Origin of the sequence: uncultured Dokdonia sp. (assembly GCF_947492535.1) — a bacterium.
GTDB lineage: Bacteria > Bacteroidota > Bacteroidia > Flavobacteriales > Flavobacteriaceae > Dokdonia.
On the sequence record NZ_CANLNH010000001.1, the window covers coordinates 346,028 to 403,698 of the forward strand.

A 57,671-nucleotide genomic window follows, 5' to 3' on the forward strand; every position below is an offset into this window, starting at 1 on the left:
ATGCGAGGAACTCGTGTTTTTGGACCAGTAGCGAGAGAACTTCGTGATAAACAATTCATGAAGATTGTATCATTAGCACCAGAAGTGCTTTAATACATAAGAAGATGACAAAACTTAAAATAAAATCAGGAGATACCGTTCGTGTCATTGCTGGAGCCCAAAAAGGCAAAGAAGGTAAGGTGATGAAGGTGTTTGTAGATAAAAACAAAGTTATCGTTGAGGGTGTAAACATGGTTAAAAAGCATGAGAAGCCTAGTGCAGCAAATCCTCAAGGTGGTATTAAAGAAAAAGAAGCACCTCTTCAAATTTCAAATGTATCTTTAATAGATGCTAATGGTAAAGCTACTCGTGTAGGTTACCGTATGGAAGGAGATAAGAAGGTTCGTTTCGCAAAAACAACAAACGAAATCATATAGTCATGGGATACGTACCAAGATTAAAACAAGAGTTTAAAGACCGTGTAACGGCTTCTCTTACAGAAGAATTTGGCTATAAGAATGTAATGCAAGTTCCTAAACTTAATAAGATCGTTGTGTCTAGAGGTATAGGTGCTGCTGTTGCAGATAAGAAATTGGTTGAGAATGCAGTAGAAGAGCTTACCTTAATTACAGGACAAAGAGCTATATCTACGATTTCTAAAAAAGACGTTGCTTCATTTAAGTTGCGTAAAGGAATGCCAATTGGAGCAAAAGTAACTTTACGTGGTGAGCGTATGTATGAATTTCTTGATAGATTGATTACATCTGCATTACCTCGAGTAAGAGACTTTGGAGGAATCAATGCTACAGGATTTGATGGTAGAGGTAATTACAGTATGGGAATTACTGAACAAATTATCTTTCCAGAAATTAATATCGATAGAATTAAGAAAATAGAAGGTATGAATATTACCTTTGAAACTTCTGCTGCTACTGATAAAGAAGCAAAATCATTGTTAACAGAACTAGGTCTACCTTTCAAAAAGAATTAATTATGGCTAAAGAATCAATGAAAGCCCGTGAGGTGAAAAGAGCAAAAACAGTTGCTAAGTATGCTGAAAAACGTAAGGCTTTAAAAGAAGCTGGAGATTACGAAGCATTACAAAAGCTTCCTAAGAATGCATCACCTATACGTATGCATAACCGTTGTAAGTTAACAGGTCGTCCAAAAGGATATATGAGACAATTTGGTATTTCTCGTGTTACATTTAGAGAAATGGCAAACCAAGGTCTAATCCCAGGAGTTAAAAAGGCTAGTTGGTAATAAATTATTAATAAATAGAAGGTTTCGCGAAAGCGAAAAACCACTATTGTAAATTCATATAAATGAACACAGATCCAATTGCAGATTTTCTAACTAGAATTAGAAATGCTGCAGCAGCAAATCATAGAGTCGTTGAGATTCCAGCATCAAACCTTAAAAAGGAGATGACAAAGATCTTATTCGATCAAGGTTACATATTAAGTTACAAATTTGAGAAAGGTAAATCTCAAGATACTATCAAGATCGCTTTGAAGTATGATGGTTTTACAAAAGAATCTGTAATTAGAGATATACAAAGAATAAGTAAACCTGGTTTACGTAAATACGCTTCATCTTCAGATATACCTCGTGTATTGAATGGTTTAGGTATTGCTATTGTTTCTACTTCGAGAGGAGTAATGACAGGAAAGCAAGCTCAGCAAGCTAACGTAGGTGGCGAAGTACTTTGTTACGTTTACTAACCCAGTTAAAAAGACAAAGAAATGTCAAGAATAGGTAAAAGTCCAATTACAATTCCAGATGGTGTTACTGTAAATGTAGCTGATGGTTTTGTAACCGTAAAAGGAAAATTAGGTGAACTTAAACAAGAGTTTTCAGGAATTGCTATTAAGGTAGAAGATGGAACAATAACTCTTGAAAGATCTTCTGATAAGAAAGATGTTAGAGCTAAGCACGGTTTATATCGTTCTCTTATTTTTAATATGATCGAAGGTGTGTCAAAAGGATGGACCAAAGAATTAGAGCTTATAGGAGTAGGATATCGTGCAAGTAATCAAGGGCAAAAATTAGATTTAGCTGTTGGTTTCTCTCATAATATAGTTTTAGAAATCGCTCCAGAAGTGAAGGTGGAAACTGTATCTGAAAAAGGTAAAAACCCAATTGTAAAATTAACATCTCACGATAAACAATTAGTAGGGCAAGTAGCGGCGAAAATACGTGCTTTCCGTAAGCCAGAGCCATATAAAGGTAAAGGTATTAAGTTTGTTGGTGAGATCATTAGAAGAAAAGCAGGTAAATCTGCATAATACATAGATTATGGCATTATCAAAAAGTGAAAAAAGAAATAGAATTCATTTGAGAATTCGTAAGACTATTTCTGGAACTGCAGAGCGCCCTAGACTCTGTGTATTTAGAAGTAATAAAGAGATTTATGCTCAGATAATAGATGATTTATCTGGTAAAACTTTAGGTGCTGCTTCTTCTAGAGATAAGGGAATTACTGCAGGATCTAATAAATCTGAAACAGCAAAACTTGTAGGAAAAGCTATTGCTGAAAAAGCTGTAAAATCAGGTGTTGAATCTGTTATATTTGACAGAGGAGGATATCTATATCATGGAAGAGTAAAACAACTAGCAGAAGGCGCTCGTGAAGGCGGACTTAAATTCTAAATAAATTATGTACCAGAATTATAAAAACGTAGAGTTAGTTAAACCTAGTGGTTTAGAACTTAAAGATCGCTTAGTAGGAGTACAACGTGTTACTAAAGTGACAAAAGGAGGTAGAGCCTTTGGTTTTTCAGCAATTGTTGTAGTTGGTGATGAAAATGGAGTTGTAGGTCAAGGTTTAGGGAAGTCTAAGGAAGTTGCATCTGCAATTGCAAAAGCAGTAGAAGACGCAAAGAAAAACTTAGTTCGTATTCCTTTGAATAAAAAGACAATTCCTCATGAGCAAAAAGGTAAATATGGTGGAGCAAGAGTGTTATTAATGCCTGCCGCTGCCGGTACAGGAGTAATAGCAGGTGGTGCAATTAGAGCTGTATTAGAATCTGTAGGAATTCATGATGTATTATCTAAGAACCAAGGATCATCAAATCCTCATAATGTTGTTAAAGCTACTTTTGATGCGTTACTTCAATTAAGAAGTGCAGAAACTGTTGCAAAACAAAGAGGAATTTCGTTAGACAAAGTTTTTAAAGGATAAACCAAGTAGTTATGGCAAAGATTAAAGTAACAAAGATTCGTAGTGCGATTAATCGCCCTGTTGATCAAAAAAGAACCCTAGAGGCTCTTGGATTAAGAAAGATGGGCCAAGTAAAGGAGCATGAGAATACTCCTAATATACTTGGTATGATAAATAAAGTAAGTCATTTGGTTTCTGTAGAAGAGGCATAAATATTAGTATAGATGAATTTAAGTAACTTAAAGCCTGCAAAAGGTTCAGTTAAGAAAAACGATAGCCGTAAAGGACGTGGTCAGGCAACTGGTAACGGTGGTACAGCTGGTCGTGGTCATAAAGGAGCAAAGTCTCGTTCTGGTTATTCTAAGAAACTCGGTTTTGAAGGAGGTCAAATGCCATTACAAAGACGTGTTCCTAAGTTCGGTTTTAAAAATGTTAATCGTAAAGAGTATGCTGGTGTTAATATAGATACGCTTCAAGAATATGTTGATGCAGGTCGTATTAAAGACGAAGTAACTCTAGATGTGTTAATAGAAAATCGCCTTGTTGGTAAAAATGACTTAGTAAAAATATTAGGTAGAGGAGAACTTAAAGCGAAGCTTAAAGTAACTGCTCACAAATTTACAGCATCAGCAAAACAAGCTGTCGAAGCTGCTGGAGGTGAAGCTGTAACTTTATAATCGATATAAGAGGATGAAATTTATAGATACAATAAAAAATATTTGGAAGATTGACGAGCTTAAGAATCGCATTCTGCTTACGTTAACTCTTCTCCTCGTTTATCGTTTTGGTGCCCAGGTAGTATTGCCTGGAATTGATGCTTCACAGTTAGGTGGTTTTGCTGCTAATTTTGATGGAGGTTTAGGAGGTTTACTTAATGCATTTACTGGAGGTGCTTTTTCTAATGCATCTGTATTTGCACTTGGTATTATGCCATATATCTCAGCATCGATTGTTGTGCAATTAATGGGAATTGCTATTCCTTATTTGCAGAAACTACAAAAAGAAGGAGAGAGCGGTCGTCGTAAGATTAATCAAATAACAAGATGGCTTACCATAGGAATTTGTTTATTACAAGCTCCTGGTTATCTTGCTGCTCTTGGAACATTAGGAGTTCCTGAATCTGCTTTTGTTTTAGGTAAGACACCTGTATTCTATATTTCATCAGTAATGATACTTGTAACTGGATGTATATTTGCAATGTGGTTAGGAGAAAAAATTACAGATAAAGGTATAGGTAATGGTATATCACTATTAATTATGGTTGGTATTATCGCAACAATGCCTATTTCATTTGTTCAAGAATGGGTAGCACGTGTTACTGAGTCTAATGGTGGAATTATTATGATTCTAATAGAATTAGTAATATGGTTTGTAATTATATTATTATCTGTTCTTCTTGTGATGGCTGTAAGGCAAATTCCAGTCTCCTATGCAAGAAGAACTGCTAGTGGAGCTTATGAAAAAAATGTTTTTGGAAGTCGTCAGTATATTCCTTTAAAACTTAATGCTTCAGGAGTAATGCCAATTATATTTGCTCAGGCAATTATGTTTGTTCCAGGTTTAATAGGAGGAGCAAGTTTTCTAGAAAACACAAGTACAGGACAATGGTTACAACAAGAATTTGGAGGAAATATATTTGGATTTTGGTATAATTTAGTATTTGGATTATTGATTATCATATTTACATATTTTTATACTGCAATTACAGTTCCTACAAATAAAATGGCTGATGATCTAAAACGTAGTGGTGGGTTTATTGCTGGAATTCGTCCAGGAAGTGAAACTGCAGAATACTTAGATAAAATCATGTCACAAATTACATTGCCAGGATCTATATTTTTGGCACTTATAGCAATATTCCCAGCTATAGCATTTAATGTTATAGGAATACAGCAAGGGTGGGCTCTATTCTATGGAGGTACTTCTTTGTTGATTATGGTAGGTGTAGCTATAGACACGATGCAACAAGTAAATTCATACCTGCTTAATAGACATTATGATGGTCTTATGAAATCAGGTAAAAACCGTAAAGCAGTAGCATAATGGCAAAACAAGCAGCTATAGAACAAGACGGGTCAATTATAGAAGCATTGTCTAATGCAATGTTTAGAGTTGAATTAGAAAATGGCCACGTAGTGACTGCGCACATATCAGGTAAGATGCGTATGCACTATATTAAATTATTACCTGGAGATAAAGTAAAATTAGAAATGAGTCCTTATGATTTATCAAAGGCTCGTATAACATACCGTTACTAACGGGAAAACAAGCTTGATATGAAAGTAAGAGCGTCTATTAAAAAAAGAAGTGCCGATTGCAAGATTGTACGTCGCAAGGGCAGATTATACGTAATTAATAAAAAGAACCCTAGGTTTAAACAAAGACAAGGTTAAGAATTATGGCTAGAATTGCAGGGATAGATATCCCAAAACATAAGAGAGGTGTAATTGCACTAACATACATCTTTGGAATTGGTAGAAGTAGAGCTCAAGAAATTTTAGCTACTGCTAATGTATCAGAAGATAAAAAGGTATCTGATTGGGATGATGACGAGATTGGTCGAATTCGTGATGCAGTAGGTAGCTATACTATCGAAGGAGAATTACGTAGCGAAGTTTCATTAAACATCAAGCGTTTAATGGATATCGGATGTTACAGAGGTATTCGTCATCGTACAGGACTTCCTTTAAGAGGTCAGCGTACTAAGAATAACTCTCGTACAAGAAAAGGTAAGCGTAAAACTGTTGCAAACAAGAAAAAAGCAACTAAATAATAACTTGTAGTAATGGCAAAGCAAAGTACAAAAAAACGTAAAGTTGTTGTAGAGTCTGTAGGTGAAGCACACATCTCAGCTTCTTTTAATAATTTGATTATTTCATTAACAAATAAAAAAGGAGATGTGATATCTTGGTCATCTGCTGGTAAAATGGGTTTTAGAGGTTCTAAGAAGAATACTCCATATGCGGCTCAAACGGCGGCAGAAGACTGCGCAAAAGTTGCTCACGAAGCAGGTTTACGTAAAGTAAAAGTATATGTGAAAGGACCAGGTAATGGACGTGAGTCTGCTATCAGATCTATTCATAATAGTGGTATTGAAGTTACAGAAATTATAGATGTAACTCCAGCACCACATAATGGGTGTCGTCCTCCTAAAAGACGTCGCGTTTAATTTTAATTTAATATCTAGAGGGATATATGGTTTGCGAAGGATTGACCTTAATTCCTAACCCCCTCAAAAAACAAATTTTTAATGGCAAGATATACTGGTCCTAAGACTAAAATTGCTCGTAAGTTTAGTGAAGCAATTTATGGAGAAGATAAATCTTTTGAAAAAAGAAATTATCCTCCTGGACAGCACGGAAACAACAGAAGAAGAGGAAAGAAATCTGAGTACGCTGTTCAATTACAAGAAAAACAAAAAGCTAAGTATACGTATGGTATATTAGAGCGCCAATTTAGAAACCTATATGCAAAAGCAAATAGATCTAACGGAATCACAGGTGAAGTTTTACTTCAACTTTGTGAGCAACGTTTAGATAATGTTGTTTTTAGAATGGGGGTTTCTCCATCTAGAAATGGAGCTCGTCAATTAGTTTCTCACCGTCACATTACAGTAAATGGTAGTATCGTAAATATACCATCTTACCAAGTAAAGCCTGGTGATGTTATCGCTGTTCGCGAAAAATCAAAATCATTAGAAGTTATCACAAACTCATTGTCTAATGCAAGTCATGTGTATGAGTGGATATCATGGAATAATGATAAAAAAGAAGGTACTTTTGTAGCTGTTCCTCAGCGTCTTCAAATACCTGAAAATATCAATGAACAATTCATCGTCGAATTGTACTCTAAGTAAAATTAACTAAAGCTAGAAAACACGATATGGCAATATTAAATTTCCAAAAGCCTGATAAAGTCATTATGATTGACTCTACTGATTTTGAAGGTAAGTTTGAGTTTAGACCTCTAGAACCTGGTTATGGTTTAACCGTAGGAAACGCTTTAAGACGTGTATTACTTTCTTCTTTAGAAGGTTTTGCAATCACTTCTGTACGTATAGAAGGCGTAGATCATGAGTTTTCTACAATCGCTGGAGTAGTTGAAGATGTTACTGAGATTATTCTTAATTTAAAACAAGTACGTTTTAAAAGACAAATTGAAGAAATAGATAATGAGACTGTTACTATTTCTCTTTCTGGAATTGATCAGCTTACTGCTGGAGATTTTCAGAAGTTTATTTCAGGTTTTCAGGTACTTAATCCAGACCTTGTTATTGCAAATATGGATAAGAAAGTCTCTATCAATATGGAAATTACCATAGAGAAAGGTAGAGGATATGTTCCGGCAGAAGAAAACAAAAAATCAAATGCACCTTTAGGTACAATATTTACAGATTCTATTTATACACCAATTAGAAATGTAAAGTATAGTATAGAAAATTACCGTGTAGAACAAAAAACAGATTATGAGAAATTAATCTTTGAAATTATTACAGACGGTTCTATTCATCCAAAAGAAGCACTTACTGAAGCTGCAAAAACACTTATACATCATTTCATGTTATTCTCTGATGAGCGTATCACTCTTGAAGCAGATGAGATTGCTCAAACAGAAACATATGATGAAGAGTCGCTTCACATGAGACAGTTATTAAAGACTAAACTTATAGATATGGACCTTTCGGTACGTGCTCTAAACTGTCTTAAAGCTGCAGAAGTTGATACATTAGGTGATCTTGTTTCTTTCAATAAAAATGACCTTATGAAGTTTAGAAACTTTGGGAAAAAGTCATTGACAGAACTTGAAGAACTTGTTAATGTAAAGGGACTTAATTTTGGTATGGATTTATCAAAATATAAATTAGATAAAGATTAATTACGATTTGTACGCTTTCGCGAAAGCGAATAAAGATTAACAACAATGAGACACGGAAAGAAATTTAATCACTTAGGAAGAAAAACAGCGCATAGAAAAGCAATGCTTGCAAATATGGCTTGTTCCCTGATTGAACATAAAAGAATAAATACAACAGTTGCTAAAGCAAAAGCGCTTAAGCAATTTGTAGAGCCTTTAGTAACAAAATCAAAAGAAGATACAACACACAACAGACGTATTGTATTTGCTCGTTTACGCCAAAAAGAAGCTGTAACTGAACTTTTCAGAGAGGTAGCAGTAAAAGTTGGTGATCGTCCAGGAGGATATACTCGTATTATTAAATTAGGTAATCGTTTAGGGGATAACGCTGATATGGCAATGATAGAGCTAGTTGATTATAATGAGCTCTACAATGCTGGTAAACCTGCTAAAAAGAAATCTACTCGTCGTGGTAGAACTAAGAAAACTGAGACAACTCCACCAGTTGTAGAAGCTACTTCTAACGAGGAAGAATAGATCGGTAAACCTGTTACAAAAAGGTTAAATAGTATCGGGATTTACCGCAAGGTGAATCCCTTTTTTTATTTTTACACCGTTAAGTTAAATTTGGCAGACTATTTGACTGAGATAAAATATAATTTAGAAATATAATAAAACTATGAAAAAATTAATGATTGTTTTAGTATCCTTTACACTTACAATGGGATACGGATATGCGCAAGCAGTCGATGCAAATAATAATGCATTAAATGCGCTTGCCACATATGGACCTGATGGTGCTAATATAGGAGCATCTAGTATTGTACGTAATCCACCAAGACCTATAGACGGAACTGTATATCTATTTGATACATGGAATAACAATGCTATTGCTGTTACTACTGATGAAAAACCAATTAGAATTAATAGTACTATTAATTTTAATGCAAAGCGTAATGCATTTGAAGCTAAAACTGAAGATAAAGAAGTTATTTTTACTTTTGACTTTACAAATATTGATAGGTTTGTAGTTAATAACAGAATCTTTAAGAATATTTATTCTCCAGTAGATGGAAGTTATAGAGTATTTGAAGTTATTGCAGAAACTAATGACTTTGAAATTTATAAAGATTATAAGATTGATATAAGAGAAGGTAATCCAAATCCATTACTAGCTCGTGCAAATGATAAGTATATCATGAAAGATAGTTATTATGTTAAAAAAGGGAAGTCTTTTAAAAAGCTTAGACTTAAAAAATCTGATATTCTTAAAGCAGCAGGATCTAAATCTTCAGTAGTTGAACAATATGCTAAGGATAACAACCTCAACTTTAAAAATGAAAGGGATTTACGAAAGATCGTTAGTTATTACACAACTTTATAATAGATATTAACATTTTAAAAGAGAGCTTTGATAAAAAGCTCTTTTTTTTTGCCTTAGTATTTTAAGCTATATAATATATTTGCACAAATTATAATCATATGAAATATCAGTCTCGACGTCCAGCACTTATTTTACTTGCAGATGGAACCATTTTTCACGGAAAATCTGTTGGTGATGTAGAAGGTACATCTTTTGGGGAAGTTTGCTTTAATACTGGAATGACAGGGTATCAAGAGATTTTTACCGATCCTTCTTATTTTGGCCAGCTTATGGTAACTACAAATGCGCATATAGGAAACTATGGAGCTACTAATGAAGAAACAGAATCTGACGGCGTTAAAATATCTGGTCTTATATGTAGAAACTTTAGTTACACATATTCGAGACAAGATGCGCAAGAATCACTTGAAGAGTTCTTGTCCTCAAATAATCTTTTTGCAATATCTGATGTAGATACAAGAGCATTGGTAGCATATATAAGAGATAATGGGGCTATGAATGCAGTGATATCTACAGATGTAGATAATATAGATGCATTAAAAGTTAAACTTTCCGAAGTGCCAAGTATGAATGGATTGGAACTAGCTTCCAAAGTTTCTACAAAAGAACCATACTATTTTGGAGATGAAAAATCTGAAATTAAAATAGCAGCGTTAGATATAGGAATTAAGCGTAACATTTTACGTAATTTTTCAAAAAGAGGGGCTTATATAAAAGTATTTCCATACAACACTTCGTATGAAGAGATGAAAGAGTGGAATGCAGATGGTTATTTTTTATCCAATGGGCCAGGAGATCCAGAACCATTAGATAATGCGATTCAAGTTGCAAAAGATATTATTGAAAAAGATCAACCATTATTTGGAATATGTTTAGGTCATCAAGTAATTGCACTTGCAAATGGTATTTCTACGTATAAAATGCACAATGGACATAGAGGTATAAATCACCCGATTAAAAACTTACTTACGGGTAAAGGGGAGATTACGTCTCAAAACCATGGGTTTGCGATCAATAGAGAAGAAACAGAAGCAAATAAGAATGTAGAAATTACACACGTACATCTTAATGATCATACTGTTGCAGGAATTAGAATTAAAGATAAAAACTGTTTCTCTGTACAATATCATCCAGAAGCTAGTCCTGGACCTAATGATGCTACTTATCTTTTTGATCAGTTTATAGAGAATATTAAAGGAGTTAAGGCGTAAAATTATAGAAATATAAATTAAGTTTTTAGATGCTAGTTTTGCGAAAACGTTATCGCGACTATTTATCAATTTTTCAGGTTGTGAAGATGACAAATTGTATCTTTCAACCATCAAATAATATACTATGAGCATAATAATAGACATTCACGCAAGACAAATTTTTGATTCTAGAGGAAATCCTACAGTAGAAGTAGATGTATATACAGAAAACGGCATCATGGGTCGTGCAGCAGTTCCTTCAGGAGCTTCTACTGGAGAACACGAAGCCGTAGAATTAAGAGATGGTGGAGATGCTTATATGGGAAAAGGAGTTCAGCAAGCAGTTAGTAATGTAAATACAATTATTGCAGCTGAATTATTAGGGACATCAATTTTTGAACAAAACTTGATTGATCAAATGATGATTGATCTTGATGGAACACCAAATAAATCTAAGCTTGGTGCAAATGCGATATTAGGTGTTTCTTTAGCTTGTGCAAAAGCAGCAGCAGCAGAATTAAACTTGCCATTATATAGGTATGTTGGAGGCGTAAGTGCAAATACGTTGCCTGTCCCTATGATGAATATCATTAATGGAGGCTCTCATAGTGACGCGCCTATTGCTTTTCAAGAATTTATGGTTATGCCGGTAAAAGCGCAAAGTTTTACAGAGGCCATGAAAATGGGAACTGAAATATTCCATAATCTTAAAAAAGTATTACACGATCGTAACTTAAGTACAGCAGTAGGAGACGAAGGAGGATTTGCTCCCGCTCTTGATGGTACAGAAGATGCATTAGACTCAATAAAAATTGCAGTAGAAAAAGCTGGATATTCTTGGGGTGATGAAATTATGATTGCATTGGATTGTGCTGCAGCAGAGTTTTATGTAGACGGTAAATATGATTATACAAAGTTTGAAGGTGATTCAGGAGTCATTCGTACAAGCGAAGAGCAAGCAGATTATCTAGCGTCATTAGCTGCAAATTACCCTATTATATCTATAGAAGACGGGATGGATGAAAATGATTGGGATGGCTGGAAGTATCTTACAGATAAGGTGGGTGATAAAGTACAATTAGTAGGTGATGATCTCTTTGTAACTAATGTAGATCGTTTATCTAGAGGAATCGAGAATGGAATTGCAAATTCTATTCTTATTAAGGTAAATCAAATAGGAACATTAACAGAAACAATTGCAGCTGTAAACATGGCACATAATGCAGGGTATACATCAGTAATGTCTCATAGATCTGGTGAAACGGAAGATAATACTATTGCAGATTTAGCAGTAGCACTTAATACAGGTCAGATTAAAACAGGATCTGCTTCACGATCTGATAGAATGGCGAAGTATAATCAATTACTTCGTATAGAAGAGCAACTTGCAGAAGTAGCATATTTCCCAAGTGTAAATGCTTTTAAATTAAAATAATAGCTTCTGTATAAGAATGTAATATAGCCTCCTTTCTGGAGGCTTTTTTATGTAAAAATATCGACAAAAAACATATTTAATAGATAAAATACTGAGTTTTTGATTGCTTGATTTGCCTAATTGTGTTTTATTTTATAACAAATTGAAAATAAAATAATAATTAATTGACTGATTATTAGTAATTTGATTTTAAAATTAACACATGTAAGAATTATCTTTCTTTTTATTTTTGCTGCTTATTTACTTTTTATATACTTTTAACATCCAAATCTATTAGAACTTAAAAGATATCCTACTTAATTTGATGTAACTATCGATTATTTTGAAGTTATAACAAACCTAACTTTATCTTTTAAATTCTTAGCCCAATGATTGTGTTGCACGTTAGTGAATAAACAAGCAAAATGATTTTAAGTTGGGTAAAGAGCGGGAGATGAAGCTTCAATGCTGAGTAACTCGCTCTTTTTAAGAATTATTTTTTGGTATATAAAAACACCAAAATTTAGGTTTGAAGTTGGGTAAAGAGCTTATGCTATGGTATAAGCTCTTTTTTATTTGATACACTTGCCGAGTCTATAGGGAAAAATTGGTGGTAAAATGCGTGTATTATTTACCTTACTTTACATAGGGATAGATGTTGAGTATGCTTTCGCGAAAGCGTATTTAAAACTACACCATCTTTAGACTATTTGCGTAAGAACTGTTCTTCATCTATTGATATTATTGGGCTGGATACTAGTTTTTAGTGTAAATATTACATAAGATTTGGATTAAATTTTAATTTAAGTTTTTTTTAAGTGCTTTACTGTATGGAAATATGAAAAAAACCGACTGTTTTTTTGTAAATTAGCAATCCTTCTAAAAAAAGGAATAATCACCTTAAATTTTTCAAAAAAGCATGGCAGATAAAGCAACGCTAACCATAGGCGATCAATCATATGATTTTCCTATTATAACAGGCACAGAAAACGAAAAAGCAATTGATATAAAAACGCTTAGAGGAGCAACTGGCGGTGTCACTACAATAGATCCGGGGTATAAAAATACAGGCTCTTGTGAAAGTGGCATTACTTTTTTAGATGGAGAAAAAGGTATTTTGCGCTACAGAGGGTACTCTATAGAGTCTTTAGCAGAGAAAGCAGATTTCTTAGAAGTAGCTTATTTGTTAATTTTTGGAGATCTTCCTTCAAAAGAACAATTAGATAAATTTCATACTGATATAAAAGCAGAATCTCATGTAGATGAGGATATGAAGAAAATCTTAGATGGTTTTCCTAAGTCTGCGCATCCTATGGGTGTGTTAAGTGCTTTAACATCGGCTCTTATAGCTTTTAATCCTACTTCTGTAAATGTAGATTCAGAAGAAGAGATGTATACTACCATTGTAAAGTTATTGGCAAAATTTCCAGTACTAGCATCATGGGCGTTGCGCAAAAAGAAAAGTCAACCATTAGATTATGGAGATAATAGTTTAGGCTATGTTGCAAATCTTCATAAAATGATGTTCTCAAAGGCTAATGAAGAATATAAAGCCGATCAATCTGTTATAGATGCGCTTGATAAATTATTGATATTACATGCAGATCATGAGCAAAACTGTTCTACTTCAACAGTACGTATCGTAGGCTCTGCTCATGCAGGGTTATTTGCATCTATATCTGCAGGTATTTCAGCATTATGGGGTCCACTTCATGGAGGAGCTAACCAAGCAGTAATAGAAATGCTTGAGGCGATTAAAGAAGACGGAGGTGATACTAAAAAATATATGGCAAAGGCAAAAGATAAGCAGGATCCTTTCCGCTTAATGGGCTTTGGTCATAGAGTATATAAAAACTTTGATCCACGTGCAAAGATTATCAAAGTTGCAGCAGATGACGTTTTAAATATGTTAGGTATAGAAGACCCTGTATTAGATATTGCTAAAGGACTAGAAAAAGAAGCATTAGAAGATCAATATTTTGTAGATCGTAAATTATATCCTAATGTAGATTTTTATTCAGGAATTATATACAGAGCCTTAGGAATTCCAGTAGAGATGTTTACGGTGATGTTTGCTCTTGGGCGTTTGCCAGGATGGATTGCACAATGGAAAGAAATGCGCGAACGTAAAGAACCTATTGGACGTCCACGTCAAATATATACAGGCGAAAACTTTAGAGAGTTTACTCCTGTATCTGAAAGATAAAATGATAGTATATTGAATTTGAAAATAGCAAGCTAGTTTAGCTTGCTATTTTTTTTTGAACTGTTCTAATTTTGCTTTCGCGAAAAATTACTTTAAGAGACTTCCTAGTTATTTTAGAATTAGATATAACCAACGATCACTCATTTAAATTATCTATAGGTGTTTGCTCTTATTTTTTGTGTTCAAACATGGAGATTAGTATCTTAGTCCTATGCTTAAATTACACGTTAATGATGAGACTTCACGATTGCGTGCGGTTATCTTAGGAACTGCCGAGAGTTGCGGGCCTACCCCAAGAATTGAAGATGCTTATGATCCCAAAAGTGCACAACACATTAAGGCGGGAACATATCCAGTAGAAGAGGATATGGTAAAAGAAATGGAAGCTGTAGCTTCTGTTTTTGAAAAATATGATGTTCAAGTTTTTAGACCACAAGTACTAAAAGATTACAATCAAATTTTCTCTAGAGATATAGGTTTTGTCATTGATAATAAATTTATAAAAGCAAATATTCTTCCAGATAGAGAACGAGAAATAGAAGCTATACAATATGTTATAGATCAAATACCATCAACACATGTATTTCGTTTGCCAGAAGATGCTCACGTAGAGGGAGGTGATGTTATGCCGTGGGGAGATTTTATTTTTGTTGGAACGTATACAGGAGACGATTATCCTGATTTTATTACAGCAAGAACTAATAAAGAAGCGGTACAGTACCTCGCTGAATTATTCCCTAAGAAAAAAGTGGTTTCTTTTGAGTTGAGAAAACACAATACAGATCCAAAAGAGAATGCACTTCATTTAGATTGTTGTTTTCAGCCTGTAGGCAAGGATAAAGCAATTATTCATAAAAATGGTTTCCTTAAAGAAGAGGAGTATGAATGGTTGGTGAATTTATTTGGAAAAGAAAACGTTTTTGAAATCTCTAAGGATGAAATGTACAATATGAATAGTAATGTTTTTAGTATTGCTCCTAATGTTGTGATTTCAGAAAAGAATTTTACGAGATTAAATACGTGGTTAAGATCTCATGATATTACGGTAGAAGAAGTACCATATGCAGAGATCGCAAAACAAGAAGGCTTGCTGCGATGTAGTACATTACCCTTAGTGAGAGATTAAGGCATTACAAAAGATACTGAAGTTGATGTATTTGGGTTTAAGTTTGGAAATATAAAAGCTCCATTGTTTGGATCGTTATATTCATTACTTATCAGTGACTCTCCGTATGCTTTTATGTATATAGTTGCTCCAGAAATAAACCCTAATTCTTCAAACTCTTCAAAGGTGTATTGCCTTATAAATGGAGTAAATTCAGCTTGTAATACAGGAGTGAAATATTCAAAAATTTGATTGCTGGCTTCACTACCTATGTTAAAAAAAAGACGCACATAACGTATGTTTGTAGTATGAGCAAGTGGAGAAGTTGTTACTAATAATGTAATACCAGTCTCTGTTTCGAAGAGTTGTAGCTGACTAATTTCTGTAGTAGATTTTTTACCTAATATTTCAAATGCTTCTATCGTAGTCTCTTCATTTTGATGTATAATATCAGCTCTCTTAAATGTTCCAAAACCTTCTTTTTCAAATCGTAAGTCATAACGACCGTGAGGTAGATCATTAAACCTATAATTGCCAATAGTATCTGTGAGAACAGAAATAACGGGATCAGACCCTTCTATACTTACGCTCATATTTTCATCTGGAGCATAGCCACCTCTAGATTCAAATAGTTTAACCGTACCTGTTATTACCCCAGTCTCAATGACTTCTATTTCCTCTTCCTTATTATTACTACAGGATACTAATAAAATAATAATAGCGTAGTGTATATATGCTTTCATAAACGTTGCATGTACTTAAAGATACAAAAAATGATATACCTTTTTAGTATGCGTGAATTATGTATATACTTCCTAATTTATTATACTACTTGAACTTTAGCAGCTAATTCTTTTGCTCTTTCAGTAACTTTTATGATATCACCATCTTTTGAATCATACGTAACGACAACACCCATACGTCTATAAGGTCTGGAAGTTGGTTTGCCAAATAATCTGAAATCAGACTTTTTTGCATTGGCTATTGTTTCAATACCTTTAAAACTTGGATTGTCAGAATGGTCACTAGCAAGAATAACAGCGCTAGCACCGATACGTTCTTGTGTAATTTCAGCGATAGGAAGTCCTAAAACAGCACGGAGGTGTAATTCAAATTCATTGAAGTTTTGCGTATTTCCTAAAGTAACCATTCCTGTATCGTGAGGTCTTGGCGAAAGCTCAGAAAAATAAACCCCATCATCTGCTATGAAAAATTCAACTCCCCAAATACCAGCACCTCCTAAAGCATCTGTTACTTTTTCTGCCATTTCTTGTGCTGTCTGTAGGTGTTCAGATAACATGATAGCTGGTTGCCAACTTTCTTGATAATCTCCTCTCTCTTGCCTATGTCCTATAGGTGGACAGAATAGTGTTGTACCTTCTCTTTGCGTAACTGTAAGTAATGTAATTTCATAATTAAAATTTACAAACCCTTCTACGATAACTTCAGCAACATCTCCACGAGATCCTTCTTGGGAGTAATCCCAAGCTTTTTGGATGTCATTTTCAGTTTTGATAGTAGATTGCCCTTTCCCACTTGAAGACATAAGTGGTTTTACTACGCAAGGCATTCCTATTTCTTTAACAGCTTCAGATAACTCTTTCGCGGAAGCGGCGTATTTATACTTAGCCGTTTTTAGTCCTAGTTCTTTAGCAGCAAGATCGCGTATAGATTTACGATTCATGGTGTAATTTGCAGCTTTTGCACTAGGGATTACGGTATATCCTTGTTTTTCATATTCGTAAAAACGTTCTGTGCGTATAGCTTCAATTTCTGGTACAATATAATCAGGTTGGTATTTTTCAACAAGGCTATCTAGAGCATCTCCATTTAGCATGTTAATTACTTCTGCCGTATGAGCGACTTGCATGGCAGGTGCATTTTCGTAACTATCTACTGCGATAACGGTTTGCCCCAAGCGTTGTGCTGCAATTACAAATTCTTTACCAAGTTCTCCAGAACCTAAAAGGAGGATTTTAGCCATATTATTGTATATTTAACTAATTGATATTTAATCCTATGAAATTAAAACTACTAGTACTATTCATTAGTTGTATCCAACTAGGATATAGTCAGACCGCTAAAATACAATTTATCCACAATGCTCCTGATATTTCTATAGAAGAAGTTGATGTATATATAGATGGAAATCTAATAATAGATAATCTGAATTTTAAAACAGGATCTGCTTTTTTAGATATCCCATTTAATGGAGATCAAACACAGATTGTAATTACAAGATCTACAGATGAAAACGATGTTTTAGTATCTCGTGAACATATGTTAATAGATCAAGAGAATTATTATGTGGTTATTGATGGTATTTATGATGCTGGGGGTTATGAAGATGCAGAACCTTTTGATATGTATATATATGAAGGGGCTCGACTTGAATCTATAAATCCAGAACCTTATTTTGATTTAGATGTAATGGTTCATAATGGAAGTCTAGGTTTTGATACGACATTAATAGTTGAAGGATGTCAGATTCTAGCAGCTCCAGTTGGGTTTGGTAGTCCAGTATCTTTTTCTGAATACTCAGGATACTCAACTTGGGCGAGTAATGAAGATATTGCTTGTGTTGCACGAACATCTTATTCTGTGCCAGACTTTTTTTATTTTCCATATAGCTTTCCTTTGGCTAGTGAGAATTTAGGATTGGAAAATCAAGCAATTATTATGTTATTATCTGGGTTCAGAGATCCAGAGAGCAATAATGATGGAGAACCTTTTAATGCTTGGTACCTAACGCCAGAAGGAGGTGATTTTGTATTACTAAGTGAGCAAAGATCAGCAAACATCCAATTTGTGCATAATTCTCCAGATGCATCTGTGTCAGAAGTAATTGTTTATGTAGATGAAATGATCGTTGCTGATAATCTAAGTTATAAAAATGGAACATCTTTTTTAAATGTCCCATTTGGACCAGATAATATTGTAAATATTTATATAGTAGATAGTAATACTGGAGATCTATTAATCAACACATTTGTTGACTTGATAGATCAAGAAAACTATTATATGGTCATCGATGGTATTTTTGATACTGATACATATACTGATGTAGAACCTTTTGGATTACATACATATATAGGTGCGCAACTAGAAGCGTCAGCTCCAGAATCTGATTTGGATTTAGATATTTTAGTGCATCATGGCGCTATTGGGCTTGATCATACGCTAGACGTTCAAGGAACACAAGTGCTAACCTCTCCATTAGAAATAGGAAGATTACTATCGTTTTCAGACTATTCAGAAGAGGTTGATGGATATCCGTATTCTAGATGGGCGAGTCAATCAGATATTGCTATTGAAATTGGTGATTATGGTGGGAATATAGGAGGTGATTTACTTTCAGAGTTTAGTTTTAATTTTAATTTTGGTCTTTATTCTGAAGATTTAGGATTAGAAAATCAAGCAATTCTTATGTTACTTTCTGGTTTTGAAGATCCAACGGTTAATAATGATGGGCAACCTTTTGATGTCTTTTATTTGACACCAGAAGGAGGAGCTTTTAAGTCTGCAACATTAGGTGTAGATGATCTTGTATTACAAGAGGTGTCTATATATCCAAACCCGACCAGAGATATACTTACAGTACAAGCTTATTCTACGCAAGCTATAGGCGTTTTATATGATGTGACAGGAAGGGTGATTCATGAAAATATAGTACTTCAAGATGAAACAGCAATCGATATGAGTATACTTACATCAGGTGTTTATTTTCTTAAGATAATAGACCAAAATAATAATGCGTCTACAGTGAGACGCATTATTAAAAAGTAATTAAGAATGTTGTATGCGCTTTCGCGAAAGCGTACTCTTATTTCTTACTAGCTATCCAAGTATTGATCTTTTTTTCTAGAAGCGCTAGCGGAATACATCCTGTTTCTAATACTTCTTTGTGGAATTCTCTAATGTTAAATGCATCACCTAAAGCTTCTGTGGCTTTAGCTCTGAGTTCGCGTATTTTTAACTGACCAATTTTATAGGATAGTGCTTGCCCTGGATTTGCCATATAGCGTTCAATTTCTGAAGTGATTCCCGCTTCACTTTCTGCTTCATTATCTAAGCAATATGTAATTGCTTTTTCTCTACTCCATCCTTTGGTATGAATTCCAGTATCTACAACAAGTCGTACAGCACGATGCATCTCGGCACCTAGCATCCCAAAAAGTTGATAAGGATCTGTGTAAAGACCTAGTTCTGTTCCTAATGACTCTGTATATAAGGCCCAGCCTTCACCATAGGCACTATACCATAATGTTTTTCTAAACTGAGGAAGCTCAGTACTCTCTTGTGTCAACGAAATTTGAAAATGATGACCCGGAATTGCTTCGTGTAAGAACAAAGACTCATCCGAATATACATTATACTTAGAAGCATCAGGAATAGGAGTGTAAAATATCCCCGGACGTGTGCCATCTAATGAACCAGGATTGTACTCTGCACTGGCAGATTTTTCTCTAAAAGCTTCTGTACGTCTAACCTCAAAAGGTGTTTTAGGTTGAAGGCTAAATAACTCGTCTACTTTAGGCTTCATCGTGGCGTGCATTTTATTAAAGTTTGCTATTACTTCTTCTGGAGTAGAAAAAGGCATTAACTCTTTGCTTGTACGTACATAGTCAAAAAAGGCTTTGAGATCTCCTTTAAAACCTACTTGCTCTTTAATTTTTTCCATCTCTGATCGAATGCGGGCTACTTCACTTAATCCTAAGTTATGAATCTCATCAGCACTCATTGTGGTGGTGGTAAAGTATTTTATTGCAAAATCATAATAGTTAGACCCATTAGGAAGATCACTAAATCCAGAAGATTCACGCCCGGCCTCCATGTATTCATTTGCCATGAATTTTGCCATGTTTGCATATGCAGGAACAACTTTATCTTGAATCATTGTAGTATACTCTGCTGTAATCGCTTTTTTATCTTCTTCAGAAATACCTTCAGGGAAATTTGTAATAGGTTTATAGAATAAATGTGAAGTGACATCAGACGTTGCAAGAGATTCCATCTGTGGGATCACTTTCTTGATCAATGATTTTGGAAGTACATATCCTTCTTTCATTCCTTGGCGCATGTTCTTTTCAGCACTGTCTAGCCAAACAAGATATTGATCTACTCTTTTTTGCCAGTTTCTATAATCTTCTACAGTTTTAAAAGGTTGTGCCCCTGCACCACTAGCTAATTGACCAAACATTAAATTCGGCGACCACATTTGATCAATAGGCATTAAATCTTTTTTGTAACCTAATAATTCAAGATTGACATCACAATCCCATTCTAATACAGCTTTGCTTAAAAGTTCTGTAGGAGTTAAACCTTCATCAGGATACTTAGATAGTTGTGATTTATAAGAAGTGTAATATTCTTTTATTTTGGCTTTATACTCAGAAGATAATACGTCAGGAAATTGATCATTATACCTGTTGTCTCCAGTCATGGTAGCGCTTAAAGGGTTTAATTTAAGGCCTTCTTCATAATAAGTATCAAGAAAATCTCCAAAGGCTACTCTTGTTGTTTCTGTTGAAGTTTCTGATGTTGTTGTCTCATTTTTACAGCTAATAAATGATAAGATCATACAGCTCGCAAGAACTAATTTTTTCATAATGTTTAGGGTATCAATTAAAACAACGAGTTAGATTGTTTTAGCGATTAAGTGTTTATTTAATTACTCAATAAAGATATGCATATTAGCCAATAAAAAAGCCTCCTTTAGTACAAAGAAGGCTTTTAATATATGTGTTTCATTATACGCTTTCGCGAAAGCGTACTAAGATATTTAAGCAACAGCTTCCTTAATACGTTTAATAGCTTCTTTTATTTGGTCTGAACTTGCAGCATAGGAAATTCTAATAGAATTTGGATTACCAAATGCTTCTCCTGTTACGGTTGCAACATTTGCATGTTCTAATAGATACATCGCAAAATCGGATGCATTTTGGATAGTAACCCCATTGAATGTTTTTCCAAAAAATGCAGTAACATCTGGGAAGACATAAAAAGCACCATCTGGTTCATTGCATGTAAAACCATCAATATCATTAAGAAGGTCTAGAATAAGTGAACGCCTATTCTTAAACTCATCAATCATGTATTGTACTTTACTTGGATCTGCTTCTAATGCGGTAATCACAGCGCGTTGAGCGATGCAATTGGCACCACTTGTAATTTGACCTTGCATTTTATTACAAGCTCTAGCTATTTTTGCAGGAGCTCCAATATATCCAATACGCCATCCCGTCATGGCAAAAGCTTTGGATACGCCATTTACAGTAACTGTACGGTCATACATATCTGGAAATTGAGCCATGCTTGCATGTCCACCTACGTAGTTGATATGCTCATATATTTCATCGCTTACCACCGTTATTTGTGGATACTTTACAAGTACATCAGCAAGGGCGCGTAATTCTTCTTTACTATATACAGATCCAGAAGGGTTACAAGGAGAGCTATACCACAACATCTTTGTTTTTGGAGTGATTGCAGCTTCCAGTTGTTCTGGAGTCATTTTAAAATCAGTTTCAATAGATGTTTTAACTTCTACAGGAACACCTTCTGCTATCTTTACAATGTCACTATAACTTACCCAGTATGGACATGGTAAAATGACCTCATCGCCAGGATTTAATACAACAAGAGCAACATTTGCTAAAGACTGTTTTGCGCCTGTAGATACTACTATTTGAGTTGGGTCATAGGTAAGGTGATTATCACGTTTAAACTTTGTGATAATGGCACTTTTAAGTTCTCCGTATCCGTCAACAGGGGTGTATGAATTATAATTGTCATTAATTGCCTGTATCGCAGCGTCTTTGATAAAATCAGGAGTGTTAAAGTCAGGTTCTCCAAGACTTAATCCTATAATGTCTTTTCCTTCGCTGCGAAGTTCTCTTGCTTTGGCAGCCATGGCAAGCGTGGCAGATGTTGCCATGCTGATAACGCGATTAGAAAGTATGCTCATTCTATGAAAATATGATGGATTGGATACTAATTATAAACTTTTAGCTATGCAGTCACTTTTACAGGTTGCATTCCCATTTCACGTAAATGACGGAAATGTGCCATAATAGCTTTGCGTGTAGTCTCATACTCAAAATACGGTAAGTTGAACTCTTTTGCAGTTTCTTTTACAATCTTACTAATTTTAGTATAATGTACGTGACTTACATGTGGGAATATATGATGTTCTACTTGGTGATTTAAACCTCCAGAAAACCAATTCATAATACGGTTTTTAGTAGAGAAGTTTACAGTAGTGAATAACTGGTGTATAGCCCACGTGTTTTTCATGGTACCTGTTTCATCTGGTAAAGGCATATGTGCTTCTTCTACCATATGTGCTAATTGAAATATCAAACTTAGAATTACCCCAGCAGTGTAATGCATGATAAAGAATCCTAATAATACTTTCCACCATACGATATCAGAAACAACCAAAGGAATTACAATCCACATACTGATATAGATGAGTTTTGTAATAACAAGTGTACTCCATTGTTTAGTAGGGCTCTGTAATTTCCCATATGATAATTTACGCTTCAGGTATCTTTTCATTTGTGTGATATCTGCAGTAATTACCCAGTTTATTGTAAGAAGTCCGTACAAAATAAATGAATAGTAATGCTGGAATTTGTGGTGTTTATGCCATTTTCCGTGCTTTGAAAAACGCAATACTCGTCCAGCTTCCATGTCTTCATCATGACCGTGTATATTTGTGTATGTGTGATGTAAGACATTGTGTTGTACTTGCCAATTGTATACATTACCTGCAAGAATGTAAATGCTACTTCCCATGAGTTTATTTACCCACTTTTTACTTGAGAATGAACCGTGATTTCCATCATGCATCACGTTCATTCCTACACCAGCCATTCCTATACCCATAACTACGGTTAAGAGTAATTGGACCCATCCAGGCATATCGAGTGTTAAGAATAAGAAATAAGGAGTTAAATACATTGCAAACATAACAATAGCTTTGCCGTATAATTTCCAGTTTCCTGTGCGTTTTATATTATTATCTTTAAAGTAAGTGTTTACACGCTTATTTAATGTTCTGAAGAATTTAGCAGAATCTACGCGTGAAAATTTAATAGTGGTTTCCATATAATAGTAAATAGTACCTTTTAGTTTAATACTTTCTCAAGGCATAATTATAATTGTTTTAAGGGGGTAGCTTTATGAAAAGCGGAAACTCAAAACGTATACTACAAAAATAACGATATATTCCAGAATCATACCTGTCTTCTGTGAAAATTAACGTGTAATTTAGGTACTTTTGTGAAAGAATTTTACCTTATGGATATCATTACAAAATACTTTCCAAATCTCACGGAAGAGCAAATAGCACAATTTTCAAAATTAAAGGACTTATATAAAGACTGGAATTTGAAGATAAATGTTGTAAGTCGTAAGGATATAGATGAAATCTATTTGCGTCATGTACTTCACTCTTTAGGTATTGCAAAAGTGATGAAATTTCAAGAAGGGGCTCACGTTTTAGATGTAGGAACTGGAGGGGGATTTCCTGGTATCCCATTAGCAATATTGTTTCCTGAAACTCAATTTCATCTTGTAGATAGTATTGGTAAGAAAATCAAAGTAGTAGATGAGGTAGTTCTGGGATTGGGACTTACGAATGTAAAAACTACAAATGATCGTGTAGAAAATGTACCAGGGCAATATGACTTTATAGTAAGTAGAGCGGTAGCGCAAATGGAAACGTTTGTTCGTTGGGTACGAAGCCACATTAAAAAGAAAAGTACACACGAACTTAAAAATGGATTATTATACTTAAAAGGAGGGGATTTGACAGAAGAGCTTGCAAAGTTCTCAAGTGCACAAATTTATAACCTTACATCATATTACGAAGAAGACTTTTTTGAAACAAAAAAAGTAGTATATCTTCCTATGAAATATAAAGGTTAATTTTTTTCTATTTTTCTTCTGAATCTAAAATATTGATAACCATTAGTTTAAATATTTAAATAAAATATTTTTTACTTTTTTTTTACACATTGGGCAACCTTTTTTAAAAACGTTGCGTCTATGTAAATAGAAACCATCTTATAGAATTGATGAAAGTCATACAATTTACAAACGAGAAACAACTCATTAAAAAAGCGATTAAGCAAGATCGATCTGCGCAGCGTCGTTTGTATGAGTTACATTCACCTAAAATGCTTAGTGTTTGTAGATACTATATAAAGGATATTCATCAAGCGGAAGAAGCAATGTGTAATGGGTTTTTAAAAGTATTTACATATTTACATAGTTTTAAACAAGAAGGAAGTTTTGAAGGATGGATTCGAAGAATAATGGTAAGAGAGAGTATTTCTTATTTGCGAACTGTTAAAAAATTATATTTCTCTGAAGATGGGGATTTTGAAACAGGTGATAGTGTAAATAATATAAAGAGTGAGTTGGATGTATCTCATATACAACAACTTATAGATGAATTGCCAGAAGGATATCGTGTTGTTTTTGTGATGTATGCAATAGAAGGGTATAAACATAAGGAAATAGCAAAATCATTAGGGATATCTGAGAGTACTTCAAAATCACAATTATTTAAAGCACGTAAGTTATTACAGTCTAAGTTAAACGCACAAAATAAATTAAGTTATGGCACCGATTAAGCTAGAAGATAATATGAAGGAGCGTTTAGAAGAGCGTACGATAGAGCCAACAATGGCTGCTTGGGATAAAATTTCCTCACAACTTGACATTGAGCAAGGAGCAAAAAAAAATAGACGCGTATTATGGATGTCTATTGCTGCTAGTTTTGTAGGAGGAGCTCTGATTGCATTGTTTGTATTTCAAAATATGGATACAATGGATACATCACCAGAATTAGTAAATACTGATAACGAGTCATTATTCTTAGATCCAACAAAAGAAACGGTAAAAGATCAAGGGATTAAAAATCAAAAGACGCAACAAATTGAAGAAGCAGTTGTACAAGAAACAACGACTTCAACTCAAGAATTAGAAGCTGAAAAGCAGAAAGATAAAACGAAGAGTGTAACTAAGAAAAACATAAAAACAGCTTCCTTAGGAATCAATAAGGATACTGTAATTGCACAAAATACTAAAGAGGCAACTAGTGTAAAACAAGAAACTGTAGTTGTATCTGTTCAAAAACAAGAGATTCAGAATACTACTACTATAGAAGATCCAAAAGATATTGAGAAAATAATAACTCAAAATACAGGAGAAGCAGTTGCTCAGGTAGGAAATAAAGAATCTGTTACAGATGTAGAAATTGAAGCGCTTCTTAAAGATGCGCAAAGAGAGATTGTAAGTAAACAAATATTCAATCAAAATACGAACACAGTAGATGCAAATGCCTTACTTCTAGACGTAGAAGCAGAGGTAGCACCAACATCTTTTAGGAACAAAATATTCGAAGTGATAGCCGAAGGATATGAAAAAGCAAAAGATGCAGTCGTTAATAGAAACAATTAGAAAAATAATTCATCAACAAGTTTTTTAAAATGCCTTAATCACGCATAATTTTAAGAAACATAATTCACTACCATTATGAAAAAAATAATAGTATTCGTCTTAGTGACGACCATGGGATTCTTTGCCCAAAATGTACAAGCTCAGAAAGTAAAAATGGAAACTTCTGAGGAGAAAATAGAAGTCTTAAAAGCGAGAAAAGACGAAGTTGTTGAACTTGAGAAAAAAGCGCTGAAACGTGAAGTGAGAGCTATCATGAATCGTCTGGATAAAGGGGAGATAACTGAGGAAAAAGCAGAAGAGCTTAAAAAAGAAGTTGCAGAAAAACGCGCTTTAAATATAGAAAACCGAATGGCAGTTATCGATAATCAAATTGCTTTATTAGAACGCAATGGAGTTTGGAGTAGTAATGTTGTTTGGGATGGTGAAGTTTTAAAAGATATTGTTAATAGAAGAAAAAATAGAAAACCAGAGCATTATAGACGTACACGTTCTGATTTTGTTTTTGCTTTTGGATTAAATAATACACTTGCAGACGGAAGATCTTTAGATGATTCTCCATATAGAATTGGAGGGAGTCGTTTTGCAGAATTAGGATGGGCTTGGACTACTCGTGTTTTTGAAAATAGTGGTTGGCTACGCGTTAAATATGGATTTTCATTCCAATTTAATGGGCTGAAACCTGAAGATGATCAATTTTTTGTAAGAGACGGAGATATGGTTGCATTGCAAGAATTTGATAGAAGCCTAGATAAGAGTAAATTAAGATTTGATAACCTAGTATTTCCAGTTCATTTTGAATTTGGTCCTTCAAGACGAAAAGAAAAAGGTGATGATGTAAGTTTTTCAACGCATAATAAATTTAAAATTGGAGTTGGAGGGTATGCTGGTTTCAATATTGGAACAGTACAAAAATTAAAATTTGATAATGATGAAGGTGATAAAGTGAAGCAGAAAAGCCGTGGAGGTTTGAATACAAATAACCTTGTATATGGTTTGAGTGGTTATTTAGGATATGATAATATAGGAATATATGTAAAATATGATCTTAATCCGGTCTTTAAAGACAATCTAGTAGATGAGCGAAATATATCATTAGGTCTTCGATTTGATTTGGATTAAGCAATAAGAAGCTACTTTGTTTCGATAAATTCCGTTTTTGTGAAGGTGTTCCGCTTTCGCGAAAGCGGAATTTTTTAATTAATTAAAAGGAGTTGTTTATTTCTTATTGATAGGGAAAGTTGTATAATGATCAATTATGCGATATGAAGTATCTTTGAGTAGCAACCAAATGTTATGAAGAAATTAATTGATAAGATACTAGCGTTAGAGAATATATCAAAAGAATTAGAACCTACTAAAAAAGAGAGAAACCTTCTCAATCAAGAAGTTCAGTCGTATGCAAATACGTTTATTGAAACGCTCAAAACAAAACCAGCTTTTAGCGAAGGGCAAGTGGATAGTGCTAAGCTAAAGATGAGTGCTAATAAACAGTCATTGACTACATTATTAACATCGTACGCTAGTGAAGTTGCAGATCAGGGCATTAAGCCAGCCTCCGGTGGACATCTTGGGTATATTCCTGGAGGCGGAATTTATACAGCAGCGCTGGCAGATTTTTTAGCAGCATTTACAAACGAATATGCAGGGATGTATTTTGGTTCGCCAGGTGCGGTCACAATAGAAAATGAATTGCTCGATTGGATGAAGAGTGTCTTTGGTTTCCCTAAAGAAGCCATCGGTAATTTAACGTCAGGAGGATCTATCGCAAACTTAATTGCATTAACTGCTGCTCGAGATAAACACCAAGTTAAAAACGAGAGAATACCCAAGAGTGTTATCTATATGAGTCCTCAGGTACATCATTGTATTCATAAAGCAATTCGGATTATAGGGATGGAAGATATTCAGGTTCGTTTGTTAAAACTTGATACCTCATCAAAAATAGATTCGAAAACATTAAGTGAGGCAATCGAGCAAGATCTTCAAGATGGATTACACCCTTTTATGATCATCGCCTCTGCAGGAACAACAGATACAGGAGCTATAGATCCTTTAGAGGAAATAGGAAATATCGCAAAACAGCATAATCTGTGGTATCATATAGATGGAGCATATGGAGGGTTTTTTATACTCTGTGATGAGAAAAAAGAACTCTTTAAAGGAATTGAAATGGCCGATTCCCTAGTGATAGACCCTCATAAAAGTTTGTTTATTCCTTATGGATTAGGTGCTGTTTTAATAAAAGACAAAGAAGCTGTTTTTCACTCCCACCATTATACTGCAAACTACATGCAAGATGCTATTATGGATATGCAAATTAATCCAGCCGATGTATCTCCCGAGTTGACAAAACATTTTAGAGGATTAAGATTGTGGTTGCCTCTACAGCTTCATGGATTAGAACCTTTTGTTGCTTGTTTGGATGAAAAATTATTGTTGACAACCTATTTTAGAAACCAATTAGAAATCATAGGATTCAAGTTAGGACCTGAACCAGATTTATCAGTAAGTTATTTTTGGTATCCAGTAGAGGGAGTAGATGAAAATACTTTTAATGAAAAACTAATGGAATTTATGCATCAAGATGGAAGTGTATTCTTAAGTTCCACGAGAATAGAAGATAAGTTTGTGATTAGAATGGCTATACTTTCCTTTAGAACAAAAATAACGACAATAGATAATGCTATCGTTATGATAAAAAAGTGCTTGACTTTGACAATAGCGCATTTTGGAATGTAAGCTGTTTCTAAAAAACCAAATTATGTAATAAATACAAGGTGTTTAAAGGTGTTGCGCTTTCGCGAAAGCGGAATCATTCCTAGGTAAAATAAAATCTAAACTGTAACAATTCATTAATAAAATGGTCACTAAATAAACCATTTTATTATGAAAATCACAAAGCCATTCTTGTTGATCTTTATGATCTTCCCATTTTTTGTTTATTCCCAATCTCGTTTTTCAGGAGATCCATTACAAGCGCAATTTGTAACTGAAGATGTAGATAGCTTTTGGAAAGCTTATGATATCTGGAAAAAAGAAGGAGGTAATCCATTTAAGGAGTATGTAGAAAATGGAACTTTAGGAGTGAAGGGATTTCTTCAAAGTCGTATTGAAAATGCAGATTCTCTGCTTGCTATGGTCAAGCGTCATGAGCAAAGATATCTTGATCGAAGAAATTCATTGCAAGATTTAACAAAAAAAAGAAAACAAATTCAAGCTGCTTATGCTTCTATTAAATATTGGTATCCAGAAGTTAAATTTCCACCAGTGTATTTTGTGGTAGGTCGTTTTAATAGTGGAGGTACAGTTTCAGATGATGGGATCATAATAGGAGCAGAAAAGTTGTCTAGTCTAGATTGGATAAAAGAATTAGTTACACACGAATTGGTTCATTTTCAACAGAAATATGAAGGGCCTGATAATCTACTTAAACAGGCAATAAAGGAAGGTAGTGCAGATTTTATTGCAGAACTGGCTTCTGGTGAGCAAAATAATTTAGAGGCATTTATGTATGGTGAAGCACATGAAGATGAGCTCAAAAAAGAATTTGCACTTCTAATGGAAGGAGATGACAATACAGATTGGTTATATTCAACAAGCGGAAAAGATAATCGCCCCAATGATTTAGGATATTGGATAGGCTACAAGATAACTGAGGCTTATTGGGAAAAACAAACAGATAAGCATAAAGCCATGCAAGATATTATGCATGTAAAAGATCCTAAAGGGTTTTTGCTTAAAAGCCAATACTTAGATGATGCTATAGCTATTGTAAACCGCATGTCTGAAGTAGATAAAACGATTCTTAAGTATAAAGTTAGTAAGGAGACATTTCCTATTAAGGTTATGGTGAAAGTACCTAATATAACTGATGAGGTATATATCTCGGGTTATCAACCTCAGCTAGGGAATGCGCAACCTAATAAAGTAAAGTTTAATAAAGTAGATGAATATACACGTGTTCTTGAAGTAAAAGTGCATTCACCTGCTCGTTTTGTTTTGACAAATGGCAGTTGGAGTGGAGTGGGCGTTGTAAAAGGGATCCAGCCTTATGAAACAATTACGGTACTTCCAGAAAAAGAATCCCAAATCACATACCAAGTTACACGTTGGGTATCGTGGGAATAAGGTGAAAATTTATAAAGGTCCGCTTTCGCGAAAGCAGATTTTTCTTTACTTATAGATTTTTTAAAGTATCATCTAGCTTTTTCCTATTTTTACAGACTAACCCTTTTTTAAATTGATCTCAAAAGAAACGATAGATAAAGTATTTGAAACTGCTCGTGTAGAGGAGGTGATAGGGGATTTTGTGGTGCTTAAAAAATCAGGGAGTAATTTTAAAGGATTAAGTCCTTTTTCTGATGAGCGTACTCCTAGTTTTATGGTGTCTCCGGTTAAACAGATATGGAAAGATTTTTCCAGCGGAAAAGGAGGAAACTCAGTAGCATTCTTAATGGAGCACGAGCATTTTACCTACCCAGAGGCTATAAAGTATCTTGCCAAAAAATACAATATAGAAGTAGAAGAGACCGAGCAAAGTGACGACCAAAAAGAGCAAGCAACCCTTAGGGAGAGTTTATATGTTGTAAGTGAATATGCACGTGATTACTATCATAATACATTACTTAACTCAGAACAAGGGAAAGCCATTGGAGGAACGTATTTTAAAGAACGTGGATTTACGCCAGAGACGATTAAGAAATTTCAATTAGGATACAATTTAGATCAATGGGATGCTTTTACAAGTGAAGCATTACGTAAAGGATATAAATTAGAGTTTTTAGAAAAGACAGGACTCACGATTGTAAAAGAAGAAAAGCAATTTGACCGTTTTAAAGGACGTGTTATGTTTCCTATTCATTCTATGAGTGGTCGTGTGTTAGGATTTGGAGGGCGTATTTTGACAACTACTAAAAAAGCAGCAAAATACCTAAATTCTCCAGAGAGTGATATCTATTATAAAAGTAAAGTGTTGTATGGTATTTATTATGCTAAACAATCTATTGCAAAAGAAGATAATTGTTATTTGGTAGAAGGGTATACAGATGTAATACAGATGCATCAATCTGGTATCGAAAATGTAGTGTCTTCCTCTGGAACCGCACTTACCCCGGAGCAAATCCGATTAATTAATAGACTTACAAAAAATATTACAGTACTGTTTGATGGTGATGAAGCAGGACAACGTGCAGCCATACGCGGTATCGATTTGATCCTTGAACAAGGAATGAATGTAAAGGTATGCTCTTTTCCAGAGGGAGAAGATCCTGATAGCTTTTCGCGAAAGCATACCAAAGAACAAATTCTTGCATACTTTAACGAAAATGCAAAAGATTTTATACAGTATAAGGCAAACCTTCTGGTAGAAGAAGCTGCTGGAGATCCTATTAAAAAGGCAAGTACGGTAAGAGACATGGTAGAAAGTATTTCTAAAATACCAGATACTATAAAACGAGAGATTTATGTGCAAGAATGTTCTCGTATTATGGAGGTTTCTGAGTCTGTACTGTATGATACACTTGCGCAGATTTTAAAAAAGAATAAAAATGAAGCTGTAAAAAAGGAGAAAGCAGCGACTACTTCGGAGCCTTTTTCTACAGTGCCAGATCAGATGCCTAATCAAATAGAAAAAGTAGATGTTCTTTACGAGTTGGAACGTAAACTTATTGAAGCATTGTTAGTGTATGGTCAGGAAGAAGAAGACTTTGAAGACTTGGTGTTGAAAGAAACGGAAGATGGAGCCTTAGAGCTAGAGCCTGTTATAAGTAAAGCAAAAGTATTTGAAAAGATATATCTTGATCTACAAGATGATGAGGTGGCGTTTACAAATGATTTATTTAGATCTCTATATGCAAAAATTATAGAAAAGCTGCATCAAGATGATCACTTTAGGATTGAAACTTTTATTAATGATTTGCCACCCGAAGAAGCTTCCGAAATTTCTAATATTATTCTCAGTTACGAAAAATATGATCTACACCGTTGGGTAGATAGGGAAGTGTATGTAAAGACACGAGATAAATCAGTTGCGCAATTTGTGTCAGAAATTGTATTTAGTTTGAGAGGGTATTTGATAGCAAAGAAAATACATGATTTATCTACAGAAGTATCAAGTACAACTAATAATAGAGAGCTATTAAGTGATATTAGAGATTACATAAGTCTCAAGAAATTAATTCATGAGAAATTAGGTAGAGTGTTTGCTGCTAAAATGAATTAAATACTTGTGGTATTTTGTAATAAACGAGCGTGCTTGATTAACTCGGCTACGTTCTGAGCTTCTAGTTTTTTAAGCAAACGCATTTTGTAAGTACTTACTGTCTTCTCATTAATATTTAAATTGGCAGCAATTTCCTTATTGCGTTTCCCATTTGATAAAAGATTAAGTACTTCAATCTCTCTACTAGATAGCTTCATGTATTTATAAGCAAGACCTTGTGTAGTGTTACCGTCACTTATAAGTCGTTTACTTAGAGCTTCGTTGAGATAAATTCCGCCTCGTTGAATTTGATTTACTGCATCTAGTACACGTTGGATAGAAGCTGTTTTTGAAACATACCCAGCAGCCCCATATTTGATAGCACTGAGCGCATACATTTCTTCAGGGTGGCAACTTAAGACAAGAATTTTTACATGAGGAAACTCTCTCTTTATAGCTTTTATAGCTGTAATGCTATTGAGATTTGGGATATCTATTTCAAGTATTAGAATATCCACTTCTGTTTTTGTAAGTACTTTTAATAAATCATTTCCGTCACTTATAGAGTTTATGACTTCGTAATTTTCTTCTGTGTTTAAAATTGAGGTAATACCTTTCCTAGTAATAGGGTGGTGGTCCGCAATTAGAACTTTGTCCATGGTAATATGTGTTTCAATATGTTACAGAACAAGTCATTTAAGGGGGGAACTTGTTTAGGGTTCTCAAACTTACAAAGAAAAGAGTCGGAAGTTGCAATTTTTAATTACAAATCGATAAAATGTTTATTTAAATAGATGAACGGGTATTTTACATACTGGAATTGGGTTCATTTTGTGTTGGTTTGCATTATTTAACTTTTTATAGAGGGTGAAAACACGCTTTTCTTCCCCTTCAAAATCGGTATTTTCTTTACCCATTTCGTCTTGTAACATGGCCCATTCTAATTGATCATATGTTGCTCCAATTTGATCTTCGTCTGTACGATCGTCTCCCCATAATCCATCGGTAGGTTTTGCTTGTTGAATGCTTTTTGGTACTTGTACTTCGGCAGCAAGTTTGTATACTTCAGATTTCATTAAGTCTGCAATTGGACTAAGATCTACACCGCCATCTCCGTATTTTGTGTAAAAACCTACTCCAAAATCTTCTACTTTATTTCCTGTTCCTGCGACGAGGTATTTATGTAATCCAGCAAAATAATATAGGGTAGTCATACGCATTCTCGCGCGAGCATTGGCAAGACTTAGAAATAAGTTCTCATTGTCAGAGGCATCGGGAACCGCGGTTTTAAAAGTCTCAAAGAAAGGGGTGAGATCTACTTCGATACTGGAAACATTAGGGAAGCGCTTTTTTAATTGAGCGATATGTTCTCTTCCTCTCGAAACTTGACTTTGCGCTTGATGAATAGGCATTTCTACGCAAAGTGTTGGAAATCCTGTTTTTGCGCAAAGTGTAGAGGTGAGTGCGCTGTCTATTCCACCGCTTATTCCTATTACAAAACCACTCATTTTAGCATTAGTGGCGTATTCTTTTAACCAATTTACGATATGATCTACTACTTTATCGGCTTGCATATATGTGTCTTTAAGTTTGTAACCCGTATTTTTGCATTTTAAAATGACAGGTAAAAAATGAATTTTATTTTCTTGCGTTTAAGAAGTCTAAAGATACAAATTCACATGAAGAAAATACTTGGTGCTGTATTGATTTTAATTGCTACTGTCGGATGCAAAAATGATAAGCAGTTACATGCTGATATAGCAAATATAGTGGTAGAAATGCCAGTAGATCGCTTTGATCGCTTATTTGCAAATGTTACTCCAGAAGGATTACCTGCTTTGAAAAGTAACTATCCCTATTTGTTTTCAAAGCAATATAGCGATGAATTTTGGGTAGCAAAACTTTCAGATACGCTTCAAAAAGAACTAGAACGCGAAGTAGATCTTGCGTTTAAGAATACAGAACAGGTAGAGCAGGATTTGGAGCTTCTTTATAAACATATTTTATATTACTTTCCTCAAACCCCAGTGCCTAAGGTGATTAGTATTATTACAGAAGTAAGGAATAAAGTAGTGCTTACAGATGATTTATTACTTATAGGATTAGATAATTATTTAGGGGAAGATCATTATTTCTACGAAGGTGTTCAGACGTATAAATCAAAAAACTTTAGGAAAGAACAAATAGATGTTGACGTGGCGTACGCTTTCGCGAAAGCAAAAGTATCCCAACCACAAACAGCTACATTTTTAGATCAAATCGTATATGAAGGGAAATTGTTATACTTAACGGAAATCTTATTGAGTCAGAAGCCCATTCATGAAGTTTTATCATATACGGCAGATGAATATTCTTTTGCAGAAGAGAATGAAGTAAATATGTGGGAGTATTTTGTCTCTAGTAAAAGTTTATATAGCACAGATAGGAAATTGCGTTCAAGATTTATAGATCCAGCGCCTTTTTCAAAATTTTATTTAGAATTTGATAATGAAACCCCAGGAAGGTTGGGTAGGTATATAGGATATAAGATAGTGACATCATATATGAATAAAAATGATGTTGCTCTTAAAGCAATGTTACTGCAGGATGCAGAAACAATTTTTAATAATGCAAAATACAAACCTTAATTATGGCAATTAAGCATAAGACAGCTATAAAAATCGCAATAGAATTAGATGAAAATAGAGTGCCAGAAAAAATGGCATGGACCGCTAGAGATGGAGGGGTGGCAGACGAGCCAGCTAAATCTATGTTGCTTTCATTATGGGATCATGAAAACCAAGAAGCCGTAAGTATTGATTTATGGACAAAAGATATGCCTGTAGATGAGATGCAAGTCTTTTTTCATCAGACACTTGTTGGGATGACAAATACCTTTAGAAGAGCAACGGGAAATGACAAGATGAGTGATACGATGAAAGATTTTTGTGATTATTTTGCAGAGCATCTTAATCTTAAAAAAGAGTAGTTATATATGATGAGTGACAAAGATGGTAATGTGTAATTTTAAACTATGAGAAAGCTGCTCTTTGTCTATAATGCAAATTCAGGAATTGTAAATAACTGGCTAGATATAGCGCATAAAGTAGTGAGTCCTGCAACCTACGAGTGTGATTTGTGTAGCTTGACACACGGTAGTTTTTCTGAAAAACGAATCTGGAAAAAATTTCGAGATACCAACCTCATCGATATGGAGTTTTATCACAAAGATGAGTTTCTAAAGAAGTTTAAATCAAAATGGTTGCCTAAGTATACATTCCCAATTATCTTAATTTCAGATGAGCAAGGATTGCATCCTTTTATGCATGCACAAGATTTTAAAGAAATAGAATCAGTAGAAGTGTTAATAGAAAAGATCAGAAGTTTTGTAACCCAATTAGATACTAGTGCTCAAGATTAGCATTTATTTCCCCTATATAATTTAGGATTTCCTCTTGACCCATATTTTTTGATGAGCTACTTACAAAGTAATTAGGAAATTCAAACCAAGCACCTTCTAATAAGGTCTTCTTATAATGCTCGATGTTGCGTTCTAAAGCATTAGGTTTGAGTTTATCTGCTTTTGTGAATATAATTGAAAACGGAATTTCTCGCTCTCCTAAATATTCCATAAAATCAACATCAATAGGTTGAGGGTCGTGACGACAATCTACTAGAACAAAGGCAGAAATTAATTGTCTTCGTTGTTCAAAATAATCAGTAATGAATTTCTGAAAATACTTTTTGTCTTTTTTAGAAACACGTGCATATCCATAACCAGGTAAGTCAACAAGATGCCAATTTTTATTAATCAAAAAATGATTGATAAGCTGTGTCTTTCCTGGTCTTCCTGAAGTTTTTGCAAGGTTTTTTCGACTGGTGAGCATATTGATTAAAGACGACTTCCCAACATTAGATCTTCCTATAAAAGCATACTCAGGAATCATAGTGTTTGGACACTTTGCTGCATCAGAGTTGCTTATTACAAATTCTGCCGATTTGATTTGCATGATAAAAGTATATTAGAAACTACGTTTCTTTAACCAACTTAGTAATGTCTCATTAAAAACGTCTGGTTGCTCCATCATGGCTGCATGACCACATTTGTCTATCCAAAATAAATCAGAATCAGGGAGTAACTTGTTAAAGTCTTCAGCTACTTCTGGAGGTGTGACACTATCTTGTTTTCCCCAAATGATACAGGTAGGTGTATGCATATCGGGAAGGTCTTGCGCCATATTATGACGTATCGCACTTTTTGCGATAGCCAATGTTTTTAGTAGTTTATTTCTGTCGTTTACGGTGTCATACACTTCATCTACAATCTCTTTGGTTGCAATTTCAGGATTGTAGAAAACACCTTGCGCTTTCTTTTTGATGTATTCGTAATCGCCACGTTTAGGGTAGCTTTCTCCCATGGCACTTTCGTATAAACCAGAACTCCCAGTAATAACGAGACCTTTTACTTTTTCTGGATATACTTTGGTATGATATAATCCAACATGACCTCCCATTGAGTTTCCTAACAGGATAACCTCATCATAATTTTTGTGATCAATGAACTCTTTAAGGTATTTAGCAAAGCTTTTTACTCCCGTTTTTATAAGCGGCATAGAATACACAGGTAATTCTGGAATGACCACTTTATATTCATTTTTAGAGAAGAAATCGGTAACAGCGTCAAAGTTGCTTAACCCGCCCATTAATCCATGCAGGATAATGATTGGAGTACCTTCACCTTCTTCTAAATAAGTGAATTTGCCTTCGGTTTTTAGTTCGTGCTTCATAGTTGTGGTTAAGCCTAAGCTCAATGGCAAATATAGGTATTTCCCTCGTATTGCAATCTTTATTTTGTAAATGCTTTGAAAGTAAAAAGTTGTCGTGATTTTTCAGCAAAACTATCATGCTGTAAACGTTAAATTTTTCTGTATACGCTTTCGCGAAAGCGTACGAAGGAACCTCAAAATAGTTGTAAACAGTTTGTTCGTAAAGTGGCTTTAGTGGTAAAACTTATCAACAAAGTGCAATAAAGTGGTAAAATGTGCAGTTTTTTCTTATATATTTGATCAATAAATCTAATTTTCTAGAAAAAGTAGTGCTTAATCTAATTGGAACATACGAGTGTAAAATAGATGCTAAAGGCAGACTCATGTTGCCTCAAGCATTTAAGAAACAGCTAGCGCCTGTGCTTCAGGATGGCTTTGTACTCAAACGTGCTGTGTTTCAAAAATGCTTGGAATTATATCCTATGGCAGAATGGAATGCATTATCCCAGAAAGTAAATAAGCTGAATCGATTTAATAAAAAGAATGATGAGTTTATTCGTCGTTTTAATGCAGGTGTAAAACTTGTGGAGATGGATGGGTCAGGTCGTATTCTTATTTCTAAAGATTTACATGCGTTTGCACAAACCAAAAAAGAGATTGTTGTAAATGCAGCAATCAATGTGTTGGAGATATGGGATAAAGAATTGTATGAAAAAGCTATTGATGAAGCAGCGCTTGACTTTGCAGATTTAGCCGAAGAAGTAATGGGAGACCAAAACGATGAGCCAGATGGAATATCATAATCCAGTATTACTTCATGAGACCGTGGGAGGACTCGATATCAAACCTGATGGGGTGTATGTCGATGTGACTTTTGGGGGCGGTGGACACTCTAGAGAAATTATGAAAAGACTTGGTGATGGAGGGAAGCTATATGCTTTTGATCAAGACCAAGATGCTCAGCAAAACAGTATTGATGATGATAGGTTTACACTTATTCCAGAAAACTTTAGATATGTCAAACGATTTTTACGTTTTCATGGTGTAAAAAAAGTAGATGGTATTTTGGGAGATTTTGGAGTTTCTTCTCACCAATTTGATGTAGCAGAAAGAGGGTTTTCTACACGATTTGAAAGTGATCTCGATATGCGTATGAATCAAAATGATGCACTTTCTGCATATCATGTAGTAAATGAATATGAAGAAGAATCGTTGCGACAAGTCTTTTGGCAATATGGAGAGTTGCGTAATGCACCTAAGATAGCGAGGAAAATTATTGAAGATAGAAAAGAGACTCCTATTAAAACAAGTGAGCAGCTTAAAGAAGTATTGCGTCCGTTTTTACCAAAACATAGAGAACATAAAATTCTTGCTCAGATATATCAAGCCATACGAATCGAAGTAAATCAAGAAATCGAAGTGCTAAAAGAATTCTTGATGCAAACAGAGCAATTGCTAGATGTGGGAGGTCGTTTGAGTTTGATATCCTATCATTCGCTAGAAGATAGACTTGTAAAACGATATATGAGAAATGGATTATTTGAAGGAGAGCCAGAAAAAGACATATATGGCAATTTTGAAGTGCCATTTAAAAAAGTAGGGAAACTGATTGTTCCAGATCATACAGAGATAAAACAAAATAATAGAGCGCGAAGTGCAAAACTCAGAATAGCAGAGCGAGTGTAAGGCGAAATTGAAGTAGATGAAAAAACGAATTAATAACATACTTAAAGGGAAGTTTCTGGTAGATGAAGAGGCTTTTAAGAATTGGCGTATGATTATTTTTTTGTCAGTACTCGCATTAATTATGATCGCCAGCTCGCATCGTGCAGATGAAAAAGTACATGAGATCGCAAGGCTTAAAGAAAAAGTTCAAGAGTTGCGAAGCGAGTCTGTAGATGCTCGCCTTAAGCTTTGGAAATTAAAAATAGAAAGTAATGTGGCGCGTAAGATGGAACCAAGAGGTGTGCAGCCATCTGCCACACCGCCTCAGAAAATAAAAGTTAAAACAAGACAAGAGTAGTTCTTAGTATGGCAACCAGCGAAAAGAACATATTAAACCGATTGTATTTTGTGGCAGGATGTATGTTCATCTTCGCCCTTCTTGTGACGTACAAGCTTGTTAGTATTCAGTTTTTTCAAGGTGCCAAATACAGAGAGATGGCGATTACCGCTACTGAGAAAATGGTCACCATTCCTGCTACTCGTGGTAATCTGTATGCGAGTGATGGAAGTTTGTTGGCAACCTCTGTCATTAAATATGATGTGCGTTGGGATGCGGTTTCTCCTTCTGAAGAACATTTTAATGAACATATAGTCTCTCTTAGTAAAGGATTGTCTGATCTCTTAGGGAGACCATCATCTTATTATCAAAACCGCTTTCGCAAAGCACGCGCTACTAAAAACAGATACTTATTTGTAGCACGTGACCTTAGTTATAGTGAGTATATAAAAATAAAGTCATTGCCACTCTTTAATAAAGGACAGTTTAAGGGAGGAATTATTATAGAGGAACATGCAGAAAGAGAGCATCCATTAGGTAAAATGGCAGAACGTACGGTCGGATATGAGCGTAAAGATGATAGTGGGTATTATACACGTGTGGGTCTTGAAGGCGCCTATGGTCATTATCTAAGAGGGAAAGAAGGACGCCGTCTCAAACAGAAAATTGCAAAAGGAGAATGGAAACCTATAGGGGTAGGGAATATTGTAGAACCTCGTGATGGCTATGATGTGATTTCTACAGTAGATGTAAACATTCAAGATATCGCGCATAATGCATTATTAGCAAGTTTAGAAAAATTTAAAGCAGAGCATGGTTGTGTTGTTGTCATGGAAACAGCTACAGGAGAGATTAAAGCCATTTCTAATTTAGGGCGTACATCAGAAGGCAAGTATTATGAAGATCGCAATTATGCAGTGTATGAATCTCATGAGCCTGGAAGTACCTTCAAACTTATGGCAATGGTCGCAGCACTTGAAGATAAAGTGATTGATACAAGCCAAGTGATAGATACAGAAAATGGTCGTGTTAAGTTTTATGACCGTACCGCTATAGATTCTAAAAGAGGTGGCTATGGTAAAATAAGTGTGGCTAGAGCTTTTGAGTTGAGTAGTAATACCGCTTTCGCGAAAATGATTAATGAACCGTATGCAAAAAAACCGAAACGTTTTGTAGATAGGTTATTCAATATGGGACTTAATGAAAAATTAGGTCTTGAAATAAAAGGAGAGGGATCTCCAGAGTTTCCATATCCAGGTGATAAAAACTGGTACGGAACCACCTTACCATGGATGGCTTTTGGATATGGTGTCCAACTGACTCCCTTACAAACACTCACATTTTACAATGCTATTGCAAATGATGGCGAAATGGTGAAACCACGATTTATAAAACAAGTAAAGGAATGGGATGTAGTTGTTGAAACTTTTGAAAAAGAAGTGATAAATCCTAAAATAGCATCAGCATCTACTATAGGAGCCGTAAGAGAAATGATGGAGAATACGGTGCGTCGCGGTACAGCAAAAAATATATACAGTCCAGACTTTTCGATGGCTGGAAAAACAGGGACCTGTCAGACCGAATATTGGATAGAACCTAATAGATATATATCCTCATTTGCAGGGTATTTCCCAGCAGACAATCCGAAGTATTCTTGTATTGTAGTGATTCATAAGCCAGAGAAATCAATAGGGTATTATGGAAATATAGTAGCGGGTCCTGTGTTTAAAAAGATCGCGCAAAAAATATACACAGATACGCCTGTAATAGATGAGGTAGATCTTTCCATAGAAAATGAGGGAACGATAGAAAAAGAATATCAAGGCTATTATAATAAGGTGAATAAGTCCTATAAAACGATTCCAAATGTAAAGGGGATGAGTGGTATGGATGCCATTGCTTTATTAGAAAATTTAGGAATGAAAGTGCGCTTTCGCGGAAGCGGAAACGTACATGCTCAATCTATGAAAGCAGGAGAAAAATTAGTTAAAAACCAAACGATTACGCTAGAATTATTGTGATTTTACTCAAAGACATATTATATAAAGTACCGCTAGATAGCGTAGTCGGAAATACAAGTGTGGCCATAACAAACTTGCATTTTGATTCGCGTCTTGTAGCGCTAAATGATGTTTTTGTGGCCATAAGAGGAACACAAAGCGACGGACATGAGTATATCATAAAGGCAGTAGAAAAAGGAGCTATTGCTGTAGTGTGTGAAGAATTACCTGAACAAATCATACATGGAGTTACTTATGTTAAGGTAGTAGATAGTGCTTCTGCCTTAGCAGTAATGTCTGCAAATTATTACGAAAACCCATCTCATAATTTAAAATTAATAGGTGTCACAGGAACCAATGGTAAAACAACCATTGCGTCTTTACTATACCAACTCTTTGAAAAAGCAGGCTATACTGTTGGTTTGCTTTCTACCGTAAAAATTGTCGTAGCCGACCAAGAATTTAAAGCAACACATACCACACCAGATTCATTGACGATAAACAAATATCTCGCTCAAATGAATATAGCAGGTGTGGAGTATTGTTTTATGGAAGTGAGTTCGCATGGAATTCATCAAAAACGTACCGAAGGATTAAAATTTGCTGGAGGCATATTTACTAACCTTAGTCATGATCATTTAGATTATCACAACACATTTGCTGAGTATAGAGATGTGAAAAAGAAGTTCTTTGATGAGCTGCCTAAGGATGCTTTTGCATTGGTGAATGTAGATGATAAAAATGGACCTATTATGGTTCAAAATACAAAAGCAAAGAAAGTAAGCTATGCTTTAAAAACGGTAGCCGACTTTAAAGCGCAGATTCTTGAAAATCAACTGTCAGGTTTATTGCTTAAAATAAATGATCAAGAAGTTTGGGCACGATTAATTGGTTCTTTTAATGCGTATAATTTATTAGCCATATATGCCACTGCTGAGTTGCTTGGTTTAGAGCAAATAGAAATTTTACAATTGCTAAGTCAATTGGAAAGTGTAAGCGGACGCTTTCAATACTTAATTTCAGAGGGTAATATTACGGCCATTGTAGATTATGCTCATACACCCGATGCCTTAAAAAATGTGTTGGAAACCATTAATGACATAAGGACTAAAAACGAACAATTGATCACTGTCGTGGGCGCTGGGGGAGATCGCGATACCACAAAACGTCCTAAAATGGGACATATAGCATCAGCGCTTAGTTCTAAAACTATTTTCACAAGTGACAACCCTCGTAGTGAAGACCCAAATACAATTATAGAAGAAATAGAAGCTGGGGTAGAACCTCAAAACTTTAAAAAAATAATATCCATTGCAGATCGTAAACAAGCTATTAAAACGGCCTGTCAACTAGCAAATCCACATGACATTATCCTAATCGCTGGAAAAGGTCATGAAACGTATCAAGAAATTAAAGGAGAACGCTTTGATTTTGATGATTATAAAATTGTAGAAGAAACCCTAAAACAACTAGAAAAATAATGTTGTACTATCTATTTAAATACTTGGATGAAGCATATAACCTGCCAGGTGCAGGATTGTTTCAGTTCAGTACGTTTAGAGCAGCCATGGCGATTTTACTGTCATTAGCTATTTCTACAATTTATGGAAAACGTATCATTCGTTTTCTGCAACGTAAACAAATGGGAGAGACCATACGAGATTTAGGTCTTGCTGGTCAGTCTGAAAAAGCAGGAACCCCAACCATGGGAGGACTGATTATTATTCTGGCAACACTCGTGCCTGTACTCTTATTTGCAAAGCTAGATAATATATACATCATCTTATTAATTGTAACCACCTTATGGATGGGTGTGATAGGCTTTCTAGATGATTATAAGAAGAAGATGGAGAAGAATAAAGACGGTCTTGCGGGTAGATATAAGGTGATTGGTCAGGTGGGTCTTGGAATTATAGTAGGTACTACGATGTTCTTTCATTCAGATGTAACAATTAAAGAAGAACGTGTAGATGTACCAGTTACAGCTCAAACAACGGTAGCGGCAAATCAAGATAACCCAAGGTTTACAGAAGAAGAAAAGAGTTTAAAAACAACGATTCCTTTTGTGAAGAATAATGAATTGGATTATGCAAAACTCATTACGTGGATTAATCCAGATTGGGCAAAATATGCGTGGATCATTTTTATTCCTATTGTGATCCTTATTGTTACAGCAGTGTCTAATGCGGCTAATTTAACTGATGGTATTGACGGACTCGCAGCAGGTACATCTGCTATAGCTGTTCTTACGTTAGGGCTGTTTGCTTTTGTTTCTGGTAATATCATTTTTAGTGATTATTTAAATATAATGTACATCCCTCGTGTTGGAGAAATGCTCGTTTTTATAACTGCTTTTGTGGGAGCCCTCATCGGATTTTTATGGTATAATGCCTATCCAGCACAAGTATTTATGGGCGATACAGGAAGTCTTACCATAGGCGGAATTATTGCAGTAATAGCTATTGCAACACGTAAAGAATGGTTAATCCCTATACTAGGAGGAATTTTCGTAATGGAAAACCTTTCAGTGATGTTGCAAGTAGGGTATTTCAAATACACAAAAAAGAAATATGGAGAAGGACGACGCATCTTTTTAATGTCACCATTACATCATCATTATCAGAAAAAAGGAATTCACGAAAGTAAGATCGTTACTCGATTTTGGATCGTTGGGATTTTACTAGCTATTCTAACCATTGTAACATTAAAAATTAGATAACTGTGATATACGCTTTCGCGAAATCGAATTTGTGAGACCTGCCTGCCGGCAGGCAGGTTCACGACCGTAAGGGAGAGCAAAGCGTTAAAGCGTATAAAGCAAGAATATAAAAGAGTAGAGTTTAAACAGAGTAAAGAAAGAGCGTGAGATTTCCGCCTTTGTGAAAATGAAAAAGAAATTAGTCATACTAGGAGGAGGAGAAAGTGGTGTTGGTACGGCGATACTCGCAAAACAAAAAGGATACGAAGTCTTGGTTTCTGACTTCGGAAAAATAAAAGAAACCTATAAAAAAGTTCTGACAGATTTTGACATCGTTTGGGAAGAAGGCGGTCATACGGAAGCAGCAATAGTAGAAGCAGCAATCGTAATGAAAAGCCCTGGAATACCAGATAAAGCACCTATTGTAAAGACAATTTTAGATCATGGGATTCCTGTGATTTCTGAAATAGAGTTTGCAGCAAAATATACAGATGCAATGCTTATCGGGATAACGGGGAGTAATGGAAAGACCACGACTACATCGTTGCTAGGATACCTCTTAGAGCAAGCAAAACTCAATGTGGGGATTGCAGGTAATATAGGAGATAGTTTTGCAAAGATGGTCGCGCAACAATCTATTGATACGTATGTATTGGAGATAAGTAGTTTTCAATTAGATGGGGTGGTAGATTTTGCACCTCATATTGCCATTATTACCAATATCACACCAGATCACTTAGATCGATATGAATATGAATTTGATAATTATATCGCAGCTAAGTTTAGAATCGCAATGAACCAAACACCTGAGGATTACCTCATCTATGATGCAGATGATCCTGTGATCACAGACTGGTTAAAAAAACATCCAGTTAGATCAAAACTAGTTCCGTTTTCAATGAAGCAAACGCTTGATTATGGTGCCTATATAGAAGATAATAAGATACATATAAATACAGATAACAACCATTTTAGTATGACAACCCGAGATTTAGCATTAAAAGGACAACACAACACAAAGAATGCTATGGCAGCAGCGACTGTCGCAAACCTTTTAAGTATAAGAAAAGCAACAATACGAGAAAGCTTAGAAGGCTTTCAAGGTGTGGAGCATCGTTTAGAACAAGTCCTTAAAATAGGGAATGTGCAGTATATCAATGATAGCAAAGCAACCAATGTAAATGCTACGTTTTATGCATTAGATAGTATGTCTGCCCCTACCGTTTGGATTGTAGGAGGTGTCGATAAAGGAAATGACTATCGTGATCTGTATCCACTTATTAATGAAAAAGTGAAGGCCATTATTTGCTTGGGTGTTGACAATGCAAAATTAATGAGTCACTTTGGGAATATGGTTGATATTATTATCGAAACACAATCAATGACAGAAGCTGTTAAGATTGCGTATAAAGTCACAGAAAAAGGAGATAATGTGTTGCTGTCACCTGCATGTGCAAGTTTTGATCTGTTTGAAAATTATGAAGATAGAGGCCGTCAATTTAAAAATGCAGTACGTAATCTGTAAATGAAGTGTTCGCTCCTGCCTTCCGGCAGTCAGGAGCGCGGAAATGAATAAAATCTCCGCTAGAGTTTATACTGAGTGTAATCGAAGTGTGGAAATGTATAAAGAAGAAAATGTCTAACGTAAAAAACATATTCCAAGGATTAAAAGGCGATAAAGCGATATGGGCTATTGTGGCGCTATTGGCTTTGTTTTCTTTTTTGCCTGTATATAGTGCAGCAAGTAATCTTGCGTATATACGTGGTGATGGAAATACGTTACGCTTTTTGATTAAACACGGGATGCACCTTGTTTTAGGTTTTGCAATGCTTTATGGTGTACATAAAATACCATATCATTATTTTAAAGGATTGTCGGTTATCTTTTTACCATTGGTTGTTGTATTACTAATTGTTACAATAGCACAAGGTACTACAGTGTCTGGAGCCTATGCAGCACGTTGGATTAAGATTCCATTTATGGGAGTTGGTTTTCAAACCTCAACGCTTGCAGCTGTTGTACTTATGGTGTATGTCGCAAGATACCTTTCAAGAATAAAAGATAAACAAGTAACTTTTAAAGAGACCTTAGTGCCATTATGGTTACCTGTAGGTGTTGTATTGGCATTGATCTTGCCTGCTAACTTTTCGACAACAGCGATTATATTTTGTATGGTTCTGATGCTTATGTTTTTGGGTGGTTATCCTTTAAAGTATTTAGGAATCATTATAGGCATTGGAATTGCAGCACTACTTTTATTTGTTCTTGTCGTAAAAGCATTTCCAGGAACTTCATTGTCAAGTAAAGTGACAACTTGGGAAAATCGAATTGCAAACTTCACAAGTGAAGAAGTAGATGCCGATGCCGATTATCAAATCGAAAAAGCCAAAATTGCGATTGCTTCTGGAGGTCCTTTTGGACTCGGACCCGGAAAGAGTGTGCAGAAAAACTTCTTGCCACAATCATCATCAGATTTTATTTATGCCATTATCGTTGAAGAGTTTGGATTATTAGGTGCATTATTTTTAATGCTGTTATACCTCTTACTCCTCTTCCGAATAACAGTCATTGCGCATAAAGCTGAAACGATATTTGCAAAATTATTAGTCATAGGTGTGGGAATGCCCATCGTATTTCAAGCACTCATTAATATGGCAGTAGCCGTAGAATTATTCCCTGTGACTGGACAAACACTTCCACTGGTAAGTAGCGGAGGTACTTCTATATGGATGACGTGTCTAGCCATAGGAATTGTATTAAGTGTCAGTGCAAAGCGCGATCCAAAAGAAATAAAAGAAGACGCTACAAAAGAAAAGGAATTAAATCCATTAGATATATTAAGTGAAACCATATAAAGTCATACTATCTGGAGGCGGTACAGGAGGACATATCTATCCTGCTATTGCTATTGCACGCGAAATCGAAAAGCGATATCCAAACACGGAGTTTCTTTTTGTGGGCGCCAAAGATCGTATGGAAATGGAAAAAGTGCCACAAGCAGGTTATAAGATCGAAGGACTTTGGATCTCAGGGATTCAGCGTAAGTTGTCTTTAGAGAATTTAAAATTTCCTTTCAAGCTAATAAGCAGTCTTTGGAAATCCAATACAATTCTTAAGCGTTTCCAGCCAGATGTCGTGATAGGAACGGGAGGGTTTGCAAGTGGTCCTTTGCTTAAACGAGCCACCAGTAAAAAAATACCTGCACTTATTCAAGAACAGAACTCGTATGCGGGAATTACCAATAAATTACTATCAAAAAGTGTTCAGAAAATATGTGTTGCCTATGATGAGATGCATCGCTTTTTTCCGAAAGATAAAATCGTAAAAACTGGGAATCCTGTTCGTAATGATTTATTAACCATTACAAATAAGCGAGCAGATGCTTTGTCAACATATGGGCTTGCTTCAGATAAGAAAACCGTATTGGTTATAGGGGGAAGTTTAGGTGCTAGAGCCGTTAATAAATTGATTCATGAGCAGTTAGATTATTTTGCAAATCATGGTGTGCAATTGCTTTGGCAAACAGGTAAATTATATTATGAGGAGTATAAACACTTAGCTTCTCAAAACGTCAAAGTGATGGCTTATATAGATCAGATGGATATGGCATATGCTGCGGCCGATATTATTATATCTAGAGCAGGCGCGAGTTCTGTATCTGAGTTATGTATTGTAGGAAAAGCAACTGTGTTTATTCCATCACCCAATGTAGCGGAAGATCATCAGACTAAAAATGCGTTGGCTATTACAGGGAAAAATGCTGGGATATTGATTCGTCAAAATGAGTTAGAAACAAAATTTCAACACGAATTGGATAGCCTGCTTACAGATGATACTAAAAGAGAAAGGTTAGGAAATGCCATAAAAGAATTGGCGTTACCAGATGCAACCAAGCATATTGTAGATGAAGTAGAAAAGTTATTACCTAATAGAGAATAAGATGAGATGGTTATATAACATATTCGTAGGTATTGGTTTTGGAGTCATGGTAAGTTGTACTCCTAGTCTAGCAGATACCTATGGGAAAGAAATCTCAAGCTTATATACGCAAGAAGAAGTAGATGCGTATTGGAAAGAATTAGAACGTATAGATCAGGAAGTTTTAGTAGGAAAAAAACACACGACTGCAGTATATGACTCTATTTCTATAAGTAATATGATACGTGTTGCATTACTTTTTGAAATACCAGGTAAGGAGTCTCAGTATCAAAAAGGAGCTATGCCAGTGGTAACGCTAAGTCATAATTATAATAAAGATGCGAATCTAGCGTATTGGCCAGTGATTGTAAAGTGTGCAGAAATGGGAGGTGCTATTGAGCAAATAGGCTATCCTTCCTATCCTTTGGAAAGTGTTGTGAGTGCCTTCTATGATTATTCGATTTTTGGACAAGAAGATAAGTATCCAGAATTGGTAGCTAAACTTAATAAGTTAACGGGAGGCTTTGTGCTTTCTCAAATAGAATTGGCGTTTAAAAAAGAAAAAAGATTACAAAAACTTACGGAGCAAAATAAAGTAGGTGCTTGGTTTATCGAAGAAATAAAAGGTGAAAAGAGCGATACTGTTTTTGAGTTTGTCAGCATGTCTGACGATATACTGTATAAAAAATCAAAAGGAAGAATTCAGAAGTTAATCGAAGTTATGATTACTGATTCGGGAACTAAATACAAGATAGAAAACGAACCCTTTGGTTGGTATTATATACTGACAGTAGATGGAGAATTGACGCTTTATGATCAGCATGATGAAGCACTGGTAAAGTATACGGAAAGTTAACATAAAATAACATGAGATTTCCGCCCCTGCCTACCGGCAGGCAGGTTCGCGGAAATGAAAATATGAACGGATTAAAAGACATACAGCATTTTTATTTCATCGGTATCGGTGGAATAGGTATGAGTGCTTTAGCGATTTATTTCCATCAAACAGGAAAGCATGTCGCGGGCTATGATAAAACGCCTAGTGATGTAACGCGTTCGTTGGAAGCGAAAGGAATTGCTGTTCATTTTGATGATAAAGGAGTTGAAGTAGATGCGTCGTATCAGACAGAGAATACGTTGGTTATCTATACACCTGCGGTGCCTAAAGAGTTTGGGGAATTAGTCCGCTTTCGCGAAAGCGGATACACCATTAAAAAAAGAGCAGAAGTACTAGGGATGATTGCAAATGCAAACTATAGTCTTGCGGTAGCGGGTACGCACGGAAAGACAACAACTTCTAGTATATTAGGACATTTACTGGCCGAAACAGGAGCGCCAGTCACGGCTTTTATAGGCGGAATTACTAATAATTATAATGGAAATTTAATTCAGAAAGGAAGTGATGTGATTGTTGTAGAAGCAGATGAGTTTGATCGTTCTTTCTTGCAATTAACTCCAGATATCGCTTGCATAACGTCTATGGATGCAGATCACCTTGATATTTATGGTGATGCGACGACACTAGAAAATACATTTAAAGAATTTGGGAGCTTGGTTTCAAAAGAAAAACTGTTTGTGCAAAACGGACTCCCTATAGACGGACTTACCGTAGGAATAGAAGATGATGCTCTGTATAGTGCTCAGAATGTAATTGTGAAAAACGGATGTTATCACTTTGATTTTAAACACCCAAATGGGGTGATATCTCAAATGCAATTTAACCTACCAGGCAGACATAATCTGTCTAATGCAATAACAGCTTTGGGTATGGCAATGCTTTATGGTTCCCCGACCGAATTGCTACCCAAAGCTTTATGTAGTTTTTCTGGTGTAAACAGAAGATTTACGTATAGAATACAAACAGAACATCAAGTGCTTATTGATGATTATGCACATCATCCTACAGAGATAGCAGCCGTACATCAAAGCGTGCAGGAAATGTATCCAGATACACCGGTGCTTGCTGTTTTTCAACCACATTTGTTTAGTAGAACACAAGATTTTATGGAAGATTTTGCGATGCAACTTTCGCAATTTGATGAAGTCTTTTTGTTAGATATATATCCTGCAAGAGAATTGCCTATTGAAGGCGTTACGAGTGAGGTGTTATTAGAAAAAATAAAACTTGAAAAAAAACGATTAGTAACTAAAGAGAATTTACTAGAAGGAATTCAGCAAGCTTCTCAAAAAATCATTGTGATGATGGGAGCTGGAGATATAGGAGTAGAGATATTAAAAGTAACTCAATTATTAAAAGATGCGTCTTAATTGGAATTACATACGGGTTTTCGGATTACTGTTATTGACAGTGTTTCTGTATGTGTTTGCATCACAGCGTAATAATGCTCGTTTGGTGGAAAATATAGCTATTCAATTTGAAGATGAGAGCGCTCCTTTTGTTACTAGAAATACCGTTGATAAATTGTTAATACAAAGTGAGGCGACAGTTACGGGTATGCCTAAAGAAAAATTAGCTTTGAATGACATGGAGTTGCGAGTTAAGTCGCATCCAATTGTCAAAAATGCAGATGTTTATGTTACCGTAGCAGGAACAGTGGGAGTCGCTATTGAGCAACGAAAGCCCATTGCTCGCGTATATGGTAATACGTCATTTTATATAGATCAAGAGGGAGAAGAAATGCCACTCTCTGAGAATTTTTCGGCAAGAGTGCCTATTGTAAATGGAATCACAAAAAAAGATATTCCAACAATAACAGCACTGATTTTATATATAAAAAATGATGATTTTCTAAATAAGCACATTATTGGTGTCAATAAACAAAAAGGCAATCAGTATATGCTTATTCCTAGAAAATTGAGCTATAAAATCATGTTAGGAGAAGTAGCAAGCTTAGAGCATAAGCTTAATAATTATAAAGCTTTTTATCAAAAAGCACAAAAAGACAAGACACTAGATGCGTATACACTTATTAATCTTAAGTATGCTAATCAAGTGGTTTGTAAAAAAGTATAGGGGTCATGGATGCTCATGAAAAATAAGTAGGTAATGAGTATTCTAAACGATAGTAATATGGAACAACAAAATATCGCAGTAGGACTAGATATAGGTACAACTAAGATTGTAGCTATGATAGGTCGTTACAATGAATATAATAAAGTTGAGATTCTAGGGATTGGAAAATCTAAAAGTCTAGGAGTACATCGCGGTGTTGTAAATAATATTACGCAGACGATACAATCTGTACAGCAAGCTGTTCAAGAAGCAGAAAATGTATCTGGAATTAAAATTAAAGATGTTGTTGTTGGAATTGCGGGACAGCATATACGAAGCCTTCAACATAGTGATTACATCACTAGATCTAATGCAGATGCAGTGATTGATAGTACAGATATTGATGCATTATGTAATCAGGTTCATAAGCTTGTTATGCTACCAGGAGAAGAAATTATTCATGTGTTACCACAGGAATACAAGGTAGATGGTCAAAGTGAAATTAAAGAACCTATTGGAATGTATGGAGGTCGTGTAGAGGCTAATTTCCATGTGGTTGTTGGTCAAGTGGCGTCTATTAGAAATATAGGTCGTTGTGTGAAAAGTGCAGGTTTAAGTCTTGATAGGATAACATTAGAACCATTAGCATCTGCCGATGCTGTATTAAGTCAAGAAGAAAAAGAAGCGGGTGTAGCACTTATTGACATAGGTGGTGGTACCACAGATCTTGCCATTTTTAAAGATGGAATTATACGTCATACCGCTGTGATTCCTTTTGGTGGAAATGTAATTACTGAAGATATCAAAGAAGGGTGCTCTATTATAGAAAAACAAGCTGAACTTCTTAAAATAAAGTTTGGATCAGCTTGGCCAGGAGAAAATAAAGACAATGAGATTGTTTCTATTCCAGGGCTTAGAGGTCGCGATCCGAAGGAGATTACACTAAAGAATTTGTCTAAGATTATTCATGCAAGAGTAGTAGAGATTATTGAGCAAGTATATCTAGAGATAAAAAATTATGGTCACGAAGAGCAGAAGAAAAAATTAATTGCAGGTATTGTCTTAACAGGAGGAGGTTCTCAGTTAAAGCATCTTAAGCAATTAGTCGAGTACATCACGGGTATGGATACACGTATAGGATATCCTAATGAGCATCTAGCGGGCGATAGTGATTCTGAAACCACAAGCCCATTATTTGCGACAGCAGTAGGACTTGTTATGAATAGTCTTGAGCAAGGATTGTATAACAGTACAGAAGAAGTGGTAGAAGAAGTTCAAGAAGATACGTCTAGAGAAGAAGTTGATACAGATACATCTTCTAAAGAAACGTTTCAGACGCCCACAGCACCCAAAAAGAGCATTTTTGATCGTTGGGCAGAAAAGTTTAAAGACTTTTTGGATAATGCAGAGTAGTTAGGAACTACAAAAGAATACAGGTTAATTAAAATAAATTAAAGACAATATACGCTTTCGCGAAAGCGGAAACAGAAAAGTAATAAAGGGGCTAAAATCAAAAATATGAGTACGACAGAATTTGATGGAATTACATTTGATCTACCTAAGAACCAGAGTAACGTTATAAAGGTTATTGGCGTAGGAGGAGGAGGAAGTAATGCAATAAATCACATGTTTCACCAAGGTATAAAAGGGGTGGATTTTGTGATATGTAATACAGATGCACAAGCATTAGAAAACAGTACAGTGCCTATCAAGATACAATTGGGAGTAGGTCTTACAGAAGGTCTTGGTGCTGGAGCAAACCCTGAAGTAGGAGAGCAAGCTGCTATAGAGAGTGAACTAGACATCAAAGAGATGTTAGGTACTAATACAAAGATGATTTTTATCACTGCCGGAATGGGAGGTGGTACGGGTACGGGAGCTGCGCCAATTATTGCAAAAATGGCTAGAGAAATGGAAATCCTTGTCGTAGGGATTGTAACCATTCCTTTCCAGTTTGAAGGTAAGATGCGTAATGAACAAGCGCAACGAGGGGTAGATCGTTTACGATCTCAAGTAGATTCTCTTATTGTTATCAATAATAATAAACTGAGAGAAGTCTATGGAAATCTTGGGTTTAAAGCTGGTTTTAGCAAAGCAGATGAAGTACTTGCCACAGCTTCTAGAGGTATTGCAGAAGTAATTACACATCACTATACACAGAATATTGACCTTCGTGATGCCAAAACAGTATTGAGTAATAGTGGAACTGCTATTATGGGAAGTTCTACAGCGAGTGGATCTAATCGTGCTTTTGAAGCGATTACAAAAGCATTGGATTCTCCATTACTTAATGATAATAAGATTACGGGTGCTAAGAATGTATTATTACTTATAGTATCTGGAAGTGATGAGATTACAATAGATGAGATTGGAGAGATTAATGATCACATTCAGGCAGAAGCAGGGAATAGTGCAAATATCATTATGGGTGTAGGTGAAGATGAAGCGCTTGGAGAAGCTATTTCTGTTACGATTATTGCTACTGGATTTAATGTAGAGCAACAAGATGATATTGTAAATGTAGAATCTAAAAAGATTATACATACCCTAGAAGAGGAACAAAAAGCACAGCATGATCTGATGCCAAATGCTACTGTTCAAGAAGCTCCTTCTGTAATTGAAGAAGCAACTACTCCAGAAGTAGAAGAAGTTGTCGTTCCAGAAAAGATAGTACATACGTTAGATTTAGATGATTTTGAAGAAAAACCATCTACATCGGTAAAGAAAGAGGAAACAGATTTAAAAATGATTCCTACGACAGATATTATAAGAGATATTGATGTTGTGTATGAAGAAGTGCTCGCTGTTTCTGAAGATGATTTTGAGATTATTGATACGACTATACGTCAAGAAGAAACGATCATAGAAGAGAAAGTACCTGCGCAAGAAGAAGTGACTGGAATGTTGTCTTTTGATCTTCCAATGCATGAGGAAGAAGCACCTGTAAAAACAGAAGCAGTAGAAGAAGCGCCTGTTCTTTTTGAGCTTACTGAAGATATTGCAGATATGGAAGTGAAAGACGCGATAGAAATCATTCCTGTGACAGAAGTTTCTCCAGAAGGAGAAAAGCGTTATAGCTTAGAAGACTATATGGAAGTAGAAGAAAATCTTGCTTCTGCAAAAGCGACTGATGCTACACAAGTAGAGGAAGAGACGATTGTTTTTGAGAAAAAAACAGTAGCGCCTGAAACAGCACCAGAAGAAGAAAAAGAGGAAGAAGTGGACCCTATGAATAGTCCAATTTCAAAACTTTTGATTGATCGTGCTGCAGAACGTAAACGTAAGATGAAAGAGTTTAATTATAAATTCCATCACAATCAGTCACGTATTGAAGAAATAGAGAAGCAACCAGCGTATAAACGTATGGGAATTGATCTTGATGAGAAAACACCAGATAAAGAAGGGAGTTTATCTCGTACGACCTTATCTACAGATGATAATGAAGATATACAGTTACGTAGTAATAACTCTTTTCTACACGATAATGTAGATTAGAGAAAGAGCCAACTTAATAGAGATCAGAAACCTGAGAGTGATACTGTAGCTTTCAGGTTTCTTTTATTAGAGACGTACTGTATAATATAATGCTTATTGTCGTTTTGTTATTTCTTTAAAATTGTAAAAGAAACGATCTAAAAGTTTTAGGTCTTCTGTTATAATACTAGCCTCTCCAGACATTTCTTGCGTGAAAGGAAGTTTTTTGTCATAAGATGTGATTAAATCTTTATGAACACTAGCATCTATAAGGTAGTTTCCTTGTTCATCAGGTACTTGCGATATTTTGATGACATTACCTTGTAGTACTCCATATTCGGCATCTGGATAATTAAATAACTTAATATTTACTTTCTGGCCTACACTAATTTTACCTGTATTTTGAGGCGGACAACTTAATTTAGCGATGTATGGAATATCTTCTTTAGGAAGAATGGTAAATACTAAATCATTCTGTCTAATATTCTGATTAGTTTTCCAGTATTTCATGAGAATCACTTTTCCATCAATATCTGAAGTTAATGCATATTGTAACTCCCATGCTCGAATGCTTTTTTGTAAGTTATTGTAGGCTTGAACTACGTTTTTATACATGATAGCTTCTTCTTTTTCTCTACTTATTTTTGTGCCTATAGCCGTTTTTTTGTTGTTGCTAATGGATATTTTTGTTTGAGAAATGGTATTGATAAACGTTTGCATTTCTCTTTCTGTTCTATAGTATTCAAGCTGGTCATTATCATATTCTTGAGAAGAAATAACTCCTTTTTCGTAAAGTGTTTTCTTTCGCGAAAGCTCATTTTTTTTTAAATTAAGTTCTTGTTGTTTTAGCTTTTGTTGCTCTTCTAGATTTAGTAATTGTGCTCTTGATTCAGAAAGAGAAGTCTCATTAGCAATGACTTCATATGAATAAGGTAAAAGTTTTTTATTTAAGTGGTATAGTATATACTGATTCTCAAAAGTGGTGTATGCATCTTCTACATCTCCTAAAAAGAGAATGGGGATTTCGTCTACAGGAAAATGTACATTATGATTATCAAAAGTGATCGTGTCTAGTATAGCTTTGAGCGTATATATATCTTGATAGTTAGCGGTGTTTTCTATGATCCCTAATAGTTGACCTTCTTTAATAGGCTGATTATCTTTTACTAGTAAAGCTTCCAATTTGCCGCTTCGCTGCGCATAGATTTTTTGAGGAGGAATTTCAGTGGTTAATATAGCTTTAGCATTAACAATATCTGGATATGAAATAAACCAACTCAATATTAATAATAAAACGATAAGAAATAGAAATATACCACTTCCCCAGCGTATCATCCAATTTGGGACCTTCGTAAGAATAGCTTGCACCTCCTCATTTCTAAGCTTGATGTTATCTATCGTATTCTTCATTATTTTCCTAGTTCTAATTGATTTTTTACGAGATGATAATAATCTCCCTTTTTTTCTATTAGAGATTCATGGTTCCCAATTTCTGTGATATGACCTTTGTCTAAAACAATAATTTGATCTGCTCTTTTTACAGTGCTTAATCTGTGTGCTACGATGAGTACTGTTCTGTCTTTAAAAAATGCTTCAAGGTTAGTGATGATCACTTTTTCATTATTTGCATCAAGGGCACTTGTTGCTTCATCAAAGAAAATAAATTCAGGGTCCTTATATACAGCTCTAGCAATAAGTAATCGTTGTTTTTGTCCAGTGCTTATTCCTACACCCTCATTTCCTATTTTGGTATTATAGGATAGCGGTAAATTTTCTATAAAATCTCTTATGTTAGCAACCTCAACAGCTTTAAAGAGTTTGTCTTTATCTACATGGTCTTCTCCTACAGCAATATTGTTTGCAATAGTATCATTAAATATATAGCCTTCTTGCATCACAACGCCACAGCGACTTCTCCATGTACCAGGAGGTATGTTTTTTAGGTCAACATTACCCGTTTTTACGACGCCTTCTTGTTGCTCATAAAATTTAAGTAGTAGCTTAATTAGGGTTGTTTTTCCACTACCACTTGTACCTACAATTGCAGTTACTTTTTTTTCTGGAATGTGTATGTTTAAATTCTCCAATACATTATCAGAAGTGCCTATATACCTAAAAGAGACATCTTTTAAATCAAAATTAGCAGGATAGGTTATTGTATTAACTTGCTCTTTTGTAGTTACATTTTCTTCTTCTTTATTGTGAATTTCTGAGAGACGATCTAAAGCAATTTTTGCATCTTGAATTTCTCTTACAAATGAGATAAGCTGACTAATGGGAGAATTGAGTTGTCCTACGATATAGGAAATAGCAAGCATAACTCCAATTGTAATTTCACCATCTATTACTAGTGTAGCTGATAGTACAGTAATTAAAATATTTTTGAGTTCGTTTATAAAACTAGAACCAACACTTTGATATTGCTCTAGGATTAAGCCTTCTATAGACAGTTTAAATAAACGTGCTTGCATATATTCCCATCCCCAACGTTTTTGCTTTTCAGCATTATGTAATTTTATTTCTTGCATCCCATTAATGAGCTCAATAACCTTGCTTTGCTCTTGACTTACTTGAGAAAATTGTTTGTAATCTAGATCGGCTCGTTTCTTTAAGAATAATGTAATCCATATAAAGTAAAGCACACTCCCGATTAAAAAGACTGTAAATATTTTTAGATTATAGTAGGCAAGTACGATACTAAATACAAAAAGGTTTAGGAGCGAGAATAATACGTTTAACGATGAGGTAGTAAGAATCCGTTCTATACGACTATGATCACTAATACGTTGTAAAATATCTCCAGTCATCCGTACATCAAAAAAGGCAATAGGGAGGTTCATTAACTTGATGAAAAAATCCGATATTAATGAAATGTTTATTCGTGTGCTTAGATGTAATAATATCCAGCTTCGTACGATTTCAATAGCAGTTCTACCTAAGAAAAGTGCTAATTGTGCAAAAAGGATTAAATAGATAAAGTGGATGTCTAAGTTTTTGATCCCTATATCAACAATACTTTGTGTAAGAAAAGGAAAAATAAACTGTAATGTACTAGCTCCGATTAACCCTAGGATAAGTTGCCAAATAAAAGACTTATAACGTACTAAGTATCTTGAAAGGAATGAGATTCCTATTTTGTTTTGTTGTTCTTCATATTCATTTTCATGAAGTCTAGGTGTAAATTCTATAAGTAAAGCAATTCCTTCTTCTGCATCTTCAGACACATTAGGTCCTAGCCAAGATTTCATAAAATCTTGTTTGTTATATTTTAATAAACCGTGTGCAGGGTCGGATATATAAAATGTATTCTTTTTGATTTTGTATAATACCACATAGTGATTTTTATTCCAGTGAAGGATACAAGGTAGCGGAGCATCCCTTAGATCTTCTAGCGTTATTTGTACACCAAGCGTTCTGAACCCTATACTCTCAGCTGCCTCACTCATTCCTATTAAATGACTGCCAGCTCTGGTAGTTTCACTAAGCGTTCTTAATTTTTGGATAGGAATTACCTTATCATAGTATTTTGCTATGATTTTTAAACAGGTAGGACCACAATCCTTAAAATCTGCTTGTTTATAAAATGGAAATTGCTTCACGTATGTTATGCTTTTATGAGTTGGTTTAAATCATAATGCGCGATTGCTTTTTGTTTAAGTGGGTTTTCACTCCATTCTTCCCAGGTATTTGTTGCGGGGTTGTATCCACACTTTAAAGGCTTTGAATAGATGTCTGAAGGGTCTTCTACATACGCTCTACAATCTGTACATACATGCCTAAATTCACACGTATTACAAACACTTATCTGGTCTTTTGTGATATTTCCTAATACTTTAAATTTTTCTTGTTGTACGACTTCTTCTAGTGTGTGTTTAGAACAATGACCGTAATGATTTCTCATGGAAGGGCAATT

General features: G+C 35.0%; 60 protein-coding genes (2 of these 60 running past the window's edge). 48 read left to right on the forward strand and 12 right to left on the reverse strand.

Annotation, left to right across the window (positions count from 1 at the left end):
* The 23 genes from rplN to Q1A60_RS01670 form a co-directional block, all read left to right on the forward strand.
* Positions 1 to 93 carry the end of a 50S ribosomal protein L14 gene (rplN, locus tag Q1A60_RS01560; protein WP_089373242.1) on the forward strand. Its footprint begins 276 nt before the window's first position, so the window shows 93 of its 369 coding nt (coding positions 277-369); its start codon lies beyond the left edge, outside the window; the stop codon is at positions 91 to 93.
* Between the two features lie 11 nt (positions 94 to 104).
* Entirely contained in the window at positions 105 to 416 is a 312-nt protein-coding gene (gene rplX, locus Q1A60_RS01565; RefSeq protein ID WP_299763281.1) for a 50S ribosomal protein L24, read from the forward strand.
* 2 nt (positions 417 to 418) lie between these two features.
* Positions 419 to 970, forward strand: coding sequence for a 50S ribosomal protein L5 (rplE, locus tag Q1A60_RS01570; RefSeq protein WP_299763283.1), 552 nt, complete (start codon positions 419 to 421; stop codon positions 968 to 970).
* A 2-nt stretch (positions 971 to 972) separates the two neighbouring features.
* Positions 973 to 1,242 carry a 30S ribosomal protein S14 gene (gene rpsN, locus Q1A60_RS01575; protein WP_224926463.1) on the forward strand — a complete coding sequence of 90 codons (270 nt, stop codon included), beginning with the start codon at positions 973 to 975 and terminating at the stop codon, positions 1,240 to 1,242.
* 62 nt (positions 1,243 to 1,304) lie between these two features.
* The gene (rpsH, locus tag Q1A60_RS01580) at positions 1,305 to 1,703 is read left to right on the forward strand and encodes a 30S ribosomal protein S8 (protein ID WP_299763287.1); all 399 of its coding nucleotides are present in this window, start codon (positions 1,305 to 1,307) and stop codon (positions 1,701 to 1,703) included.
* 21 nt (positions 1,704 to 1,724) lie between these two features.
* Positions 1,725 to 2,267 (forward strand): 50S ribosomal protein L6, encoded by a 543-nt coding sequence (gene rplF / locus Q1A60_RS01585; RefSeq protein ID WP_299763289.1) that lies wholly within the window; start codon positions 1,725 to 1,727, stop codon positions 2,265 to 2,267.
* Positions 2,268 to 2,277: 10 nt separating this feature from the next.
* Positions 2,278 to 2,631, forward strand: a complete 354-nt coding sequence (gene rplR / locus Q1A60_RS01590; RefSeq protein WP_299763291.1) for a 50S ribosomal protein L18 — start codon at positions 2,278 to 2,280, stop codon at positions 2,629 to 2,631.
* 7 nt (positions 2,632 to 2,638) lie between these two features.
* Complete coding sequence (gene rpsE / locus Q1A60_RS01595; protein ID WP_089373235.1) at positions 2,639 to 3,163, forward strand: 30S ribosomal protein S5; 525 nt, start codon at positions 2,639 to 2,641, stop codon at positions 3,161 to 3,163.
* An 11-nt stretch (positions 3,164 to 3,174) separates the two neighbouring features.
* Positions 3,175 to 3,354, forward strand: a complete 180-nt coding sequence (gene rpmD, locus Q1A60_RS01600; RefSeq protein WP_089373234.1) for a 50S ribosomal protein L30 — start codon at positions 3,175 to 3,177, stop codon at positions 3,352 to 3,354.
* A 12-nt stretch (positions 3,355 to 3,366) separates the two neighbouring features.
* Complete coding sequence (rplO, locus tag Q1A60_RS01605; protein WP_299763294.1) at positions 3,367 to 3,819, forward strand: 50S ribosomal protein L15; 453 nt, start codon at positions 3,367 to 3,369, stop codon at positions 3,817 to 3,819.
* 13 nt (positions 3,820 to 3,832) lie between these two features.
* On the forward strand, positions 3,833 to 5,185 hold the full coding sequence (secY, locus tag Q1A60_RS01610) for a preprotein translocase subunit SecY (RefSeq protein ID WP_299763296.1): 1,353 nt from the start codon (positions 3,833 to 3,835) through the stop codon (positions 5,183 to 5,185).
* Positions 5,185 to 5,400: a translation initiation factor IF-1 gene (gene infA, locus Q1A60_RS01615; protein ID WP_013751343.1), complete on the forward strand. Its 216-nt coding sequence runs from the start codon at positions 5,185 to 5,187 to the stop codon at positions 5,398 to 5,400. The genes secY and infA overlap by 1 nt, the downstream gene beginning before the upstream one ends.
* Positions 5,401 to 5,418: 18 nt before the next feature.
* A complete protein-coding gene (gene ykgO, locus Q1A60_RS01620) occupies positions 5,419 to 5,535 on the forward strand; it encodes a type B 50S ribosomal protein L36 (RefSeq protein ID WP_010519235.1) in 117 nt (38 codons plus the stop codon).
* 5 nt (positions 5,536 to 5,540) lie between these two features.
* A complete protein-coding gene (gene rpsM, locus Q1A60_RS01625) occupies positions 5,541 to 5,915 on the forward strand; it encodes a 30S ribosomal protein S13 (RefSeq protein ID WP_299763299.1) in 375 nt (124 codons plus the stop codon).
* Between the two features lie 12 nt (positions 5,916 to 5,927).
* Complete coding sequence (gene rpsK / locus Q1A60_RS01630) at positions 5,928 to 6,311, forward strand: 30S ribosomal protein S11 (RefSeq protein ID WP_089373230.1); 384 nt, start codon at positions 5,928 to 5,930, stop codon at positions 6,309 to 6,311.
* Between the two features lie 81 nt (positions 6,312 to 6,392).
* Positions 6,393 to 6,998, forward strand: a complete 606-nt coding sequence (gene rpsD, locus Q1A60_RS01635; protein WP_299676961.1) for a 30S ribosomal protein S4 — start codon at positions 6,393 to 6,395, stop codon at positions 6,996 to 6,998.
* A 26-nt stretch (positions 6,999 to 7,024) separates the two neighbouring features.
* The gene (locus Q1A60_RS01640) at positions 7,025 to 8,017 is read left to right on the forward strand and encodes a DNA-directed RNA polymerase subunit alpha (RefSeq protein WP_089373228.1); all 993 of its coding nucleotides are present in this window, start codon (positions 7,025 to 7,027) and stop codon (positions 8,015 to 8,017) included.
* A gap of 45 nt (positions 8,018 to 8,062) precedes the next feature.
* Entirely contained in the window at positions 8,063 to 8,533 is a 471-nt protein-coding gene (gene rplQ / locus Q1A60_RS01645; protein WP_299763302.1) for a 50S ribosomal protein L17, read from the forward strand.
* Between the two features lie 142 nt (positions 8,534 to 8,675).
* On the forward strand, positions 8,676 to 9,380 hold the full coding sequence (locus Q1A60_RS01650; RefSeq protein WP_299763304.1) for a hypothetical protein: 705 nt from the start codon (positions 8,676 to 8,678) through the stop codon (positions 9,378 to 9,380).
* Positions 9,381 to 9,478: 98 nt separating this feature from the next.
* Positions 9,479 to 10,591, forward strand: a complete 1,113-nt coding sequence (gene carA / locus Q1A60_RS01655; protein ID WP_299763306.1) for a glutamine-hydrolyzing carbamoyl-phosphate synthase small subunit — start codon at positions 9,479 to 9,481, stop codon at positions 10,589 to 10,591.
* A gap of 124 nt (positions 10,592 to 10,715) precedes the next feature.
* A complete protein-coding gene (gene eno / locus Q1A60_RS01660; RefSeq protein ID WP_299763309.1) occupies positions 10,716 to 12,005 on the forward strand; it encodes a phosphopyruvate hydratase in 1,290 nt (429 codons plus the stop codon).
* Positions 12,006 to 12,903: 898 nt separating this feature from the next.
* Entirely contained in the window at positions 12,904 to 14,190 is a 1,287-nt protein-coding gene (locus Q1A60_RS01665) for a citrate synthase (protein ID WP_299763311.1), read from the forward strand.
* A gap of 211 nt (positions 14,191 to 14,401) precedes the next feature.
* Positions 14,402 to 15,316 (forward strand): arginine deiminase family protein, encoded by a 915-nt coding sequence (locus Q1A60_RS01670; protein WP_299763313.1) that lies wholly within the window; start codon positions 14,402 to 14,404, stop codon positions 15,314 to 15,316.
* On the opposite strand, the gene Q1A60_RS01675 is transcribed toward Q1A60_RS01670, so the two are convergent.
* Positions 15,313 to 16,038, reverse strand: a complete 726-nt coding sequence (locus tag Q1A60_RS01675) for a carboxypeptidase-like regulatory domain-containing protein (protein ID WP_299763315.1) — start codon at positions 16,036 to 16,038, stop codon at positions 15,313 to 15,315. The two genes, Q1A60_RS01670 and Q1A60_RS01675, sit on opposite strands and share 4 nt — an antisense overlap.
* Positions 16,039 to 16,118: 80 nt before the next feature.
* A complete protein-coding gene (gene purT / locus Q1A60_RS01680) occupies positions 16,119 to 17,279 on the reverse strand; it encodes a formate-dependent phosphoribosylglycinamide formyltransferase (RefSeq protein ID WP_299763317.1) in 1,161 nt (386 codons plus the stop codon).
* 35 nt (positions 17,280 to 17,314) lie between these two features.
* On the opposite strand from purT, the gene Q1A60_RS01685 reads away from it, so the two are divergent.
* The gene (locus Q1A60_RS01685) at positions 17,315 to 19,081 is read left to right on the forward strand and encodes a T9SS type A sorting domain-containing protein (protein ID WP_299763319.1); all 1,767 of its coding nucleotides are present in this window, start codon (positions 17,315 to 17,317) and stop codon (positions 19,079 to 19,081) included.
* A 37-nt stretch (positions 19,082 to 19,118) separates the two neighbouring features.
* Here the strand turns inward: Q1A60_RS01685 and Q1A60_RS01690 are convergent, their stop codons facing one another.
* The 3 genes from Q1A60_RS01690 to Q1A60_RS01700 form a co-directional block, all read right to left on the reverse strand.
* A complete protein-coding gene (locus Q1A60_RS01690) occupies positions 19,119 to 20,903 on the reverse strand; it encodes a DUF885 domain-containing protein (protein ID WP_299763321.1) in 1,785 nt (594 codons plus the stop codon).
* Positions 20,904 to 21,077: 174 nt separating this feature from the next.
* On the reverse strand, positions 21,078 to 22,262 hold the full coding sequence (locus tag Q1A60_RS01695; protein ID WP_299763323.1) for a pyridoxal phosphate-dependent aminotransferase: 1,185 nt from the start codon (positions 22,260 to 22,262) through the stop codon (positions 21,078 to 21,080).
* A 44-nt stretch (positions 22,263 to 22,306) separates the two neighbouring features.
* Positions 22,307 to 23,407 carry an acyl-CoA desaturase gene (locus Q1A60_RS01700; RefSeq protein ID WP_299763325.1) on the reverse strand — a complete coding sequence of 367 codons (1,101 nt, stop codon included), beginning with the start codon at positions 23,405 to 23,407 and terminating at the stop codon, positions 22,307 to 22,309.
* 192 nt (positions 23,408 to 23,599) lie between these two features.
* On the opposite strand from Q1A60_RS01700, the gene rsmG reads away from it, so the two are divergent.
* The 7 genes from rsmG (at position 23,600) to dnaG (ending at position 31,988) form a co-directional block, all read left to right on the forward strand.
* Positions 23,600 to 24,229: a 16S rRNA (guanine(527)-N(7))-methyltransferase RsmG gene (rsmG, locus tag Q1A60_RS01705; RefSeq protein ID WP_299763328.1), complete on the forward strand. Its 630-nt coding sequence runs from the start codon at positions 23,600 to 23,602 to the stop codon at positions 24,227 to 24,229.
* Positions 24,230 to 24,378: 149 nt separating this feature from the next.
* On the forward strand, positions 24,379 to 24,939 hold the full coding sequence (locus Q1A60_RS01710; RefSeq protein ID WP_299763330.1) for an RNA polymerase sigma factor: 561 nt from the start codon (positions 24,379 to 24,381) through the stop codon (positions 24,937 to 24,939).
* Complete coding sequence (locus Q1A60_RS01715) at positions 24,926 to 25,768, forward strand: hypothetical protein (RefSeq protein ID WP_299763332.1); 843 nt, start codon at positions 24,926 to 24,928, stop codon at positions 25,766 to 25,768. Before Q1A60_RS01710 ends, Q1A60_RS01715 begins: the two co-directional genes overlap by 14 nt.
* A 75-nt stretch (positions 25,769 to 25,843) precedes the next feature.
* Entirely contained in the window at positions 25,844 to 26,887 is a 1,044-nt protein-coding gene (locus tag Q1A60_RS01720) for a hypothetical protein (RefSeq protein ID WP_299763334.1), read from the forward strand.
* Positions 26,888 to 27,061: 174 nt separating this feature from the next.
* A complete protein-coding gene (locus Q1A60_RS01725; RefSeq protein WP_299763336.1) occupies positions 27,062 to 28,507 on the forward strand; it encodes an aminotransferase class I/II-fold pyridoxal phosphate-dependent enzyme in 1,446 nt (481 codons plus the stop codon).
* 147 nt (positions 28,508 to 28,654) lie between these two features.
* Positions 28,655 to 29,896, forward strand: a complete 1,242-nt coding sequence (locus tag Q1A60_RS01730) for a DUF2268 domain-containing putative Zn-dependent protease (protein ID WP_299763338.1) — start codon at positions 28,655 to 28,657, stop codon at positions 29,894 to 29,896.
* Positions 29,897 to 30,008: 112 nt separating this feature from the next.
* Positions 30,009 to 31,988, forward strand: coding sequence for a DNA primase (gene dnaG, locus Q1A60_RS01735; RefSeq protein WP_299763340.1), 1,980 nt, complete (start codon positions 30,009 to 30,011; stop codon positions 31,986 to 31,988).
* On the opposite strand, the gene Q1A60_RS01740 is transcribed toward dnaG, so the two are convergent.
* Both Q1A60_RS01740 and nadE read right to left on the reverse strand, forming a co-directional pair.
* On the reverse strand, positions 31,985 to 32,626 hold the full coding sequence (locus Q1A60_RS01740; RefSeq protein WP_299763342.1) for a response regulator transcription factor: 642 nt from the start codon (positions 32,624 to 32,626) through the stop codon (positions 31,985 to 31,987). The genes dnaG and Q1A60_RS01740 overlap by 4 nt on opposite strands.
* A 123-nt stretch (positions 32,627 to 32,749) precedes the next feature.
* Positions 32,750 to 33,541: an NAD(+) synthase gene (gene nadE / locus Q1A60_RS01745; protein WP_299763344.1), complete on the reverse strand. Its 792-nt coding sequence runs from the start codon at positions 33,539 to 33,541 to the stop codon at positions 32,750 to 32,752.
* A gap of 105 nt (positions 33,542 to 33,646) precedes the next feature.
* Here nadE and gldB point away from each other — a divergent pair, with 105 nt between their 5' ends.
* Genes gldB through Q1A60_RS01760 form a run of 3 tightly spaced genes read left to right on the forward strand, consistent with a single transcriptional unit; the run spans position 33,647 to position 35,367 of the window.
* The gene (gene gldB / locus Q1A60_RS01750; protein WP_299763346.1) at positions 33,647 to 34,594 is read left to right on the forward strand and encodes a gliding motility lipoprotein GldB; all 948 of its coding nucleotides are present in this window, start codon (positions 33,647 to 33,649) and stop codon (positions 34,592 to 34,594) included.
* Positions 34,595 to 34,596: 2 nt separating this feature from the next.
* Positions 34,597 to 34,935, forward strand: coding sequence for a gliding motility protein GldC (gldC, locus tag Q1A60_RS01755; RefSeq protein ID WP_299763348.1), 339 nt, complete (start codon positions 34,597 to 34,599; stop codon positions 34,933 to 34,935).
* A gap of 45 nt (positions 34,936 to 34,980) precedes the next feature.
* Positions 34,981 to 35,367, forward strand: a complete 387-nt coding sequence (locus tag Q1A60_RS01760) for a GTPase (RefSeq protein WP_299763350.1) — start codon at positions 34,981 to 34,983, stop codon at positions 35,365 to 35,367.
* On the opposite strand, the gene yihA is transcribed toward Q1A60_RS01760, so the two are convergent.
* Complete coding sequence (gene yihA / locus Q1A60_RS01765; RefSeq protein ID WP_299763352.1) at positions 35,351 to 35,956, reverse strand: ribosome biogenesis GTP-binding protein YihA/YsxC; 606 nt, start codon at positions 35,954 to 35,956, stop codon at positions 35,351 to 35,353. The genes Q1A60_RS01760 and yihA overlap by 17 nt on opposite strands.
* Positions 35,957 to 35,968: 12 nt before the next feature.
* The gene (locus Q1A60_RS01770; protein WP_299763354.1) at positions 35,969 to 36,733 is read right to left on the reverse strand and encodes an alpha/beta hydrolase; all 765 of its coding nucleotides are present in this window, start codon (positions 36,731 to 36,733) and stop codon (positions 35,969 to 35,971) included.
* 308 nt (positions 36,734 to 37,041) lie between these two features.
* On the opposite strand from Q1A60_RS01770, the gene mraZ reads away from it, so the two are divergent.
* The 14 genes from mraZ to ftsZ all read left to right on the forward strand — a co-directional run bounded on the left by mraZ (position 37,042) and on the right by ftsZ (position 53,779).
* Entirely contained in the window at positions 37,042 to 37,515 is a 474-nt protein-coding gene (mraZ, locus tag Q1A60_RS01775) for a division/cell wall cluster transcriptional repressor MraZ (protein WP_299763356.1), read from the forward strand.
* Positions 37,502 to 38,398, forward strand: coding sequence for a 16S rRNA (cytosine(1402)-N(4))-methyltransferase RsmH (rsmH, locus tag Q1A60_RS01780; protein WP_299763358.1), 897 nt, complete (start codon positions 37,502 to 37,504; stop codon positions 38,396 to 38,398). The genes mraZ and rsmH overlap by 14 nt, the downstream gene beginning before the upstream one ends.
* Positions 38,399 to 38,414: 16 nt before the next feature.
* Entirely contained in the window at positions 38,415 to 38,735 is a 321-nt protein-coding gene (locus Q1A60_RS01785) for an FtsL-like putative cell division protein (RefSeq protein WP_299763360.1), read from the forward strand.
* Between the two features lie 8 nt (positions 38,736 to 38,743).
* Positions 38,744 to 40,735: a penicillin-binding protein gene (locus Q1A60_RS01790; protein WP_299763362.1), complete on the forward strand. Its 1,992-nt coding sequence runs from the start codon at positions 38,744 to 38,746 to the stop codon at positions 40,733 to 40,735.
* Positions 40,732 to 42,195 (forward strand): UDP-N-acetylmuramoyl-L-alanyl-D-glutamate--2,6-diaminopimelate ligase, encoded by a 1,464-nt coding sequence (locus Q1A60_RS01795; RefSeq protein WP_299763364.1) that lies wholly within the window; start codon positions 40,732 to 40,734, stop codon positions 42,193 to 42,195. The genes Q1A60_RS01790 and Q1A60_RS01795 overlap by 4 nt, the downstream gene beginning before the upstream one ends.
* Positions 42,195 to 43,433 (forward strand): phospho-N-acetylmuramoyl-pentapeptide-transferase, encoded by a 1,239-nt coding sequence (mraY, locus tag Q1A60_RS01800; RefSeq protein WP_299763366.1) that lies wholly within the window; start codon positions 42,195 to 42,197, stop codon positions 43,431 to 43,433. Before Q1A60_RS01795 ends, mraY begins: the two co-directional genes overlap by 1 nt.
* Positions 43,434 to 43,599: 166 nt before the next feature.
* Complete coding sequence (gene murD / locus Q1A60_RS01805) at positions 43,600 to 44,937, forward strand: UDP-N-acetylmuramoyl-L-alanine--D-glutamate ligase (RefSeq protein ID WP_299763368.1); 1,338 nt, start codon at positions 43,600 to 43,602, stop codon at positions 44,935 to 44,937.
* Between the two features lie 110 nt (positions 44,938 to 45,047).
* Complete coding sequence (locus tag Q1A60_RS01810) at positions 45,048 to 46,268, forward strand: FtsW/RodA/SpoVE family cell cycle protein (protein ID WP_299763370.1); 1,221 nt, start codon at positions 45,048 to 45,050, stop codon at positions 46,266 to 46,268.
* Complete coding sequence (gene murG / locus Q1A60_RS01815) at positions 46,255 to 47,352, forward strand: undecaprenyldiphospho-muramoylpentapeptide beta-N-acetylglucosaminyltransferase (RefSeq protein ID WP_299763372.1); 1,098 nt, start codon at positions 46,255 to 46,257, stop codon at positions 47,350 to 47,352. Before Q1A60_RS01810 ends, murG begins: the two co-directional genes overlap by 14 nt.
* 1 nt (position 47,353) lies before the next feature.
* Entirely contained in the window at positions 47,354 to 48,187 is an 834-nt protein-coding gene (locus tag Q1A60_RS01820) for a hypothetical protein (RefSeq protein ID WP_299763374.1), read from the forward strand.
* 62 nt (positions 48,188 to 48,249) lie between these two features.
* Positions 48,250 to 49,599, forward strand: coding sequence for a UDP-N-acetylmuramate--L-alanine ligase (gene murC, locus Q1A60_RS01825; RefSeq protein ID WP_299763783.1), 1,350 nt, complete (start codon positions 48,250 to 48,252; stop codon positions 49,597 to 49,599).
* Complete coding sequence (locus Q1A60_RS01830) at positions 49,589 to 50,305, forward strand: hypothetical protein (RefSeq protein ID WP_299763376.1); 717 nt, start codon at positions 49,589 to 49,591, stop codon at positions 50,303 to 50,305. Before murC ends, Q1A60_RS01830 begins: the two co-directional genes overlap by 11 nt.
* Before the next feature lie 57 nt (positions 50,306 to 50,362).
* Positions 50,363 to 51,697 carry a cell division protein FtsA gene (ftsA, locus tag Q1A60_RS01835; protein ID WP_299763785.1) on the forward strand — a complete coding sequence of 445 codons (1,335 nt, stop codon included), beginning with the start codon at positions 50,363 to 50,365 and terminating at the stop codon, positions 51,695 to 51,697.
* Between the two features lie 105 nt (positions 51,698 to 51,802).
* Complete coding sequence (gene ftsZ, locus Q1A60_RS01840) at positions 51,803 to 53,779, forward strand: cell division protein FtsZ (protein ID WP_299763378.1); 1,977 nt, start codon at positions 51,803 to 51,805, stop codon at positions 53,777 to 53,779.
* Positions 53,780 to 53,872: 93 nt separating this feature from the next.
* On the opposite strand, the gene Q1A60_RS01845 is transcribed toward ftsZ, so the two are convergent.
* The 3 genes in view from Q1A60_RS01845 to gwsS are tightly spaced (at most 5 nt apart) and all read right to left on the reverse strand, a layout consistent with a single transcriptional unit that may run on beyond the window.
* Positions 53,873 to 55,168, reverse strand: coding sequence for an HlyD family secretion protein (locus tag Q1A60_RS01845; protein WP_299763380.1), 1,296 nt, complete (start codon positions 55,166 to 55,168; stop codon positions 53,873 to 53,875).
* Complete coding sequence (locus tag Q1A60_RS01850; protein WP_299763382.1) at positions 55,168 to 57,357, reverse strand: peptidase domain-containing ABC transporter; 2,190 nt, start codon at positions 57,355 to 57,357, stop codon at positions 55,168 to 55,170. Before Q1A60_RS01850 ends, Q1A60_RS01845 begins: the two co-directional genes overlap by 1 nt.
* Before the next feature lie 5 nt (positions 57,358 to 57,362).
* On the reverse strand, positions 57,363 to 57,671 hold the final stretch of the coding sequence (gwsS, locus tag Q1A60_RS01855; protein WP_299763384.1) for a grasp-with-spasm system SPASM domain peptide maturase. It continues 804 nt past the right edge of the window; the window shows 309 of its 1,113 coding nt (coding positions 805-1,113); its start codon lies beyond the right edge, outside the window; its stop codon occupies positions 57,363 to 57,365.

Bases quoted from the DNA above. Each gene is read 5' to 3' on its own strand.
- rplX (WP_299763281.1), top strand. From the start codon at position 105: ATGACAAAACTTAAAATAAAATCAGGAGATACCGTTCGTGTCATTGCT.
- rplE (WP_299763283.1), top strand. From the start codon at position 419: ATGGGATACGTACCAAGATTAAAACAAGAGTTTAAAGACCGTGTAACG.
- rpsN (WP_224926463.1), top strand. From the start codon at position 973: ATGGCTAAAGAATCAATGAAAGCCCGTGAGGTGAAAAGAGCAAAAACA.
- rpsH (WP_299763287.1), top strand. From the start codon at position 1,305: ATGAACACAGATCCAATTGCAGATTTTCTAACTAGAATTAGAAATGCT.
- rplF (WP_299763289.1), top strand. From the start codon at position 1,725: ATGTCAAGAATAGGTAAAAGTCCAATTACAATTCCAGATGGTGTTACT.
- rplR (WP_299763291.1), top strand. From the start codon at position 2,278: ATGGCATTATCAAAAAGTGAAAAAAGAAATAGAATTCATTTGAGAATT.
- rpsE (WP_089373235.1), top strand. From the start codon at position 2,639: ATGTACCAGAATTATAAAAACGTAGAGTTAGTTAAACCTAGTGGTTTA.
- rpmD (WP_089373234.1), top strand. From the start codon at position 3,175: ATGGCAAAGATTAAAGTAACAAAGATTCGTAGTGCGATTAATCGCCCT.
- rplO (WP_299763294.1), top strand. From the start codon at position 3,367: ATGAATTTAAGTAACTTAAAGCCTGCAAAAGGTTCAGTTAAGAAAAAC.
- secY (WP_299763296.1), top strand. From the start codon at position 3,833: ATGAAATTTATAGATACAATAAAAAATATTTGGAAGATTGACGAGCTT.
- infA (WP_013751343.1), top strand. From the start codon at position 5,185: ATGGCAAAACAAGCAGCTATAGAACAAGACGGGTCAATTATAGAAGCA.
- ykgO (WP_010519235.1), top strand. From the start codon at position 5,419: ATGAAAGTAAGAGCGTCTATTAAAAAAAGAAGTGCCGATTGCAAGATT.
- rpsM (WP_299763299.1), top strand. From the start codon at position 5,541: ATGGCTAGAATTGCAGGGATAGATATCCCAAAACATAAGAGAGGTGTA.
- rpsK (WP_089373230.1), top strand. From the start codon at position 5,928: ATGGCAAAGCAAAGTACAAAAAAACGTAAAGTTGTTGTAGAGTCTGTA.
- rpsD (WP_299676961.1), top strand. From the start codon at position 6,393: ATGGCAAGATATACTGGTCCTAAGACTAAAATTGCTCGTAAGTTTAGT.
- Q1A60_RS01640 (WP_089373228.1), top strand. From the start codon at position 7,025: ATGGCAATATTAAATTTCCAAAAGCCTGATAAAGTCATTATGATTGAC.
- rplQ (WP_299763302.1), top strand. From the start codon at position 8,063: ATGAGACACGGAAAGAAATTTAATCACTTAGGAAGAAAAACAGCGCAT.
- Q1A60_RS01650 (WP_299763304.1), top strand. From the start codon at position 8,676: ATGAAAAAATTAATGATTGTTTTAGTATCCTTTACACTTACAATGGGA.
- carA (WP_299763306.1), top strand. From the start codon at position 9,479: ATGAAATATCAGTCTCGACGTCCAGCACTTATTTTACTTGCAGATGGA.
- eno (WP_299763309.1), top strand. From the start codon at position 10,716: ATGAGCATAATAATAGACATTCACGCAAGACAAATTTTTGATTCTAGA.
- Q1A60_RS01665 (WP_299763311.1), top strand. From the start codon at position 12,904: ATGGCAGATAAAGCAACGCTAACCATAGGCGATCAATCATATGATTTT.
- Q1A60_RS01670 (WP_299763313.1), top strand. From the start codon at position 14,402: ATGCTTAAATTACACGTTAATGATGAGACTTCACGATTGCGTGCGGTT.
- Q1A60_RS01675 (WP_299763315.1), bottom strand. From the start codon at position 16,038: ATGAAAGCATATATACACTACGCTATTATTATTTTATTAGTATCCTGT.
- purT (WP_299763317.1), bottom strand. From the start codon at position 17,279: ATGGCTAAAATCCTCCTTTTAGGTTCTGGAGAACTTGGTAAAGAATTT.
- Q1A60_RS01685 (WP_299763319.1), top strand. From the start codon at position 17,315: ATGAAATTAAAACTACTAGTACTATTCATTAGTTGTATCCAACTAGGA.
- Q1A60_RS01690 (WP_299763321.1), bottom strand. From the start codon at position 20,903: ATGAAAAAATTAGTTCTTGCGAGCTGTATGATCTTATCATTTATTAGC.
- Q1A60_RS01695 (WP_299763323.1), bottom strand. From the start codon at position 22,262: ATGAGCATACTTTCTAATCGCGTTATCAGCATGGCAACATCTGCCACG.
- Q1A60_RS01700 (WP_299763325.1), bottom strand. From the start codon at position 23,407: ATGGAAACCACTATTAAATTTTCACGCGTAGATTCTGCTAAATTCTTC.
- rsmG (WP_299763328.1), top strand. From the start codon at position 23,600: ATGGATATCATTACAAAATACTTTCCAAATCTCACGGAAGAGCAAATA.
- Q1A60_RS01710 (WP_299763330.1), top strand. From the start codon at position 24,379: ATGAAAGTCATACAATTTACAAACGAGAAACAACTCATTAAAAAAGCG.
- Q1A60_RS01715 (WP_299763332.1), top strand. From the start codon at position 24,926: ATGGCACCGATTAAGCTAGAAGATAATATGAAGGAGCGTTTAGAAGAG.
- Q1A60_RS01720 (WP_299763334.1), top strand. From the start codon at position 25,844: ATGAAAAAAATAATAGTATTCGTCTTAGTGACGACCATGGGATTCTTT.
- Q1A60_RS01725 (WP_299763336.1), top strand. From the start codon at position 27,062: ATGAAGAAATTAATTGATAAGATACTAGCGTTAGAGAATATATCAAAA.
- Q1A60_RS01730 (WP_299763338.1), top strand. From the start codon at position 28,655: ATGAAAATCACAAAGCCATTCTTGTTGATCTTTATGATCTTCCCATTT.
- Q1A60_RS01740 (WP_299763342.1), bottom strand. From the start codon at position 32,626: ATGGACAAAGTTCTAATTGCGGACCACCACCCTATTACTAGGAAAGGT.
- nadE (WP_299763344.1), bottom strand. From the start codon at position 33,541: ATGCAAGCCGATAAAGTAGTAGATCATATCGTAAATTGGTTAAAAGAA.
- gldB (WP_299763346.1), top strand. From the start codon at position 33,647: ATGAAGAAAATACTTGGTGCTGTATTGATTTTAATTGCTACTGTCGGA.
- gldC (WP_299763348.1), top strand. From the start codon at position 34,597: ATGGCAATTAAGCATAAGACAGCTATAAAAATCGCAATAGAATTAGAT.
- Q1A60_RS01760 (WP_299763350.1), top strand. From the start codon at position 34,981: ATGAGAAAGCTGCTCTTTGTCTATAATGCAAATTCAGGAATTGTAAAT.
- yihA (WP_299763352.1), bottom strand. From the start codon at position 35,956: ATGCAAATCAAATCGGCAGAATTTGTAATAAGCAACTCTGATGCAGCA.
- Q1A60_RS01770 (WP_299763354.1), bottom strand. From the start codon at position 36,733: ATGAAGCACGAACTAAAAACCGAAGGCAAATTCACTTATTTAGAAGAA.
- rsmH (WP_299763358.1), top strand. From the start codon at position 37,502: ATGGAATATCATAATCCAGTATTACTTCATGAGACCGTGGGAGGACTC.
- Q1A60_RS01785 (WP_299763360.1), top strand. From the start codon at position 38,415: ATGAAAAAACGAATTAATAACATACTTAAAGGGAAGTTTCTGGTAGAT.
- Q1A60_RS01790 (WP_299763362.1), top strand. From the start codon at position 38,744: ATGGCAACCAGCGAAAAGAACATATTAAACCGATTGTATTTTGTGGCA.
- mraY (WP_299763366.1), top strand. From the start codon at position 42,195: ATGTTGTACTATCTATTTAAATACTTGGATGAAGCATATAACCTGCCA.
- murD (WP_299763368.1), top strand. From the start codon at position 43,600: ATGAAAAAGAAATTAGTCATACTAGGAGGAGGAGAAAGTGGTGTTGGT.
- Q1A60_RS01810 (WP_299763370.1), top strand. From the start codon at position 45,048: ATGTCTAACGTAAAAAACATATTCCAAGGATTAAAAGGCGATAAAGCG.
- Q1A60_RS01820 (WP_299763374.1), top strand. From the start codon at position 47,354: ATGAGATGGTTATATAACATATTCGTAGGTATTGGTTTTGGAGTCATG.
- murC (WP_299763783.1), top strand. From the start codon at position 48,250: ATGAACGGATTAAAAGACATACAGCATTTTTATTTCATCGGTATCGGT.
- Q1A60_RS01830 (WP_299763376.1), top strand. From the start codon at position 49,589: ATGCGTCTTAATTGGAATTACATACGGGTTTTCGGATTACTGTTATTG.
- ftsA (WP_299763785.1), top strand. From the start codon at position 50,363: ATGGAACAACAAAATATCGCAGTAGGACTAGATATAGGTACAACTAAG.
- ftsZ (WP_299763378.1), top strand. From the start codon at position 51,803: ATGAGTACGACAGAATTTGATGGAATTACATTTGATCTACCTAAGAAC.
- Q1A60_RS01845 (WP_299763380.1), bottom strand. From the start codon at position 55,168: ATGAAGAATACGATAGATAACATCAAGCTTAGAAATGAGGAGGTGCAA.